Annotated in this window: 41 protein-coding genes (1 of these 41 running past the window's edge); 24 read left to right on the top strand and 17 right to left on the bottom strand. The window is 67.3% G+C overall.

Annotated features, from left to right (window positions below; all coding sequences use genetic code 11):
- A protein-coding gene (locus tag EH199_RS08885; RefSeq protein WP_124808900.1) for a TonB-dependent receptor crosses the window boundary here: on the bottom strand, positions 1-110 show its start. It extends 2,698 nt beyond the left edge of the window; 110 of the gene's 2,808 nt are visible here — the first part of the coding sequence; its start codon is at positions 108-110; the stop codon falls past the left edge of the window.
- Positions 111-348: 238 nt separating this feature from the next.
- Positions 349-1,092: an HD domain-containing protein gene (locus tag EH199_RS08880; protein ID WP_223806558.1), complete on the bottom strand. Its 744-nt coding sequence runs from the start codon at positions 1,090-1,092 to the stop codon at positions 349-351.
- Here EH199_RS08880 and EH199_RS08875 point away from each other — a divergent pair.
- The 6 genes from EH199_RS08875 to EH199_RS08850 all read left to right on the top strand — a co-directional run bounded on the left by EH199_RS08875 (position 1,073) and on the right by EH199_RS08850 (position 8,324).
- Entirely contained in the window at positions 1,073-3,262 is a 2,190-nt protein-coding gene (locus EH199_RS08875) for a phosphocholine-specific phospholipase C (RefSeq protein ID WP_124808899.1), read from the top strand. The genes EH199_RS08880 and EH199_RS08875 overlap by 20 nt on opposite strands.
- A 4-nt stretch (positions 3,263-3,266) precedes the next feature.
- Positions 3,267-4,028: a phosphatase PAP2 family protein gene (locus EH199_RS08870; RefSeq protein ID WP_124808898.1), complete on the top strand. Its 762-nt coding sequence runs from the start codon at positions 3,267-3,269 to the stop codon at positions 4,026-4,028.
- A 132-nt stretch (positions 4,029-4,160) separates the two neighbouring features.
- On the top strand, positions 4,161-5,492 hold the full coding sequence (gene hisD / locus EH199_RS08865; protein ID WP_124808897.1) for a histidinol dehydrogenase: 1,332 nt from the start codon (positions 4,161-4,163) through the stop codon (positions 5,490-5,492).
- Entirely contained in the window at positions 5,489-6,253 is a 765-nt protein-coding gene (locus tag EH199_RS08860; protein WP_124808896.1) for an SDR family NAD(P)-dependent oxidoreductase, read from the top strand. The genes hisD (EH199_RS08865) and EH199_RS08860 overlap by 4 nt, the downstream gene beginning before the upstream one ends.
- Positions 6,250-6,999, top strand: a complete 750-nt coding sequence (locus EH199_RS08855; protein ID WP_206694922.1) for an HpcH/HpaI aldolase/citrate lyase family protein — start codon at positions 6,250-6,252, stop codon at positions 6,997-6,999. Before EH199_RS08860 ends, EH199_RS08855 begins: the two co-directional genes overlap by 4 nt.
- The gene (locus EH199_RS08850; protein WP_124808894.1) at positions 6,996-8,324 is read left to right on the top strand and encodes an amidase; all 1,329 of its coding nucleotides are present in this window, start codon (positions 6,996-6,998) and stop codon (positions 8,322-8,324) included. Before EH199_RS08855 ends, EH199_RS08850 begins: the two co-directional genes overlap by 4 nt.
- 172 nt (positions 8,325-8,496) lie before the next feature.
- Here the strand turns inward: EH199_RS08850 and EH199_RS08845 are convergent, their stop codons facing one another.
- Complete coding sequence (locus EH199_RS08845; RefSeq protein WP_124808893.1) at positions 8,497-10,800, bottom strand: TonB-dependent receptor; 2,304 nt, start codon at positions 10,798-10,800, stop codon at positions 8,497-8,499.
- A 260-nt stretch (positions 10,801-11,060) separates the two neighbouring features.
- Positions 11,061-12,107, bottom strand: a complete 1,047-nt coding sequence (locus EH199_RS08840) for a LacI family DNA-binding transcriptional regulator (protein ID WP_124808892.1) — start codon at positions 12,105-12,107, stop codon at positions 11,061-11,063.
- 162 nt (positions 12,108-12,269) lie between these two features.
- Between EH199_RS08840 and hisD (EH199_RS08835) the strand changes: the two genes are divergently transcribed.
- Positions 12,270-13,568: a histidinol dehydrogenase gene (gene hisD / locus EH199_RS08835; protein WP_124808891.1), complete on the top strand. Its 1,299-nt coding sequence runs from the start codon at positions 12,270-12,272 to the stop codon at positions 13,566-13,568.
- Between the two features lie 136 nt (positions 13,569-13,704).
- Here hisD (EH199_RS08835) and EH199_RS08830 read toward each other — a convergent pair whose 3' ends face one another.
- Complete coding sequence (locus EH199_RS08830; protein ID WP_124808890.1) at positions 13,705-14,724, bottom strand: cupin domain-containing protein; 1,020 nt, start codon at positions 14,722-14,724, stop codon at positions 13,705-13,707.
- Positions 14,725-14,851: 127 nt separating this feature from the next.
- Here EH199_RS08830 and EH199_RS08825 point away from each other — a divergent pair, with 127 nt between their 5' ends.
- The 4 genes from EH199_RS08825 to EH199_RS08810 all read left to right on the top strand — a co-directional run bounded on the left by EH199_RS08825 (position 14,852) and on the right by EH199_RS08810 (position 19,590).
- A complete protein-coding gene (locus EH199_RS08825) occupies positions 14,852-15,628 on the top strand; it encodes an alpha/beta fold hydrolase (protein ID WP_168196161.1) in 777 nt (258 codons plus the stop codon).
- On the top strand, positions 15,625-16,764 hold the full coding sequence (locus EH199_RS08820; RefSeq protein ID WP_199558035.1) for an ester cyclase: 1,140 nt from the start codon (positions 15,625-15,627) through the stop codon (positions 16,762-16,764). Before EH199_RS08825 ends, EH199_RS08820 begins: the two co-directional genes overlap by 4 nt.
- A gap of 74 nt (positions 16,765-16,838) precedes the next feature.
- Positions 16,839-18,071 (top strand): MFS transporter, encoded by a 1,233-nt coding sequence (locus EH199_RS08815; RefSeq protein ID WP_124808888.1) that lies wholly within the window; start codon positions 16,839-16,841, stop codon positions 18,069-18,071.
- 166 nt (positions 18,072-18,237) lie between these two features.
- Positions 18,238-19,590, top strand: a complete 1,353-nt coding sequence (locus tag EH199_RS08810) for a cation:proton antiporter (protein WP_124808887.1) — start codon at positions 18,238-18,240, stop codon at positions 19,588-19,590.
- Between the two features lie 21 nt (positions 19,591-19,611).
- On the opposite strand, the gene EH199_RS08805 is transcribed toward EH199_RS08810, so the two are convergent.
- From EH199_RS08805 to EH199_RS08780, 7 genes are all read right to left on the bottom strand, one after another.
- The gene (locus EH199_RS08805; protein ID WP_124808886.1) at positions 19,612-21,555 is read right to left on the bottom strand and encodes a glycoside hydrolase family 127 protein; all 1,944 of its coding nucleotides are present in this window, start codon (positions 21,553-21,555) and stop codon (positions 19,612-19,614) included.
- A gap of 25 nt (positions 21,556-21,580) precedes the next feature.
- A complete protein-coding gene (locus EH199_RS08800) occupies positions 21,581-23,506 on the bottom strand; it encodes an NPCBM/NEW2 domain-containing protein (protein ID WP_370449678.1) in 1,926 nt (641 codons plus the stop codon).
- On the bottom strand, positions 23,503-24,582 hold the full coding sequence (locus EH199_RS24645; protein ID WP_223806557.1) for an alpha/beta hydrolase family protein: 1,080 nt from the start codon (positions 24,580-24,582) through the stop codon (positions 23,503-23,505). Before EH199_RS24645 ends, EH199_RS08800 begins: the two co-directional genes overlap by 4 nt.
- 16 nt (positions 24,583-24,598) lie before the next feature.
- Positions 24,599-26,989, bottom strand: coding sequence for a glycoside hydrolase N-terminal domain-containing protein (locus tag EH199_RS08795; protein WP_124808884.1), 2,391 nt, complete (start codon positions 26,987-26,989; stop codon positions 24,599-24,601).
- Between the two features lie 38 nt (positions 26,990-27,027).
- Positions 27,028-28,593: an alpha-N-arabinofuranosidase gene (locus tag EH199_RS08790; RefSeq protein ID WP_370449677.1), complete on the bottom strand. Its 1,566-nt coding sequence runs from the start codon at positions 28,591-28,593 to the stop codon at positions 27,028-27,030.
- Between the two features lie 97 nt (positions 28,594-28,690).
- Positions 28,691-30,499 carry an IlvD/Edd family dehydratase gene (locus EH199_RS08785; RefSeq protein WP_124808883.1) on the bottom strand — a complete coding sequence of 603 codons (1,809 nt, stop codon included), beginning with the start codon at positions 30,497-30,499 and terminating at the stop codon, positions 28,691-28,693.
- A 33-nt stretch (positions 30,500-30,532) separates the two neighbouring features.
- Positions 30,533-31,639, bottom strand: coding sequence for an aldose epimerase family protein (locus EH199_RS08780; protein ID WP_124808947.1), 1,107 nt, complete (start codon positions 31,637-31,639; stop codon positions 30,533-30,535).
- Between the two features lie 204 nt (positions 31,640-31,843).
- Between EH199_RS08780 and EH199_RS08775 the strand changes: the two genes are divergently transcribed.
- The 10 genes from EH199_RS08775 to EH199_RS08730 all read left to right on the top strand — a co-directional run bounded on the left by EH199_RS08775 (position 31,844) and on the right by EH199_RS08730 (position 43,826).
- Positions 31,844-33,154, top strand: a complete 1,311-nt coding sequence (locus EH199_RS08775; protein ID WP_206694924.1) for a sugar MFS transporter — start codon at positions 31,844-31,846, stop codon at positions 33,152-33,154.
- A gap of 91 nt (positions 33,155-33,245) precedes the next feature.
- A complete protein-coding gene (locus tag EH199_RS08770) occupies positions 33,246-34,772 on the top strand; it encodes an aldehyde dehydrogenase (NADP(+)) (protein WP_124808882.1) in 1,527 nt (508 codons plus the stop codon).
- Positions 34,773-34,795: 23 nt separating this feature from the next.
- Positions 34,796-35,797: an AraD1 family protein gene (gene araD1 / locus EH199_RS08765; protein WP_124808881.1), complete on the top strand. Its 1,002-nt coding sequence runs from the start codon at positions 34,796-34,798 to the stop codon at positions 35,795-35,797.
- Positions 35,798-35,801: 4 nt separating this feature from the next.
- Positions 35,802-36,728, top strand: a complete 927-nt coding sequence (locus EH199_RS08760) for a Gfo/Idh/MocA family protein (RefSeq protein WP_124808880.1) — start codon at positions 35,802-35,804, stop codon at positions 36,726-36,728.
- Positions 36,729-36,892: 164 nt separating this feature from the next.
- Positions 36,893-38,005, top strand: a complete 1,113-nt coding sequence (locus EH199_RS08755; protein ID WP_124808879.1) for a glycoside hydrolase family 43 protein — start codon at positions 36,893-36,895, stop codon at positions 38,003-38,005.
- A gap of 6 nt (positions 38,006-38,011) precedes the next feature.
- Positions 38,012-39,460 (top strand): xylulokinase, encoded by a 1,449-nt coding sequence (gene xylB, locus EH199_RS08750; protein WP_124808878.1) that lies wholly within the window; start codon positions 38,012-38,014, stop codon positions 39,458-39,460.
- Positions 39,461-39,467: 7 nt separating this feature from the next.
- Positions 39,468-40,775: a xylose isomerase gene (xylA, locus tag EH199_RS08745; protein ID WP_124808877.1), complete on the top strand. Its 1,308-nt coding sequence runs from the start codon at positions 39,468-39,470 to the stop codon at positions 40,773-40,775.
- Between the two features lie 40 nt (positions 40,776-40,815).
- Positions 40,816-41,517, top strand: coding sequence for an acetylxylan esterase (locus EH199_RS08740; RefSeq protein WP_124808876.1), 702 nt, complete (start codon positions 40,816-40,818; stop codon positions 41,515-41,517).
- An 11-nt stretch (positions 41,518-41,528) separates the two neighbouring features.
- Positions 41,529-42,986, top strand: coding sequence for a family 43 glycosylhydrolase (locus EH199_RS08735; protein ID WP_124808875.1), 1,458 nt, complete (start codon positions 41,529-41,531; stop codon positions 42,984-42,986).
- 99 nt (positions 42,987-43,085) lie between these two features.
- On the top strand, positions 43,086-43,826 hold the full coding sequence (locus tag EH199_RS08730) for a FadR/GntR family transcriptional regulator (protein WP_124808874.1): 741 nt from the start codon (positions 43,086-43,088) through the stop codon (positions 43,824-43,826).
- A 3-nt stretch (positions 43,827-43,829) separates the two neighbouring features.
- Here the strand turns inward: EH199_RS08730 and EH199_RS08725 are convergent, their stop codons facing one another.
- From EH199_RS08725 to EH199_RS08710, 4 genes are all read right to left on the bottom strand, one after another.
- Positions 43,830-45,341, bottom strand: coding sequence for a glycosyl hydrolase family 8 (locus EH199_RS08725; protein WP_124808873.1), 1,512 nt, complete (start codon positions 45,339-45,341; stop codon positions 43,830-43,832).
- A complete protein-coding gene (locus tag EH199_RS08720; protein WP_124808945.1) occupies positions 45,338-48,001 on the bottom strand; it encodes a glycoside hydrolase family 3 C-terminal domain-containing protein in 2,664 nt (887 codons plus the stop codon). The genes EH199_RS08725 and EH199_RS08720 overlap by 4 nt, the downstream gene beginning before the upstream one ends.
- A 73-nt stretch (positions 48,002-48,074) precedes the next feature.
- Complete coding sequence (locus tag EH199_RS08715) at positions 48,075-49,637, bottom strand: tryptophan halogenase family protein (RefSeq protein ID WP_124808872.1); 1,563 nt, start codon at positions 49,635-49,637, stop codon at positions 48,075-48,077.
- A gap of 79 nt (positions 49,638-49,716) precedes the next feature.
- Entirely contained in the window at positions 49,717-52,638 is a 2,922-nt protein-coding gene (locus EH199_RS08710) for a TonB-dependent receptor (RefSeq protein WP_124808871.1), read from the bottom strand.
- Positions 52,639-53,005: 367 nt separating this feature from the next.
- Between EH199_RS08710 and EH199_RS08705 the strand changes: the two genes are divergently transcribed.
- Together EH199_RS08705 and EH199_RS08700 are read left to right on the top strand one after the other, a co-directional pair.
- Entirely contained in the window at positions 53,006-53,698 is a 693-nt protein-coding gene (locus tag EH199_RS08705) for a SapC family protein (protein WP_124808870.1), read from the top strand.
- Between the two features lie 5 nt (positions 53,699-53,703).
- Positions 53,704-54,714 carry a cupin-like domain-containing protein gene (locus EH199_RS08700; protein ID WP_124808869.1) on the top strand — a complete coding sequence of 337 codons (1,011 nt, stop codon included), beginning with the start codon at positions 53,704-53,706 and terminating at the stop codon, positions 54,712-54,714.
- Positions 54,715-54,831: 117 nt separating this feature from the next.
- On the opposite strand, the gene EH199_RS08695 is transcribed toward EH199_RS08700, so the two are convergent.
- Positions 54,832-56,247: a sugar porter family MFS transporter gene (locus EH199_RS08695; RefSeq protein ID WP_124808868.1), complete on the bottom strand. Its 1,416-nt coding sequence runs from the start codon at positions 56,245-56,247 to the stop codon at positions 54,832-54,834.
- Between the two features lie 242 nt (positions 56,248-56,489).
- Between EH199_RS08695 and EH199_RS08690 the strand changes: the two genes are divergently transcribed.
- Positions 56,490-57,548 (top strand): LacI family DNA-binding transcriptional regulator, encoded by a 1,059-nt coding sequence (locus tag EH199_RS08690; RefSeq protein ID WP_124808867.1) that lies wholly within the window; start codon positions 56,490-56,492, stop codon positions 57,546-57,548.
- The last annotated feature ends 123 nt before the right edge of the window (positions 57,549-57,671 follow it).

Genomic DNA, 57,671 nt, shown 5'->3' with positions numbered 1-57,671 from the left:
GCATCGGCCGCTTCATCGGCGTGCGCGGCGGTGCCCGCGACGATCGACGCGATCGCCACAGACGCCCGGAACAGCGCGCGGCCCTGCCGCGCGCGCTTGTAACCTGCCATGTCGTTTCTCCCCAGGAACGCAAGAACCCCGACTGCGCCCCGCACCGGCGGGACGATCCGAAAAGGCAAGGCGCACCCGTTGCCGGAGGCGGAGAGCTTCCGGCGGGCGGGGCGTCTGCGAATCGATTTTTCAGTCAACTGGTATAAACCAGTTAGCCATTACATCGGCGTGACAGCTTTCGCGCCTGCATCAAAATATGGAACGGCCGCCGCGAAGCAGCCCATCGTCGCACCGCTTTCAACCTTCGGGTAGCAGCAGACCCGCAAGCAGCGGGCGATATGTTTCCAGATCGGGAACCTGCCAGTCCTTGCGCTTGCCCAGATCGTCGAAGCGGCGAAGCTGGATCGCGTCCTCGAACCAGCGGTTGCTTCGGAAAGAGCCCACTTCATCGGGGTTCATCGCGCCGCCCTGCAGTTGCAGGCTGAGCAGCGAAGCGCCGCTGAGGCCTTCCGCATAACCCGGCTCGACCGCGCAGAGATAACGCTTGGCATCGACATGCAGGCGGACCGGCTCGGTCACGTCAGGCGCGAAGAACGGAGAAAGAAACGCAGCCCCCGTCACCTCGTGACGCGCATCAATGCCTTTGTGCTCCGCAGCATTTCCGGCATCGTCAATGAATTGCCCGATATCGTGCAACAGCGATGCCGCCACCATGGCAGGCGAGCAGTCCTGCGTCCGCGCCAGATGCCCGCATTGCAGAACGTGCTCGATCTGGGAGATCTCCTCGCCGTAGTGATGGTCGCCGAATTCGTTGATAATTCGGAAAATCCTGTCAATTCTGGTCGTCGTCATTCGGTTTCCCGTCATTCCTGCCGCGGCAATGCAAGGCCTGCACATCGTTTTATGCAGCCCGGTACCGCTCCGGGCGTCGTCAATCTGTAGCAGTTTTGGACTATACCAAAAATATGACTGGCTGGCGACATTTGCAGACCGGCTGACGGCAACGGAGAAAGGCACGGGCATGAGCAGAAGCGGCGGCAACCGGCGCGATTTCCTCAAGGCGACGGCGCAGGCGGGCAGCGTGGCGGGCGCGCTTTCGGCAGGCGGACTGTGGTCGGGCCTGATCGATCGGGCGCTGGCGATCGCGCCGGCGGGCCACACGGGCTCGATCATGGATGTCGAGCACGTGGTCATCCACATGCAGGAAAACCGTTCGTTCGATCACTATCTCGGCATGTTGAACGGCGTGCGCGGGCTGGGCGATCCCCGCCCGCTGCGCCTGCCGGGTGGACGCGCGGTGTGGGCACAGCCTTCGGACCAGCATCCCGACGGGCATGTCCTGCCCTATCACGGCGATTCGCACACGACCCGATCGTTCACCGTCGACGGCGCGGACCAGTCGCACCGCGAGAACATGCACATCTTCCACCGGGGCCGCTACGACCGCTGGGGCCACACCGGCGAACTACACAACCGGATGCTGCACTACACCGCCGGCGACCTGCCGTTCTACTATGCCCTGGCGGACGCCTTCACCGTCTGCGACGCCTATCACTGCTCCACCATGACGCAGACCTATCCCAACCGGTTGCACCTGTTCACCGGCTGCAACGGTGGCGGCACGGTCGGCGGCGATCCGGAAATGAGCAACTATGGCGAGGACGAGACGCCCAGCGCCGACATGGCGACCGACCAGCCGCTGCGCGCCGACGCCTATCGCTGGACGACTTATGCCGAACGGCTGCAGCAGGCCGGCATCGCGTGGAAGGTCTATCAGGAATACGACAATTTCGGCGACAACCTGCTCTCGGTATTCCCGCCGTTCCGACCCTGCCCGCCCGATTCCGACCTATACCGCCGGGGGCGGGCCTGGGTCAGCGAACATCGGCAGGGGCCGGACCGCACCCGTTCGGACGGCGAACAGCTCGTCGCCGCGTTCCGTGCCGACGTGGCGGCGGGCCAGCTTCCGGCGGTCTCGTGGATCGTCACGGCAGCGGACCTGTCCGAACACCCCAAGGCCGAACCGTCCAAGGGCGAACACGTCACCGCAAAGCTGATCGAGGCGCTGATCGATCACCCGGACGTCTTCGCCAAGACTGTGTTCATCCTCAACTACGACGAGGCCGGGGGCTTCTTCGACCACATGCCGCCGCCGGTGCCGCCGGTGGGCGATTATCGCGGGCACAGCACCGTGCCACTCGACGGCGAGATGAAGGACTGGTCGGCCGAAAGCGCCTGGGCCGCCGAACATGGCGCGCGCCACCCCATCGGGCTGGGCATCCGCACGCCGACGATGCTGGTCTCGCCATGGAGCCGGGGCGGTTTCGTCTGCTCAGAACTGTTCGACCACACCTCGGTCCTGCGCTTTCTGGAGCGGCGCTTCGGCGTGCGCGAACCCAACATCAGCGCGTGGCGCCGCGCGGTATGCGGCGATCTGACTTCCGCGTTCGATTTCACGCGCGCCGATCCCTCGCGCCCGGCGCGCGCGCTGCCCGATACCGCCGATTTCCGCGACCGCGTGGCCCGCTCGGCGGCGGGCACCGCCAACGCCATTCCCGCGCGGCAGGAGCCCGCCGCGCAGATGCCCGGCCAGCGCCCGCATCGCCCCCTGCCCTATCGCCTCGCGGTGACGGGCGAAGTCACGCCCGCACGCCGCTTCCGTCTGTCGCTGGCGAACACAGGGACCAAGGGCGCGGCTTTCACCGTCCACGACAACACCGACCGGCAGGAGCCATGGCACTACACCATCGGCGCGGGCGACCGCTTCGCCAGCGAACAGTGGCACGATGCCCCCCTCCCCGCTGCCGACGCAACCGCCGACGCCTATGACCTCACCCTGCGCGGCCCCAACGGGCTGTGGCGGCGCTTCGCTGGGCCACTTGGCGCGCACGTTGAGGCGCTGTGTATCGACCGACCGGAAATGGATGCAGTGGAACTCGTGCTGGTCAATCGTGGAGCCGCGCCAGTGACGTTCGCGATCGCGCTCGATCCCGCCTACCGCGCGCAGACCGCGCCGATCCGCTCGGTGTCCGTGGCGCCGGGCAAGCGGGTGAGCGACCTGTGGCGGCTTGGCCCGAGCGACAACTGGTACGACCTCACCATCCGCACCGACAGCGAACCGGCCTTCCTGCGCCGCTTTGCCGGCAAGGTGGAAAACGGGCGCGCCGGGCGGACCGATCCCGGCATCGGCCCGATGCGCATCGAGGCCTGACCGCGTGCGGCGCGGTTGGCTGGCGGCGGGCGTGGCGCTCGCGCTCGCGGCAACCTCGGGCGCAGCGCAGGCGCCTTACGTGGCGCCGGCGCGCGTGCCGGACGGGGTGGCCGTGCTGCCCCTTCCCCCCGCGCCGGGCAGCCCGCAGGACAACGCCGATCTTGCCCTGTTTCGGGCCACCCGCGCGCTCGAGGGAAGCCCGCGCTGGCGGATGGCGACCGACGACGTGACCAATGCGCCGCTCGATCGCTATGCCTGCGCCATGGGGATGCGGATAGATGCTCGCCGCGCGCCGGCGCTGGCCGCGCTGCTCGACCGGATCGGCACGGGCGAGATGGTGGGACCGGTGAAGGAGCACTATCGCAAGGCGCGGCCCTATCTCGGCACGGATGCGCCCATTTGCGAGCCGCGCACCGATCATCTCGCGCGCAACGGCGATTATCCTTCGGGCCATGCCGCGAACGGCTGGCTGGAAGCACTGGTGCTGGTCCAGTTGCTGCCCGATCGCGCCACGCCGCTCCTCGCCCGTGCCCGCGCTTATGGCGAAAGCCGCGTGATCTGCGGTGTCCATTCGCACAGCGCGGTGCAAGCGGGCTGGCTTGCCGGCAGCGCGATGTTCGCGATGCTGCAGGCCTCGCCTGCCTATCACCGCGATCTTGTCGCTGCCGCGCGCGAACTGGCAAGGCTGCGCGCCCATGCCCCGGTGCCGGACCCGACCGCCTGCGCACGGGAAGCCGAACTGGGCGGGCAAGGACCCGGCCGCTAACCGCCGGCGCCGGCATCGTCCAGACGATACATACCGCGCCCCGAGGCTTCGCATCCGCCTTGCCCTTGACTTGCCGCACCAAGCTTGCCACACCGTTTGCATTCGAATGCAAATCCGAAGACGGAGAGTTGAGTGGCAATCTATCTCAAGCGTGGGGCGACGGCGGAAGCGAAGGCCGAGGGCGACCGGAAGGTACGCGATACGGTGGAAGCGGCGCTGGCCGACATCGAGGCGCGGGGCGACGTGGCCGTGCGCGAGATGAGCATACGTTTCGACGGGTGGGACCGCGAAGACTATCGCCTGAGCCAGGCCGAAATCGATGCCGCGGTCGATAGCCTGACCGCGCAGGAGCGCAAGGACATCGAGTTCGCGCAGACGCAGGTGCGCAACTTTGCGCAGATCCAGCGCGATTCCATGAAGGACGTGGAAGTCGAAACGATGCCCGGCGTGGTGCTGGGCCACAAGAACGTGCCGATCAACGCCGCCGGCTGCTACGTTCCGGGCGGCAAGTATCCGCTGCTGGCGTCGGCGCACATGTCGGTGATCACCGCCAAGGTGGCCGGCGTGAAGCGCGTCGTCACCTGCGCCCCACCGTTCCAGGGCAAGCCCGCCCGCGCCATCGTGGCCGCGCAAGCCTTGGCCGGGGCGGACGCGATCTATGCGCTGGGCGGCATCCAGGCGATCGGCGCCATGGCCATCGGCACGCAGACGATCGACCCGATCGACATTCTGGTCGGCCCCGGCAATGCCTTCGTGGCCGAAGCCAAGCGCCAGCTGTTCGGCCGCGTGGGCATCGACTTGTTCGCCGGCCCCACCGAAACCCTGATCATCGCCGACGAGATCGGTTGCGACCCGGAAATGGCCGCCACCGACATTCTCGGGCAGGTGGAACACGGCCCCGACAGCCCCGGCGTGCTGCTGACCAACAGCGAGAAGTTCGCGCGCGAAACGATGGCCGAGATCGAGCGCCTGTTGCAGATCCTCCCCACCGCCGATCATGCCCGCAAGGCGTGGGAGACCTATGGCGAGGTCATCGTGGCCGAAAGCTACGAGGAAATGGTCAGGATCGCTGACGAGATCGCCAGCGAGCACGTGCAGGTGATGACGGCCGATCCGGATTACTTCCTGCAGAACATGACCAACTACGGCGCCCTGTTCCTGGGCGCGCGCACCAACGTCAGCTTCGGCGACAAGGTGATCGGCACGAACCATACGCTGCCGACGAAGAAGGCGGCGCGCTATACCGGCGGGTTGTGGGTGGGCAAATTCCTCAAGACCTGCACCTACCAGAAGGTGCTCACCGACGAAGCGAGCGCGCTGGTGGGCGAATATTGCAGCCGGCTCTGCGCGCTGGAAGGCTTCGCCGGGCACGGCGAGCAGGCCAACCTGCGCGTGCGGCGCTATGGCGGGCGTGACGTGCCCTATGCCGGGCAGGCAACCCCGAGCGAACTGACGCGCGCCTGATGCTGCCCGCCACGCCGTCTTTCCGCCTGGACGGGCGCCGGGCCCTGGTGACCGGCGCCGGCAGGGGCATCGGGCTGGCGATGGCGGCGGCCCTTGCCGAAGCGGGCGCGGCGGTCACGCTCGCCGCGCGGACGCAAGGCGAAATCGAACAAGCAGCCGCCGCCATCGGGCAGGCGGGTGGCATGGCCGAGGCGGCCGTGCTCGACGTGGCGGACATGGGCGCGGTTGCCGCCTTCTTCGAAGGCCGGCCCGCGTTCCACGTCCTTGTCAACAACGCCGGAACCAACCGCCCCATGCCGATGTGGCAGGTGGACGAGGCCGATTACGACGCGGTGCTGGACCTCAACGTGAAAGCGGCGTTCTTCGTGGCGCAGCATTGCGTAAAGGCCATGCTGCGTGATGGCGTGAAGGGCAGCCTGATCCATATCGGCAGCCAGATGGGCCATGTCGGCGGGCCGAACCGGAGCCTGTACTGTGCCAGCAAGGGGGCGCTGGAAGGCATGAACAAGGCCTTCGCGCTCGACCTTGCGCCACACGGCATCCGCAGCAACACTATCGCGCCAACCTTCATCGAGACGCCAATGACCAAACCGTTCTTCGAAGACGAGGCATTCCGGTCCAGCGTGCTCCAGAAGATCAAGCTGGGCCGGCTCGGCACCGTGGAAGACCTGATGGGCGCGGCGCTGTTCCTCGCCGGCGATGCCAGCGCAATGGTGACGGGCACCAGCCTGGTCGTCGATGGCGGATGGACGGCGGAATGACATTCAAGGCACGCTTGAACGCCGGCGATTTGCTGGTCGGCACGTTCATCAAGACCCCATCGCCCATCGTGGTGGAAGTCCTGTCGTTGACGGCGCTGGACTGCCTGTGCCTCGATGCCGAGCACGCGCCGTTCGACCGGCGCGATATCGACCTGTGCGTCGCACTGGCCCGCGCGGCGGACAAGCCGGTTCTGGTCCGGGTGCCGGTCACCTCGCCCGAACAGATCCTTGGCGCGCTGGACTGCGGAGCAACCGGCGTGGTCGCGCCGCACGTCCGTTCCCGGGCGGAAGCGGAAGCGCTCGCGCGGTACGCGCACTATGGCGCGGGTGGCCGGGGCTATGCCGGATCATCGCGCGCGGCGGGCTATACCACGCGGACCATGGCCGATCACTTGGCCACAAGTGCGGCCAATACCGCCGTGATTGCCCAGATCGAAGACCCCGAAGCGGTGGACGCCATCGACGAGATCGCCGCCGTGCCGGGCATCGACGCGCTGTTCGTGGGACGTGCGGATCTGACCGTCGCCTATGGCGCGTCCAGCCAGGACGACCCGCAGGTGATCGCCGCCGTCGAAAAGATCTGCGCTGCCGGGCGTCGCCATGGCCGCCCGGTGGGCATGTTCGTGGCGCGGGCCGAAGACGTCCCGCTGTGGCGGCAGCACGGCGCGACGCTGTTCCTGCTGGAATCGGACCACGCCTTCCTGCTCAAGGGCGCCGCCGCCCTTCTGGACCGCACGCGCGCGTGACCGGACCGCCGGCCAGCATAACGGCCGCGGCGACGATGCTGGCGCGTGGGGAAACCACCGCCCGTGCCTTGCTGGATCAGGCGCTCGAGAAGCTGGATAGGGACGGCGATCGCTTCCACGCGATGCTGGCGTTCAATCCGCACGCGGCGCGGGACGCGGAGGCCGCCGACCGCGCCCGGTCGCAGGGCACCGCAGCGGGGCCGCTCCATGGCATTCCGCTGGTGCTCAAGGACAACATCGATCTTGCCGGTGTGCCCACCACGTCGGGCTGCCGCGCGCTTGCCGGCGCGATGCCCCGGCGATCGGCCATAATCGTCGAACGCCTGCGCGATGCGGGTGCGGTAATCGTCGGCAAGACCAACCTGTCCGAATTCTCGTTCGAAATCCGCTCGCGCAGTTCGCTGGGCGGCGACGTCCTCCATCCCCGGGCTCCGCACGCCAGCGCCGGGGGATCGAGCGGCGGCACGGCCGTTGCCGTGGCTCAGGGCTATGCGCTGGGCGGGATCGGCACGGACACCGGCGGTTCGATCCGAATCCCCGCAGCCTTCAACGGGCTGGTCGGATTCCGGCCCGCCCACGGCGCGCTGCCGATGCAGGGCATCGCCCCCCTCGCCCCGTCCACCGACACGGTCGGCCCGATCGCCCGAACGGTGGCGGACGCCGAATTGCTGCTCGCGGCGATGGGCCACGGTGTGTCCGTGTCCGCGCTGCCACGCCGGATCGGGGTGGTGCGCGAGGTGTTCGGCGCCAACGCCGCCGTGGATGCTGTATGCGCCACCGCGCTCGACCGGCTGGCCGAAGCGGGCGTCACGCTGGTTGACCTGCCCGCGCTGCCCGCCGACCTCAACCCCGGGCATGGCGAGCATATCGTGGATGCCGAGTTCGCGACGGCCTTCGATGCCTATCTCGCATCGAACTTCCTGCCCGGCTCCGCCCCTGCCTCGCTCGATGTGATCGTTGCCGGAGAGGCGTTTTTGCCCGATCATGCCAAGGCGCTCGCCGCGCGGATCGCGGCGAAGGACCGCGAAACCGCCAGCATCCTGGCACGGCACCAGGCCCTGGCAGGGCATCTCGGCGCGGCCTGCGCGGCGCTAGCTATCGATGCCCTCGTCTATCCGACCTCGCAGGCCATTCCGGACGATCTGGAAAACCCCAAGGGCGGCTGGGCTCCCGAGCTGGCGGCCCGCAGCGGCTGGCCGGCGCTGACGGTCTGCGCCGGGTTCGCCGCGAACGGCATGCCCGTGGGCATCGAATTCCTCGCTCCGCCGGTCAACGAGGGCGCGCTGTTCGCCCTTGCCCGGCTGATCGAGGCAACGGCCGTCTAAACCCGGCGCTTCCGCCTCTCTCGCACTTCCGAATTTTGCCGGCTTCGGTTCGCCCCGTGGCCGGCGAACGGCGCTTGCCGCGCGCACAAAAAATGACCGGACCCGATCAGGGCCCGGCCAGAGGGAGAACAGACAATGACGGGGCGGGAACCTGTCCCGCCCCGCGTGAAGATCAGAACTTCGTGCCGACGCGGACGCCGTAGGTACGCGGCGCGCCATAGGAGACTTGCATGCGCTGGCGGCGACCGATCACGCCGCTCAGCAGGACCGCGCGGTTGGTGAGGTTGTCGCCATAGATTTCCACGAAGGTACGGTCGTTCTTGTCGCTCCAGCGCAGCGAGGCATCGAACTTGTCGTAGGACTTCTGGAAATCCAGCGGGGTGTTGCGGTCGGTGACGTAGTAGCTGCTCGAATGCAGCCAGGTGCCCATCGGCGACAGCGTGCCGGCATCGCCGAGATCGAGATCGTAGGACACCGCAACGGTCGACTTGAACTTCGGCGACTGCGGAATGGACTTGCCGGCAAGGTTCAGCGAGACCGGGTCCGTGCCATTCGACAGGCCAAAGAAGTTGTTGCCGCTGATATAGCTCGTGTACTTGGCGTTCATGAACGCCGCGGTCGTGTCGATGTGCAGGCCAGCCACCGGATTGAGGCGCAGCGCGACTTCACCGCCATAGCTGCGTGCCTTGCCGGCCGAACCGAAGTAGGACACCAGCGGCGTATAGACGTTGATCTGCAGGTTCGAGAAGCGGTTGTAGAACACCGAAGCCTCGATCTGGCCCTTGCCGCCAAGGATCAGCGACTTGACGCCGCCTTCATAGGCCGAAACCTTCTGAGGCGCATAGGAAGCCGGGATCAGCGGGTTGCCGCCGGTGTCGTTCACGCCGCCGGACGCGAAGCCGGTGGACGCGGTGGCATAGATCATCGTCGAACGCGAAGGCGTGAACTGGATGCCCGCGCGCCAGGTCCAGCTGTTGAAGCCCGGCGAACCCTTCGTCGTCACATAGGGCGTGACGAAGTTGTAGGTGCCCGGCGCCGCGTCCGCGTAGTCGGAGAAGATGAACGCCTTCTTTTCGTGGCTGTAGCGCAGACCGCCGATCAGCTTCAGCTTGTCCGGCACGATGGCGTAGCTGGCCTGACCGAACGCGGCATAGGCGTTGGTGGTTATGTCCGAATCCGCCTTGAAGCCATTGGTGGTCGCGCCCGGCGCGGTGATCTTCTGCTGATAGGTCTCGAAGATCGAGTCATGCAGGTAATAGCCGCCGATCAACCATTCGAGCGGAGAGCGCGAGTTCGAGGCGAGTTGAATCTCCTGCGAAAACGCGTTGGACCGGGTGTTGGGTTCCTGGATGCCCGAGCCGTAGCCATAGGCTTCGAACACCTTGCTCGACTGGTCGTTGTCGGCGCTGCGATGCGCGCGGAAGTGGGTGTAGCCGGTGATCGACTTGACCGTCGCGAACCCGAGATCATAGGCGATCTGGCCCGAAACGTAGTCTTCCTTGATGTGTTCGAAAGGCTGATAGTCCCAATCGTTGGTCCACGCGCCGCCGGTGACCGGCAGGCCCACATCGCGCCCGGCAACGTTGGGCGAACCGTTGGGCACCGAGGGGTTTACCGCCAGGGGGCTGCCGTTGATCGACTGATAGCCCGTGGCCGGGTTGATCAGCGTGCCCGCGACCTTGTAGCCATAGGAACCCGCGCCCGCATCGTCACGGCGCCAGGTGCCAGCCCGCAGCGTCACTTCCAGGCGGCTGTCGGGCTTCCACTTCAGCACCACGCGCTGCGCGTTCTCGTTGAGGTCGTTCAGCACGACGTCCGAGGTGGTCGAACGGACATAGCCATCGTGGCGCTGGAACACGCCGGACACGCGCAGCTGCAGCGTATCGGACACGGGGATGTTGACGTATCCGTCGATCCGGGCCGAGTTGAAATTGCCCTTGTCGATATTGATACCCGCGCCAAGATCCTTCATCGGATCGGACGTGACGACGCTGACGTTGCCGCCGAAGGTGTTACGGCCGTACAGCGTGCCCTGCGGACCGCGCAGCACTTCCACGCGGGCCACGTCGAACAGCGGAATGCTCTGCTGCTGCGTGCGGCTCTGATAGATGCCGTCGACATAGAAGCCGATCACGGGGTCGGTCTGGGCGGAAACGAGGCTGGTGCGGACGCCGCGAATGGCCGGGAACGAGTCCGAACCCTGCGAACCCCAGGTAAAGCCGGGCGTGGCGAATTCGACGCGCGAGATGTTGTTGGCGTGCAGCCGCTCAAGCGCCTCGCCAGACAGGGCGGTGACGGCGATCGGCACGTCGCGCAGGCGTTCGCTGCGGCGCTGCGCGGTCACGATGATGTCCCCACCCACATCGGCCGATGCACCGGCGCCGGCGTCAGACTGCGGCGCGCCCTGCGCCAGAACCGGTGAAGCGGTCATCGCCATCGCGATGGCGGACGCCCCGAGGCAGAATTTGCGATGCATCGATTACTCCCCTTTCCCTCATTGGAATTTGACAGGAACTTATCGAGCCCGCGCCAACCCGTCGATATCTTTTTGCATTCGAAGTCACATTTTGTGATTGCGCATCGACCTGTTCAAAATAATCCTTATATCTCTGTATTTTAATTTCCATCAGCCGCACATATTGCGGCAGCACAACCTCGTTAAGACGCGCAGAAATGCCGCCCTCGTGCGACATTTTAACAACATATCTGATACCGAATGCATCGATCTGGTTGCCATCAGGCAAAACGCGCCGATTCTCCGATGATCAACTCGCCCGAGAACAGACGCTGTTCCGCCGGAACGGAAGGATCGTCGAGTCGCTCCATCAGCATCCCGACCGATGCTTCGGTCATCCGGTTGACCGGCTGGCGGATCGTCGTCAGCCGGTAGCTTTCCCACATGGCGGGGCCGGACCCGTCGAAACCCACGATCGAAAGGTCCTGCGGTATGCGCCGGGCGCAATCCTGGCGCGCGCCGTCCATGGCGCCGATGGCCATCATGTCACTGCCACAGACGATCGCGTCCAGCTGGGGTCTTTCCTGCAGGAGTGAGATCAGCCCCGCTCGTCCGGAAGCGTAGCTGTAGTCTCCGCGCACCACCGGAACATCGGTCATGCCGGCCGCCGCCAGGGTAGCCAGAGTGGCCTGGCGCCGTTCTTCGCCGACATAGCTGTCTTCGGGGCCGGCAATGACTCCGAAACGGCGATGCCCGCTGTCCAGCAGGCGCGTCACCAGATCGCGTTCGCCCTGGGCGGAATCGCACCGGATCGAACCGGCTCCGCCACCGCTGGCCATGCGGTTGTAAAGCACCACCGGAATGCGGTGACGGGCAAATTCCGCCAACTGGTCGTCCGACAGACGCACCGCCGCGATCACGCCGTCCACCGAATGGCGCCAGATCTGGTGGATGATCTGGTCGACATCGCTTTCGCTGCGCAGGCTAAACAGAAGAACGCGCATGTCGCGATCGGTCAGGCTGGCGCACAAACCCGCCAGCACTTCCGGATAGGTAAGGTTGGTATTGCTCGAGATCAGCACCGCCACAAGGTGGGTACGCTTGGAAATCAGCGCCTGCGCGAGGGCATTCGGCTTGTAGCCGATCTCCGCCGCCACCTTCAGGATTTTTTCGCGCTTCGCCTGCCCGATCGAGGCGTTGGGCGCGAAACACCGCGAAACCGCCGACTGCGAAACCCCGGCAAGGCGCGCGACATCGTAAGAGGTCGGCCGCCGCCCGGCCTTCGCCAGAAACGATTGAGCATCCGTGTCAGACTTGGTTTTCGCCATGAGATCCCGTCGCGCTTGCACTTGCGGCACTTCTAGGCCGTCGGTCGCAACAGGCAAGTTCGGCGTCGGATTAGGGCGGCGACACTGTCGCGCACAAGGGGCATGACAATTGCATTCGAATGCAATATACGGGCGCGCAGATTCCACCACAGGAGCGTATCCATGAGTGTCCCAGCCCCGCGCGGCTTCGAGAATCGCACGCGCTATGCCAAGGCCCCGGCGCGAGACCAGATTGCCGACAGCAGTTCGGTTTCGGATCTGGTCGCCGGCGTGCTGCGCGATGTGCGCACCCGCGGCGACGCCGCCGTGCACCAGTATTCCCGCGAGTTCGACAAGGCCGATCTCGACCAGTTCGAAGTCAGCGCCGCCGATCGCGCCGCCGCGGTGGCGGAACTCGATCCGCAGACCCGCGCGGACACCGAGTTCGCGATCGAGAACGTCCGCCGCTTCGCCGAAGCCCAGCTGGGGACCATCCTGCCGCTGGAAGTCGAGCCTATGCCGGGCCTGCACCTCGGGCATCGGGTGATTCCCATCGAGCGCGTCGGGGCTTATGTTCCGGGTGGCCGTTTCCCGCTGTTGTCGGCCCCGATCATGACGATCGTCCCCGGCAAGGTGGCCGGCTGCAGCGAAGTGGTGGCCTGTCTTCCCCCCAACGCGCACCGCGCCATGATCGCCGGGTGCCACCTCTCCGGCGCCGACCGCATTTTCCGCATCGGCGGCGCACAGGCCATCGCGGCCATGGCGTTCGGAACCGAAAGCGTGCCGCAGGTCAACAAGATCATGGGCCCCGGCAACGCGTTCGTGAACGAGGCCAAGCGCCAGGTGTTCGGGCCGGTGGGCATCGACCAGCTGGCCGGACCTTCCGAAATCTTCGTGGTGGCCGACGAGACCGGCGATCCCGAACTGATCGCCACCGATCTGCTCGGCCAGGCGGAGCATGACATCCGCACGCGCGTGGGCCTGATCACCACCGACAGCAAGCTGGCCGAAGAAACCGTGGCCGCTGTGGAACGCCAGCTCAAGACGCTCGCTACCGCCGCCGTCGCCAGCGAAAGCTGGCGCGATTACGGCGAAGTGGTGATCTGCGCGGACGAGGCAGCGATGATCGCCTATTCCGACTACGTGGCTGCCGAACACCTGCAGGTCCACACCCGCGATCCGCACGCCTTCTCCCACAAGCTGCGCAACTACGGGTCGCTGTTCATCGGTGAAAACGCCAGCGTGGTCTATTCCGACAAGAACGTGGGCACCAACCACACGCTGCCCACCATGGGCGCCGGCCGCTATACCGGCGGCCTGTGGGTCGGCAGCTACGTGAAGATCGCCACCCACCAGTGGCTTGACGATAGCGCGGTGCGCGCGGTCGCCCCGCCGGCGATGCGGCAGAGCGGCAGCGAAGGGCTGGAAGGCCACCAGAAGGCCGCCGCGATCCGCCTCGAACGCCAGAAGGCCAACGCCTGATTTCGTCCGCAGGCCGTCACCGCGAGACGCCTCGCGGTGACGGCCGGGATATAATCGGACAGACAGCCCTTCGGGACACGCAAAAAGGCCCGCGAACCACCAGGTTCGCGGGCCTTTTCACATGCAGTCGAGGGGCTCAGCCGAAGATCGGCGCCGCCGGACTGTCGGTTCCGCGTACCACAAACGCCTTGGCCGGCACCGAAGCGGTGTTCCGGAACGCATGGGCGAGGCCGGTCGGGATGGTGAGCGTATCGCCCGCCCCCAGCAGAAGCGCTTCGCTGCCCCAGCTTACCTCCAGCGTCCCTTCCTGCACGATCAGCACTTCCGCTTCGGCGCGGGCGTGCATCGGAACATAGGCACCGGTCTGCAACGTCAGCAGGCGCAACTGGAACCCGTGCGGCCACCAGCCCGCAATCGGGCCAGCCGCGAAACCGTCTCCGCTGGCGCCCACCGCGATCAGACCGGCCTCCTCGACGCCTTCGCGCGCGAGAGGCGAATCCGGGTTCGCCACGGCATCGCCCCAGCGGACGATGCACTGCATCAGCTTCTCGATCGGCGGGGTGGCGAGTTCGCGCAGTTGGCTCTCGTCGAGAGGGGCCTCAAGCTCCATCTGGCGCAGGGTGTGCTCACCCTCGCTGGTATCGATCAGTTGCCCGCCCTTGACGAGCTTCAGTCCGAATCCTTCGGCCGCCTCGAACACCGCCGGCGCCCAGGTGACCTTGCCCGGATCGTCTTCGCCCAGCACGGTGAACAGCATGCCCAGGCCATCGTCGATCTTTTCGAAGCCGCGGAACATGTGGATCGGCACCGACACGACGTCGCCCGGTCCGATGTCCAGCGTGCCATCCTCGCGGTTCGGCCCGAACAGCAGCCGCCAGTGCCCGGAATGGACCATGAAGACCTCGGCGGTATCATGGCTGTGCTGCGAATTGACGCAGCCGAAGGGCTGGCGCGCCGCCCCGATGTTGAAACCGTGCTTTTCAGTTATGTGCACGAACTGGTCGGTGCTTTCGGACACGCCCGGACCGATGATTGTGAAGTTCTCCTTCTCTGTCGACCCCGGCGTGCGGGTATCGATGAAGGCGGTGCGGCAAGGCACGAGATCGGCATAACGCACCAGGCGCTGCGCCATGGCCTCTCGGGTCCACTCGGTCACGATAAGCTCCAAACTTGATGTTGCATTCGAATGCAAATCTGGTAGGTCAAGACCGGGGAAAGCGCAAGGCCGAGTTTTCGCTTTTCGGATTAGGCCTGCACTGAAACGAGAAAAGAGACCGCCTTCGATGCTGCCGGCCGAGAGCACCGTACCCGTCCTGTTCCTGCCCGGAACATTGTGCGATGCGCGCGTTTTCGCCGCGATCTCGGGCGCGCTATCCGCCGAACGCACGCTTCATGCCGATCTGACGCAAGATACGTCGGTGCAAGACGCGGCCGAAAGGCTGCTGGCGACGGCGCCGGACCGGTTCATCGCCGTGGGTTTTTCTCTCGGCGCCATCGTTGCGCTGGAACTCGCCGCCCGTGCGCCGCACCGGATCGCGGCCATGGCCCTGATCGCCGGCAACGCGCGGCCTGTGCCAGAGGCCGATCATGCCGCCCGTCGCGCCGCGGTGGCCGGTGTCGATCCCGCAACGCTCGTCAGCGAACAGCTCTGGTCACGGTATGTCCACCCGTCGCGCAGCGATGAAAAGTGCCTTCGCGCGCTGATCATCGCCATGGCGAACGCGTGCCCGCCGGGCACGGCCGAACGGCAGACCGAGATCGCGCTTTCACGCCCCGACAACCGCCCGCGCCTTGCCCGCATGGACATGCCGACACTCGTGCTTTCGGGCGCGCAGGACGTCGTCGCGCCCGAAGAGCTGCAGGCCGAAATGGCCAACGCCCTGCCCTGGGCGACATGGACCGAGGTTGCCAATGCGGGGCACTTCCTGCTTCTTGAGCAACCCGCCGCCTGTTCCGCCGCGTTTTCCACCTGGCTCGGGCAGGTCGATCTTCACCAATCGCGCGCAGAACGTCAGTGCGCAAACATCTCAACCTATTCCAACGCGTCGGAGGTATCGTGACCGAAAGCAATCCCAAGCCCGTAAAGCCGGTCGAATCCGCGAAAGCGGCCGCGCCCTCCGGCGGCAGCGTCCTTCAGGTGGAGCGCCGCGATTTCACGCAGCTGGTGCCCGAAAACCGGCCGCGGGTGCAGTCGATGCGCGGGTTCGACGAATCCTATACCGACATCGTCGACTACATCATCCGCTGTACCCACCGCATCTGGGACGAGCGCGACGTGGGGCTGATCTACAGCCACTACACCCACAACTGCGTTGCCTACACCACGCTGGGCACGATGTATGACCGCGAGACGCACATCCGCGACACGATCCAGCGGCTTGTCGAGTTTCCGGACCGCCGTGGCATGGCGCAGCAGGTGATCTGGCGCGGCAACGACGTGGACGGCTTCTACACCAGCCACATGACCCACGGGCTGGGCCGCCACTCCGAGTTCGGTTCGTGGGGCAAGCCCACCGGTCGGACGTTCTGCACCCGCACCGTTGCCGAATGCATGATCCTGGAAAACAAGATCTACAAGGAATGGATCGTCCGCGACAACATGGGCCCGCTGATCCAGGTCGGCGTCGACCCGCAAGTGTTCGCCGAAGGGCTGGCGCGGAAGAAGTTCGAAAACGGCGAGACGGTGCTGGACCTTGCCGAGAACCGGCGCCTGCTGGGCCAGTATCCGCCCGAAAGCGAAGCCGACCTTTCGATCGCCCACAACGAAGGCGAGGAACAGCTGCTCCGCTGGCTGCACCACATCTACAACAAGCGCATGTTCGGCCTGATCCGCGACATCTACGCGCCCAATTGCCAGTGGCATGGCCCCTTGATGCGCGAACTGGGCGGCGTTGCGGCGGTGCTGCAGCAGACGATGCGCCTGGTCGCCCTGATCCCGGATTGCGCCTTCGTGCCGCAGCATATCTGCTCGGTCGACAGCGAAGAGGGCGGCACCAAGTATGCCCTGCGCTGGACCATGGACGGTCACCACATGGGCTACGGCTCGCTCGGCGCGCCGACCGGCCACCACCTTTCCGTGATGGGCGTCACCCACTTCCACATTCGCGACGGCAAGATCGTCGACGAATGGGTTGTCTATGATGAACTCTCGATGCTGGTCCAGATCAAGCTCGCCGAACTGCAGCGCGCCGCCTGATCGCATCCGTGCTTGCCGTGCGGCCCCCACCGCGCGGCAAGCCCTCCCGCCCTCCCGTTCAGCGGACCGATCCCATGTCCATTCCCGCCGCTTCCGTTCCGCTGCCGCACTCCGATCCAGCCTCGGCCGAACCCGGCCTTGGGCGTCAGGTGCTGGTCTTCGTGCTGCTGCTTGCCTGCGAGTTCCTCTATGGCTGGGCCTGGAACACGGTGGACGTGCTGCGGCCCTACATCCGGGAATCGCTGGGGCTTTCGCTGATCGAGGCGGGCTCGGCCTATTCGGCGCAGGGCGCGGGCGCGCTAACCGGGGCCATCGTGCTGGGGCAGATCGCGGATCGCATCGGGCGCCGCCGCGTCCTGTCGGGCCTCGTGTTCGGCTACGGTGTGCTGCTGCTCGCCGGCATGATCGTTGCGAGCTACCCGCAGCTTCTGCTTCAGCGTTTCCTGCTCGGCTTCTTTGCCGGCGGTTCGTTCCCGGTGGTGGTGGGCATCTACATCAACCTGTTCCAGCCCACCTTGCGCGGCCGCCTTGCCGGCACGCTCAACGCTGCCTTCAGCCTGTCAATCGTCATGCTCGGCGTGGCGATGGGGCTGGTCGCGCCGGGCAACTGGAAACACCTGCTGCTGATCGGGGGCATTCCTCCCCTCGCCCTGGCCTTGCTTGTCCTTGCCGCCATCCCCACAGGATCGCGCATGGATCGCGGGGCGCGCGGCGGGGTATCGCGCCTGCCGGTCAGCGAACTGTTCGCGCCGGGTCTGCGCCGGCAGACGCTGATGCTGGCGACCATGGCCGGCCTCAATTTCTTCGGATACGCGGCGTTCAGCGGCTGGCTCACAACCTACCTGACCGGCGAACGCGGGTTCAGCGCCCAGACCGCCGGCGCGCTGGTTGCCTGGCAGTTCAGCGGCAATATCGTGGGCGGCTTCTTCTGGGGCTGGGCCGCCGATCGCTTCGGGCGCCGCTTCAACGCCATCGGCTTCCTCATCGCTTCGGGCGCGATCGCGGTCTATCTGCTGGGGCCGGCGGACCCGACGGTGCTGAAACTGGCCGGGCTCATCTATGGCGCCGCACTGTGCTCCAGCGTGATCTGGGGACCGTGGATGGCCGAACTCTATCCGCCGCACCTGCAATCGACGGCCGCCTCGATCTTCAACTGGGGCCGGGTGATCAGCTTCTTCGCGCCGATCATCACCGCGCAGATCGCGCAGTCCTTCAGCCTGGCAACGGCGATGCTGCTCGGTGCAGCGTCGTTCACAACGGCAGCCGTAATCTGGCTCATGCAGCGGGAAACGCTGCAGCGGAGGTAGGCGGCAACCGACTCTTCCCCTCCCGCCTAGCGGCGATTGCCAGACATGCACGATAACGCTACCATGGCTGTCAATGCATTGATGCCGGAGGACGCGTAGCTCATCTCCCCGGCATCGATCGACGACAAGCGTGAAGGCGCTGCGCCCCGGGAGACTGCAAGGAGCCATGGCCCACATTCTGGACGAAGTCCTGCCGATACTGGGCGGAATCCTGGCGCCACACGGTCCGCCAGCACCGGGCGCGGCGGCCAGCTATGTGCCCGGCGACTTCAGCGTGCACTTCTTCCTCCAGCTGACCCTGATCATCCTGGCCTGTCAGGTCGTGGGCCGGATCGGGCAGAAGTTCCTCGGCCAGCCGCAGGTGGTCGGCGAGATGATCGCGGGCGTGCTTCTCGGTCCTTCGCTGCTGGGGTTGCTCGCGCCCGGCCTGCAGGCGGCCATCTTCCCTGCGGAAACGCGCAATGTGCTGTATGCAGGGTCGCAGCTTGGTGTGGCGCTCTACATGTTCCTGGTGGGGCTGACGTTCAGCCCCGCGCACTTCCGCGCGAAGGCGCGCAGCGCGGCCGCCGTCTCGGTCTCGGGCATCGCCGCGCCGTTCGCGATCGCGGTGGTCATCACGCCGTTCCTGCTCGACGTGCCGGGCCTGTTTGCGGCGAACATCGGCCGCACCAGCGCCACGCTGTTCACGGGCGCCTGCATCGCGCTGACGGCCTTCCCGATGCTGGCGCGGATCATCAACGAGCGCGGCCTGTCCGAAAGCCCGCTGGGCACGCTCTCGCTCACCGCCGGCGCGTTCGACGATGCCGCGTCATGGTGCGTGCTGGCGGTGGTGCTTGCCACGTTCGGCGGTGGCGCGGGAATCGCGGTCATCGCCATCGGGGGAGCGCTTCTCTACGCGGGCCTGCTGTTCGCGTTCGGCCGGCGCCTGCTGGTCCCGCTGGGCCATGCGGTCGAACAGCGCGGAGAAATGAGCATGGCCGTGCTGGCAAGTGCGCTGATGCTGCTGTGCCTTTCGGCCTTTCTGATGGACGCGATCGGCATCCACGCCATCTTCGGCGGGTTCATCCTGGGCGTGTTCATGCCGCGCGGGCTTTTCGCCGAAGAGCTGAAGCGCAGGGTCGAGCCGCTCACGGTGGTGATGCTGCTGCCGATGTTCTTCACCTATTCGGGGCTGAACACGCGCATGGACATGATCGGCTCGTGGCCGCTGTTCCTGCTGGCGCTCGGCATCCTGGCCGCGTCGATCCTTGCGAAGTTCGGGGCCTGCTACCTCGCCGCGCGGCTGTGCGGAGAGGACAATCCCACCGCGCTCGGCATCGGCGCGCTGATGAATTCGCGCGGGCTGATGGAACTGATCATCATCAACATCGGCCTGCAGAAGGGCCTGATTGGGCCGACGCTGTTCGCGATGCTGGTGTTCATGGCGATCGTGACGACGATGATGGCCGGCCCGTTGTTCGAACTGGTCTACGGCTCGCGCCGCATGGCGCGGCAGGACATCGCCGTGCCGGCCGAGTGACCGGCCGGCGCCAGCATCAGGTCATGAGGCTGTCGTCGGCCAGTAGGTCGCATAGCGCTCATGGGCGATCCTGAAATAGGGCACGAGGCGGACCGGGGCACCCGTCGATGACGGCACGGTGAAGTGCAGCGGCTCCGGGCCGGGGCGAATCCGGTCCAGAATATCCTCCGGATCGCCAGCCAGTTGCGGCGGCGTGAACGGGCCATCGTTATAGGCGCCATAGAGGCGTTCGTTGACGATCACATCGGCCCCCTCCTGCAGACCTTCATGGCCGAGCGCGCCGGCCAGCACGAGCGGACCGTACGTGAACGCCACGATGTCCGGCGCGGCGGGCGCGCGGTCGATCGCGAGATGCATGGCCAGCACCAGCTCCACCTGATCGCCGTTCTCCCAGGCGCGGCGCACGTCAATGAAACGACCGGGGCTTTGCGACCGCGCGACCTCGCGCCCGTTCACGAGCACGGTCGCCTCCTTGCTCCAGCGCGGGTGACGTAGCTTGAGCGTCGCTTCGGTCGGGCGCTTCAACGCCCATTTCAGCAAGGTCGACGGGCGCTCGGGGAAAGCGGTGGTCTGGGTCAACACCGCATCGCGTTCGGCCCAGCGCACGGTCGAGGGGATGAACAGGTTCACGACGATACTGTCGTCATCCCGGAAATAGATCGAATCGCGATACTTGACGTGGTTTTCCATGCCCGTGCCGGTGCAGCACCAGAACGAATCCTCGGGCGTGTGGTACAGCTTCATGTAGCCCGGCCGTGCGCCCTGGAAATAGGTGACCATGCCGCTGTCCGGGTCCTGCGACGCAAGAATGCCGTTGTACAGCACGCGCTCGTAGTAATCGGCATAATCGGCCTGTGGATCGCGCAGGAACAGCGCGCGGGTCAGGCGGAGCATGTTGTGCTGGCAGCACGTCTCGCCGCCCTTCGCCGAGAACACGTGGCTGGCGAAATCGGCCATCGGGAAGAAGTGTTCGTTGTCGCCGTGGCCGCCGGTCGCGAACGAGCGGGTCTGCGCCACCGTCTTCCAGAAGAACGCGGCGGCATTGCGGTAAGCGGTGTCGCCCGTGGCTTCGTAGACCCGTGCGAAGCCGACGATCTTGGGGATCTGCGTGTTGGCATGAAGCCCGTCGAGATGATCGCGCTCCTGCGACAGCGGCTCCAGGATCGCCTTGTGCGAAAAGCGGCGGGCAAGGTCGCGGTATGCGGGCTTGCCGGTCATGGCATGGAGATCGGCGAAAACCTCGTTCATGCCGCCGTGCTCGGTATCGAGCATCGCCTCGAATTGCGCGTCGGTCAGCGGGGCGGTGGCGATCACCGCCCAATCGGCAAGGCGCAGCAGAACCTCGCGCGATCGGGCGCTCTCGGCCAGCAGCGCCCCGTCGCGCAGCCCCGCGAAGATCTTGTGCAGCGTGTACCAGGGCACGCCCGTGATCGGCTCCCCGCGCAGATGCGCCGCAACCAGCGCTGGCCCCTTGGGAAACGCGCAGACCAGGCCGATGCCCGACGCCCGCTGGCATGCGCCCAGTTCGTCGGCGATATAGTCCACCCGCTGCCGGAAGCGGCGATCACGGGTCGATCGCCACGCCAGCGCGCAGGCCGACAGATAGTGGCCAAGCGTATGGCCGTGGCAGTTGATATCCTCCCAGATGCCCGCGGACTCCCAGCCGCCATAGACGGGTGCCCTGGGCGCGAGCCCCGCGTTGACCCGGAAGTTGTGCAACAGCCGGTCGGGCTGCAGGCGCAGCAGATAGGCTTCGGTCATGCGCTGGGCGTGCAGGAACGGGCCTTCGCCCAGATCGACGTCGGCCAGATCGAACGGCCGCAGCGCCGGCGCGGGCACGCCTCCCGCCGGTGCGGGCGTCGCCCCTTCCACGGCGGCCGGCGCAAGGCCGGCGGCCAGCGCCGCGGTCGCGGCGGAACAGAGGAAGTCGCGGCGCGAATGGCCACAGCAGGAAGCGTGGTTCATGGTTTTCCCTCGCACGGGTCCGAACTCAGTCCGGCCGCGATCCATCCGGACGAAGCAGGGCGGCTTCCCCCCAGTTGACCGGAATGTCCGCGGCACTGGCGCTCGCCTGGCGGGTCACCAGTTCGACGATCCTGACCCCCGCGATGTCCGCCGACAGCGGTTGCGCGGGCTCGCCCCGCCGCAGCGGCCGCGACCGGGCCAGCAGCCGGCCATCGCCGTACACCAGGAACGTGACGGGCGCCGCATCGGGCGCGGCGGAATCGTCGATCCCCACCCGCGCGCGGAATTGGCGATAGCCCGCGCTGCGCACTTCCAGCCGCGAATTGGCGAGCACGCCGATGCCGTTGCCAAGCCATTGCCCGGCGATGCGCTGCGGCTGGTCGAACGGCGTGCGGTCCACCCGCGCGCCACCCCAGCCGCCATAGCGCGGGAAATCGCCCTTGCCGCGCGTGCCCTGCCACTGCAGCGGCGCGCGGTGGACCAGCGGGTCCGGTTGCGGCGTCCTCACCCCGTCCACCGCCGGATTGACGCTGCCGGGCTGCTCGGACAGGTAGACACCGTCCGCCAGCAGGCGTGTTCCCCGCGCGGTGAAGATCAGCGTTTCGCGCGACGCGAGGTGAAGCTCCTTCTCGCCAGTGAAGCGGGATTGCTCGCCCGACCACAGATCGGTCAGCCCGATCTCCACCGCATCGGCGAAGGTCAGGTGTGCGGCGGTCAGTTTCATGTCCACCGGGCCGCTGCCCCGGTTGAACACCGCCACCGCCTTGTCGCCGCTCGCCAGCGTCTTGACGAAGATCTGAACCTCGTCGCTATCGAACGCGAGCGTCGCCTGGTTGCCGGCCGGGTCCTGATCGATCGCGATGATGCGTTCGTTGCCCAGCAGTTCCAGCAGCGCCGGCGATGCGTGGCGCAAGTCATAGCCGATGAACAGCGGCGCATTGACCATCGCCCACAGCGCGAAGTGCGATCGCGCCTCGGTCAGGTGATGCTCGTCGAAATCGCCGGTGCCGACGAACAGCATGTCGGGATCGTTCCACGAGCCGGGGTGCGCATAGAGCGGCCGGCGCGCGACGGTATCGAGATTGTGCAACATCCTGGCCCAGCTCGGCGCAATGTCCTCGCTGGTGCGCGAAATGCCGCCGACATCCTTGCCCCAGGCGCGCACGTCGGCCGAGCCCCACAGGCAGATAGAGAAGATATAGTGGCCGTCGGGCCGGTAGCGCTGGATCGCATCGGCCACTTCGCCATAGAGGCGCCGCACCGCGGCCACGTCGGTCCGCGCCAGGCTATCGGAATCCACCAGCGGCGGCAGCGCGCGATAGCGCCCGGAGCGCACTTCGGGGTGGTCCGCCGGCAGCCCGCGAATGCCGCAGCCGTCCACCTTGATGAAATCGAAGCCCCAGTCCTGGAAATAGAGACGGATGTCCTGATCGATATGGCCATAGAGGCCGACTTCGCGCTCCGCCACGCTGCCCTCGGGCTGGTTCGGCATCGTCGAGGTATAGACCTGCCCGCACGAATTGCGCCCGATGTCGCTGTAGATGCCGGCCTTGAATCCCATCGCGTGGAGGCGATCGGTGAAGGGGCGCAAGCTGGGATCGCCCCCCGGCACAATGGTCGAGGGAAACTGGGCCGTGCGGGGCATCATCCGGCCGTCCGGCTGGCGCCGCTTGAGCCACCAGCCATCATCGAGGTTGATGTAGCGATAGCCTTTGGCGGCAAGCCCCGAACGGAGGATCGCCTCCGCCGAACCCATGATCTTCTCCTCCGAAATGTCCGAGGTGAAGGCGTTCCACGAATTCCACCCCATCGGCGGCAGGGCGGCATCGCCACGTTCGTTGGCGGTCCACCGCCCGGTGGGGTCCAGCGGGTCCGCCAAGGCGGAAACCGGGACATGGGCCAACGCCAACGCGGCGATGGCGGGCGCGATCCGGTGCAACCGGTGCTTCACCGCTTCAGCTCCCGACCGAAGAAGGGCAGCACCTCGTCCTGGAAGCGGAAGGCGACACGGCTGACATGGGTGCCGGGATAGATGGTGAAGCTGTTCGCCACCCCGTAGCCATCGAGCAGGTCGTGGAGCTTCTGGGCATCCACCTTCAAGCTGTCCTGATCGCCCACGTCGATCGCGATCGCGCGATACTGGCGGAGGTTGCCGATGTATTGATCGGCAAAGGAGAGCGGCGCGTTGGCCGCCCACCGGGCGATGACGTCGGGCCTTGTCACGCCGTTCTCGACGGGCAGGTCCAGGTAGAGCGGCGGCTTCTTCGGATTGGGAGACCAGGCCGCCGCCACCGCGAACTGGGCGCGCAGCGGGAACGGAAGCTTCGCCGAATCCCCCGGCGACGTCACGCTGGCCAGCGCGGCCGCCGCTTCCGGGGTGAGCGGATCGGCGGCGCGGGCCGAAAGGCAGCACGGCGACATCATGTAGAGTGCGCCGAACGTGTCGGCGTGCTTCATCCCGATCCGCGCCGTGCCGTAGCCGCCCATCGAATGCCCGGCGAGCCCACGGCTCAGGCGATCGGGTATCGTGCGATAGTGCGCATCGACGTAGCGGACCAGATCGCGCGAAACGAACGTCTCGAAATCGCCAGTGGTCATCGAGCCCGAATACATCGACCCGTTGTAGGCGGTCTTGGTATCGGGGATCACCACGATCATGTCCGGCAGGCCCTTGGCATAGGCGTTGGCGATCGTCTGCGGCACGTGGATCTCCTGGACCCATTGTTCGGCGCCGATCGAATAGCCGTGCAGCGCATAGAGCACCGGATAGCGCCGCTTGGGCTGGGTGGCGTAGTTTGGCGGCAGCACGACGAGCACCGTCCGGTCCGCCGCCTCGCCTTCCAGATTGCCTTCGAGCGCCGCGCCGTGGACCGTGATGGTCTGCACCGTCAGCCGCGGCGCGCCGGCGACGACCGGCGGACTCTCGGTCACCGCCTGGGAAAACGCCGGGGACGCCGCGAAACTGGCGCCGATGAGGACAAGCCCGGCGAGAAGACCTTTCCGATTGAATAACAAGTATTTGCCCACGTTCAGTTCCTTTCCTTCACGACGCGCCCGGTGCCAGTTGCAGGCCCGGGCCGTTCAGTATCACGCTCTTCCCCGGCGCCAGCCGCACGCTGCGGCGCGCATCGCCACACCGGACGACCAGCGAACCGGGGACATCGGCGGTCAGCACCGCCCGTTCCAGCCGTCCGCCCCGCCACGCGATATCGACGCCAATCGCCCCGCGCGCGCGCAGGCCGCACACCGATCCGGACGGCCAGGCGCGCGGCAGCGCGGGCAACAGCAGCAGTTCCCCGTCGCGGCTCTGCATCAGCATCTCGGCCACGGCGCGGGTGCCGCCGAAATTGCCGTCGATCTGAAAGGGCGGATGCGCATCGAACAGGTTGGGATACGTGCGCTCGGCCCCCAGCAGGAAAACGAGGATGCGATGCGCATGGTCGCCATCGCGGAGCCTGGCCCACAGGTTGGCCCGCCACGCTGTCGCCCAGCCGGTCGATTCATCGCCGCGCAGCTCCAGCGACCGCCGCGCCGCGCGCGCCAGCGCCGGGGTCGTATCGGGATCGATCTGGCCGCTGGGAAACAGGCCATAGAGATGGGAGACGTGCCGGTGATGCGGATCGGGGGCGGCGGCGTCCCAATCGGCCTGCCATTCCTGAAGCTGCCCTTGCGCGCCGATGCGGTCGGGCGCCAGCCGCGCGCGCGTGGCGCGGAGCTGCGCCGCGAAACCGGCATCGGTATGCAGGATGGCGGCGGCTTGTGCCGTCCGGTCGAACAGGTCGCGCAGGATCTGCTGGTCCATCGCCGGCCCCGCGCACAGCGACGCCCCTTGGGGGTGCTCGTTCTCGGGCGACAGCGACGGGTTGGTCACGAGATATCCGCTGGCCGGATCGGTCTGCAGCGTATCGAGGAAGAACAGCGCCGCCCCGCGCATCAGCGGATAGACCGTGCGCAGATAGGCGATGTCGCGCCCGTAGTCGTAGCGGTCCCACAGATGGAGGCACAACCACGCCCCGCCTATCGGCCACAGGCCGTATTGCGCCCCGTCGATCGGCGCCGTTGCCCGCCAGCCATCGGTATTGTGATGCGCCACCCAGCCGCGCGCGCCGTACATCGCGCGCGCGGTGCGTTCGCCCGAGATCGCCAGTTCGCGGACCAGTTGCACGAGCGGCGCGACGCATTCCGGCAGGGCCGTCACTTCCGCCGGCCAGTAGTTCATCTCGGTGTTGATGTTGATCGTGTACTTCGAGCCCCACGGCGGCTGCGGCGCATCGTTCCACAGACCCTGCAGGTTGGCCGGCGAGCCGCCGCGGCGCGACGAGCTGATCAGCAGGTAGCGCCCGTAATCGAAATAAAGCGCCGCCAGCGCCGGGTCGTCCGTGGTTGCGCCGGCGCGGATGCGTTCGTCGGTGGGGCGGTCCGCCGCCGGGGTGCGGCCCAGGTCCAGACGGACGCGGCGGAACAGCCGCCGGTGCTCGGCCGCCGTCTCCTCGGCGATGCGGGCAAAGCCCTTGGGCGCAGCGCGCTCGATCTGCGCGGCCGTGGTGGTTGCGGGATCGCCGCCGACATCGTCGAAACGGCGGTAGCTGGTGGCCATTGCGACGAGGATGGTCACCGTATCGGCACCACGAACCGCCAGCCGTTCGCCCCGCGCTTCGGTCACGCCGCCCTGCGTCATCACGCGGACGGCCGTGGCGAAGCGCAGCGCGCCGGCCACGCCGTTCTCCGCCGGGCCTTGCCCGGCAAGCCGGATCGTGTCGCCGCTCGCGATCACGGTGCCCCGCTGCGGCGTGGTCAGCGCCACGTCGAGGTCGATCCGCCCCGGCCGGTCGCAGGTCAGCTCGATCGCGATCACCTGATCCACTGGCGAGGCCACGACCGCGCGGCGGTAGCGGAGGTATTGTGTGGCGAACCGCGTGGTGGCGAGCGCCGCGTCAAGGTCCAGCTCGCGCCGGTAATCGACCAGCGGACCGAGGCCGGGCAGGTCCAGCAGCAGATCGCCGATCGGCTGGTAGGACATCTGGCCCAGCGGCGTGGCCATCAGCCGCGCGTTGGCCAGCGCCTGCGCTTCCGCGAATTGCCCGGCGAAGATCAGCCGGCGTACTTCCGCCAGCGCGCCCTTTGCCCCCGGATTGACCGGATCGTAGGGGCCACCGCTCCAGAACGTCGCCTCGTTGAGCGCGATCCGCTCGTGCCCGCCACCGCCGAACACCATCGCCCCCAGCCGGCCGTTGCCCACCGGCAGCGCCTCGGTCCATTGCTCCGCCGGTTGGCGATACCACAGCCGTGCGGCCGAGATCGGCGGCTCCGCCAGCGTTAGATCGGGAACTGCAAGCCCGGGAACTGCAAGCCCAGAAACCGCAAATCCAGCGCCCAGCCCGACCGCGCCTTCGATCAGGCCCCGGCGGGTGATGCCGCGCGCTTCGTCCGTCATCGCGGCCCCCGCCTCATGGCCCCGGCTTCCGTCCGGCCCTACCGCAGGTCCAGCACTACCACCGACATCGCCGGCAAGGTCGCGGTGACCGCCCCGCCCGCGATCCGCGCGCCGGTGAACGCCACCGGCCGCACCACATCGGGGGCGTCGAAGCTGTTGTGCGCGTCCATCGCCGTGCCGGTGACGATCCGCCCCGTCACCGCGCCCGCCCGCACGCCGGCAAGGCCGATCGACACCGGGATCGCGCGGTGCGGATCGAGGTTGACCAGCGCCACGTGCACCTGGCCCGCCGTATCGCGCACGGCCGAGGCGCTGATCGCCGGCACCGTGACGTCGCCGTTGCGGTACAGCGGCGATTGCAGGTCGATCGGCAAGGTCGTCGCGTCCTGCCAAGGCTTATAGAGGTCGAAGACCCAGTAGGTGGGCGTCTTGACCATCTTCGCGCCGTCGGTCAGCAGCATCGCCTGCAGCACGTTCACCATCTGCGCGATCGCCGCCATCTTCACGCGATCGGCATGGTGCGCGAAGATGTTGAGGTTGAGGCCCGCCACCACCGCGTCACGCAGGCTGTTCTGCTGGACCAGGAAGCCGGGGTTGGAACCGGGCGCCGGATCGTACCACGTCCCCCATTCGTCGACGACCAGCCACTTCTTCTTCTCGGGATCATACTTGTCCATGATCGCCGAATGCCTGGTGATGTATTCGTCGATGCGCAGGGTGTTGCGCATCGTCGTCGCCCACTCGCTCTCGGGAAAGCCCAGCGCCGCGCCCTTGTCGTTCCAGTCCTTGTCGCGCGGGCGGGTGTAGTAATGCAGCGAGAGGCCATCGATGTACTTGCCCGAAAGCTTCATCAGCGTCTCGGTCCAGGGATAGTCCTCGTCGCTGGGGCCGCTGGCGATCTTGAGCATCTTGTCCTTGCCGCCGGCCTTGGCGAACTGGGCGAAGCGGTTGGTGAGATCGGCGGCATATTCGGCGCGCATGTTGCCGCCGCAGCCCCACAATTCGTTGCCGATGCCCAGATAACGCACCTGGAACGGCGCGGGATGGCCGTTGGCCGCGCGCTCGCCCGCCAGGGTCGAGCCGTTGGGCGAGGTCATGTACTCGACCCATTCGCTGGTTTCGGCGGGCGTACCGCTGCCGACGTTGGCCGATATGTAGGCCTCCGCGCCCAGCCGTTCGGCGAAGCCCATGAATTCGTTGGTGCCGAAGCTGTTGTCCTCGTCCACCCCACCCCAGTTGGTGTTGATCTTCACCGGACGCTTGGCGCGCGGGCCGATGCCGTCGCGCCAGTGGTATTCGTCGGCGAAGCAGCCGCCCGGCCAGCGGACCACCGGCACCTTGATCGCCTTCAGCGCGTCCAGCACATCGCGGCGATAGCCGTGATCGTTGGGGATCGGCGAGCCTTCGCCCACCCAGATGCCACCGTAGATGCCATGGCCGAGGTGTTCGGCGAACTGGCCGAAGACCTGGCGGTTCATCACCGGGCCGGGGCGGTCGGCCTGGACCGTGACGGTGGCCCCGCCGGGCGTCTGCGCTACGGCGGGCACCGTCATCGCCAGGGCACACCCCATGGTCATGAGCGTCCGGAGGTATTTGCCACGCATCGATAGTCCCCTTTGTGCAGAACGGTAGCGATTGGTGCCCGGGCAGAGCGCGCCCCGCGGATGTCCGGCCGGCGCGCGCGTCCGCCGCGGGCGCGGATCAGTGGTTGTCGCGCGGCAGGCCCCGCGTCTGCGCGATGCGCTGGTACTTCTCGGCGCCCTCCAGAATCGCGCCGGTCGCAAGCTGGCCGACGCGTTCGCGCTGGATTTCCTGCCACGGCGTCTGCGAAGGCGGATAGGCATAGCCGCCCGCCGCTTCGAGAGCAGCACGGCGCGCGGCCAGTTCCGCGTCCGGCACCAGCATATCGGCCGTGCCCCGGCGCAAGTCGATGCGGACGCGATCCCCGGTCTTCAGCAGGGCCAGGCCGCCCATCGCCGCCGCCTCCGGGCTGGCGTTGAGGATCGAGGGGCTGCCGCTGGTGCCCGACTGGCGCCCGTCGCCGATGCACGGCAAGGCGGTGACGCCCTCGGTAATGAGATAGGCCGGCGCGCGCATGTTGACGACTTCGGCCGCGCCCGGATAGCCGATCGGCCCCGCACCGCGCATGAACAGCAGCGTTTCGGCGGTGATCCCGGTGGCGGGGTCATCGATCCGCCCGTGGTAATCCTCCGGCCCGTCGAACACCACCGCCGGGCCTTCGAACGCTTCGGGATCGTCCGGATTCGACAGATAGCGCGCGCGGAATTCCTCGCTGATCACGCTGGTCTTCATGATCGCGGAATCGAAAAGGTTGCCCGAAAGCACCACGAAGCCCGCTTCCGTCTTCAGCGGCCGCTCGAACGGCAGGATCACCCGCTCGTCCTCGATCTTCGCGTCGCGGCAGTTCTCGCCCATGGTCCGGCCGTTCGCGGTCATCGCGTTCTCGGCGATCAGCCCTTGCGCGATCAGCTGGCCGACCACCGCCGGCACGCCGCCGGCGCGGTAGTAGTCCTCGCCCAGATATTCGCCGGCGGGCTGCAGATTCACCAGCAGCGGCACCTTGTGGCCCAGCCGCTGCCAGTCGGTCAGCGGCAGGTCCACGCCCACGTGGCGGGCAATCGCGGCAAGGTGGATCGGGGCATTGGTCGACCCGCCGATCGCGGAATTGACGACGATGGCGTTGTGGAAGGCATCGAGCGTCATGATGTCCGTTGGCTTCAGGTCCTCGTGGACCATCTCGACCACGCGCCTGCCGGTGCGCCAGGCGCATTCCTGCCGGTCGCGGTAGGGCGCGGGGATCGCGGCGGAGCCGGGCAGCATCATGCCCAGCGCTTCGGCCAGGCTGTTCATCGTGGTGGCCGTGCCCATGGTGTTGCAATAGCCGGTCGACGGCGCGGAACTGGCGACGAGCTTGATGAAGCCTTCCTCGTCCAGCTCGCCCTTGGCCATGAGCTCGCGGCCCTTCCACACGATCGTGCCCGATCCGGTGCGCTCGCCCTTGAACCAGCCGTTGAGCATCGGCCCGACGGACAGCGCGATCGCCGGGATGTTCACCGTGGCCGCCGCCATCAGCAGCGCCGGCGTGGTCTTGTCGCAGCCGGTGGTCAGCACCACGCCGTCGATCGGATAGCCATAGAGCGCCTCGACCAGCCCGATATAGGCCAGGTTGCGGTCCAGCCCGGCGGTCGGCCGCTTGCCCGTTTCCTGGATCGGGTGGACCGGGATTTCCAGCGCGATCCCGCCCGCCTCGCGGATGCCCTCGCGCACGCGCTCGGCCAGCACGATGTGGTGGCGGTTGCAGGGCGAAAGATCGCTTCCGGTCTGCGCGATGCCGATGATCGGCTTGCCCGACCGCAGTTCCTCAAGGCTCAAGCCGAAGTTGAGATAGCGCTCGAGATAGAGCGAGGTCATGTCGATATTGTCGGGATTGTCGAACCACGCGCGGGAACGCAGCTTCGGGGTTGGACGCTTGCTGGAAGAATCGGTCATTGCGGCCTTCGGGTGCTGGAGGTGCGAAAGGGGTCAGCGCGCCGGCGGCGCCTTGCTGACGCGGTAGATCATCACGTGGCGATAGGGTTTGCCCGGATCGACGCGCGCGGACAGGAACGACGGCTGATTGGGCGCGTCCGGGAACTTCTGCGGTTCCAGCGCGATGCCATCGCCCATGCGATAGACATGCCCCTTCTTGCCGATGAGCGTCCCGTCCAGAAAGTTGCCGGTGTAGAACTGCACGCCGGGCTCGGTGCTCAGCACTTCGAGAACGCGGCCCGATGCCGGGTCTTCCAGCCGCGCGGCAAGCTGGGGCGCAGCCGTCGCGCCCTTGTCGAGCGCGAAGTTGTGGTCATATCCGCGTCCATAGGCGATCTGCTGGTCGGTGCCGTCGCGCAACCCATCGGCCACGCGGCGCGGCGTGCGGAAATCGAACACGGTGCCGGCCACCTTGCGCCGCTCGCCGGTGGGGATCAGCGTCGCGCCCACCGGGGTATAAGTCGAAGCCGGAATCGTCAGGCGGTGCCCCATGGCGCCCATCGCCGAACCTTCCCCGGCCAGGTTGAAGATGGCGTGGTTGGTCATGTTGACGATCGTCGGCTTGTCGGTGGTGGCCTCGAACGCGATGGTCAGGTTGCCGCGCTCGTCGAGGCTGTAGGTGACTTTCGTATCGAGCTTGCCGGGATAGCCCTCCTCGCCATCGGCGCTGACATAGGACAGCTCCACGCTCGCCACCGGGCCGGACTTGAGCGAAACGACCTGCCAGTTGCGCTTGTCGAACCCCTTGGCGCCGCCGTGCAGGCTGTTGCCGTTGTTGTTCTGCGGCAGCTGGTAGCTCTTGCCGTCGAGCGTGAACCGGCCGCCGGCGATGCGGTTGGCATAGCGCCCCACGGTCACGCCGAAGAAGTTGGGCTTCGCCTCGTAGGACTGGACATCGTCATAGCCCAGCAGCACATCGGCCACCGTGCCGTCGCGGCCCGGCGCCATCAGCGCTTGCAGCGTCGCGCCATAAGTCAGGACCCGCGCCGAGACGCCGTTCGCGGCCTTCAGCGTGATCGCGAACGCCTCCGACCCGTCGGCCAGCCGGCCGGCGCTTTCCTGCCGCGCTTCGGCCGCTTCCGCCGCCGGGGCGGCCAGCATCGCCGGCGCTGCCAGTGCCAGTACCATCAGGACGCCACCTTTCGGCCTGCCCACAATCGTCATCCTCTCATCCTTTCGGAACGTGTCGTCACCGGCGCCGCCCATTGACGCGACCTTTTCCCGGATATAGTCTGACAAATACAGATTGCGCAAGACGGTAACAAGCCGTTGCCAGCGCAGAGCAGACGAGAGGAAGCCGAGACCATGCCGCCAGTGGCCTCAACACAATCGAAGGTGCCGGAAAACAGCAACATCTCGCCGGATAGCGCCGGTTCCCCCGTCCGCTACGGCCCGGCGCTGACGCTGCTGGCCAGCCTGTTCTTCATGTGGGGCTTCATCACGGTGATCAACAACACGCTGCTGCCACATCTGCGCAGCGTGTTCGATCTCAACTATACGCAGACAACATTGATCGAATCGGTGTGGTTCATCGCCTATTTCGTGGCTTCGATCCCCTCGGCCAAGCTGATCGAGAAGGCGGGCTACCAGAAGGCGCTGGTAATCGGCCTGCTGGTCATGGCGGCGGGCGCGCTCGGCATGATGCTGGCCGCGTCGATCCCGTCCTACGGGGTAACGCTGGCCATGCTGTTCGTGATCGCCAGCGGCATCACCCTGCTGCAGGTGGCGGCCAACCCTTATGTGGCCGTGGTCGGCAAGCCCGAAACCGCCTCCTCGCGCCTCAACCTGGTGCAGGCGATGAATTCGGCGGGAACGATGCTGGCACCGATGTTCGGCGCCTACCTGATCCTCGGCCGGTCGAAGGGCGGCACCGCCAGCGCCGACGTGGTGCTGACCCCGGCGGAGCGGCTGGCCGATGCCCAGTCGGTGATCCTGCCCTATGGCCTGGTCGCGGTCGTGCTCGTGGTTCTCGCCGTAGTGATCGCGCGCTTTCCGCTGCCCGCCATGGGCAGCGCGACGCTGCGCCTCGCGCCCGAGGAACGCCGCAAGCTGTCGTTGTGGAAGCACCGCAACCTGGTGTTCGGCGTGCCTGCGATCTTCATCTACCTGATCGCCGAAATCGGCGTCGCCAACCTGTTCGTGAACTTCGTCAGCCAGCCCACGATCGCCAATCTCACGCACGAGCAGGCAGGCCGCTATCTCACGTTCCTGTGGGGCGGCATGATGGTCGGCCGCTTCCTCGGGTCCGCGATAATGCAGAAGGTGGATGCCGCGCGGGTGCTCGCCGCGTTCTCGGTCGGCGCGTTCGTGGTCATGCTCGTCACCGTCTTTACCACCGGGCCGGCGGCGATGTGGGCGCTGATCCTTGTCGGCCTGTTCCATTCGATCATGTTCCCGACGATCTTCACGCTCGGCATTCGCGGGCTCGGCCCGCTGACCGAGGAAGGCTCGGGCCTGCTGATCATGGCGATCGCGGGCGGCGCGCTGGTGGTGGTGCAAGGGTGGCTGGCCGATTCCTATGGGCTGCAGACATCGTTCCTGCTGACGGCCGCCTGTGAATTGTACGTGCTGTTCTACGCCTTGTGGGGATCGCGCCCGACCGGCGAAACCGCCTGAACACTTAACTTACGACACCTCTTTGCGGAACGCGCCACCGGTTGCGTTCCGGCACCTCTGGCAATATGTCAGAGTAAATCAGGAGATTCCCATGACCGAATTCCGCTCCGTGGCTGCCGCCACGGGTCAGCCGACCGGCCCTGCCTTCCCCATCGATGGCCCGGCCGAAGTCGATGCCGCCTGCGCCGCCGCCGCCGCCGCCTTCGATACCTACCGCGCCACCGGGCGCGAGGAGCGCGCCGCGTTTCTGGAAGCCATCGCGGCGGAGATCCTGGCCATCGGCGACGAGCTGATCGAAGCCGCCATGGAGGAATCCGGACTGCCCCGCGCCCGTCTGGAAGGCGAACGCGGCCGCACCGTGGGCCAGCTGCGCCTGTTCGCCGATGTCGTGCGCAAGGGCGCGTGGCAGCAGTTGCGCATCGATCCCGCCCTGCCCGATCGCCAGCCGCTGCCCCGCCCGGACCTGCGGCTGCGCATGATCCCGGTCGGCCCGGTCGCGGTATTCGGCGCGTCGAACTTCCCGTTGGCCTTCTCGACCGCCGGGGGCGATACCGCCTCGGCGCTCGCCGCCGGATGCCCGGTCGTGGTCAAGGGCCACCCCGCCCATCCGCGCACCGGCGCGCTCGTGGCCGCCGCCATCACCCGCGCGGTGGCCGCCTCCGGCCTGCCCGCCGGCGTGTTCGGCCATCTGGTCGGCCCCTCGAACGACCTCGGCGCCGCGCTGGTGCAGGACCCGCGCATCGCCGCCGTGGGCTTCACAGGATCGCGCGGGGGCGGCCTCGCGCTCGTGCGCCTCGCCCAGAGCCGCGACGTGCCGATCCCGGTCTATGCCGAAATGTCCAGCATCAACCCGGTGCTGCTCCTGCCCGAAGCGCTGCAGGCCCGGGGAAGCGCGCTCGGCGCCGCCTTCATCGGTTCGCTGACGATGGGCGCCGGCCAGTTCTGCACCAACCCCGGCCTCGTCCTCGCGATCGAGGGCGAAGGGCTCGACGCCTTCCTCACCGCCGCCACCGAGGCGACGCGCGCCGCCGCCGCGCAGACCATGCTGACCGGCGGCATCTGCAAGGCCTACCAGTCGGGCGTCGCCGCGCTTGAGGCCACGCCCGGAGTGGAGAAGCTGGCCGAAGGCCTGGCCGGCGCAGCGCTGCAGGGCCATGCAGCGCTGTTCCGCACCACGGCCCAGGCGTTCCTCGCCGAAAAGGCGATGGGGCACGAGGTGTTCGGCGCGTCCTCGATCGTGGTCGTCTGCCGCGACGAGGCGGAACTCGTCTCCGTGCTCAAGGGGCTGGAAGGTCAGCTGACCGCCACGCTCCACCTGGATGCCGCCGACGAGGCGCTGGCCACGCGCCTGCTGCCGGTGCTGGAAGCGAAAGCCGGGCGCATCCTCGCCAACGGCTGGCCAACCGGCGTCGAGGTCTGCCACGCCATGGTCCACGGCGGCCCCGTCCCCGCCACGTCCGACCCGCGCACCACGTCGGTCGGCAGCCTGGCGATCGACCGGTTCCTGCGCCCGGTCAGCTACCAGAACCTCAGCCCGGCGGTGCTTCCGCCCGAGTTGCGCGATGAGGCGCGTGGCGATGGCGCGCCCCGCCTGATCGACGGCACGCTGACGCTCTGAGCGCGGGACAGGAGATTTCATCCATGGCACTTCGCCTCCTGCAGCACCGCGCCGGCGACGGCACGCGCCGCGTCGTCCTCGCCGATGGCGATGTGGCCCATGTCCTCGAAGGCGTGGCGCGCACCACCGACCTGGCGCATCGCGCAATCGCGGCCGGCACCACGCTGGCCGCGGAGGCGCGGAAGTGCCCCGCCGGCGCGGCGATCGATCTCGCCGCCGAGTTCGAAGCGGGCCACTTCCTCGCGCCCATCGATCACGAAGACCCGGCGCACCTCGCGCTTACCGGCACCGGCCTTACCCACCTCGGCTCGGCTGAAGGGCGCGACAAGATGCACCGCGACGCCGCCGCCGCGGCGCACCAGACCGATTCCATGCGCATGTTCCTGGAAGGGCTGGAAGGCGGCAAGCCCACCGATGGTGGTGTCGGCCAGCAGCCCGAATGGTTCTACAAGGGCGATGGCAGCCAGCTTGTCGGCCCCGGCGAGCCGCTGGACATGCCGGCTTTCGCGCAGGATGGCGGCGAGGAGCCGGAACTGGCCGGGATCTACCTGATCGGCCCCGACGGCACGCCGTTCCGCCTCGGTTTCGCGCTGGCCAACGAGTTTTCCGACCACGTGACCGAGCGGCACAATTACCTCTGGCTCGCCCATTCCAAGCTGCGCCGCGCGGCGCTTGGCCCTGAATTGCTGATCGACGCCGCGCCGACGGACATTCGCGGCACCAGCCGCATCCTGCGCGATGGCAAGGTGCTGTGGGAAAAGCCGTTCCTGACCGGCGAGGACAACATGAGCCACAGCCTCGCCAATCTCGAACACCATCACTTCAAGTACGACCTGTTCCGCCGCGCGGGCGACATCCATGTCCATTTCTTCGGCACCGCCACGCTTTCGTTCAGCGATGCGGTGCGCACGCAGGTGGGCGACGTGTTCGAGATCGAGGCCGCGCCGTTCACCCTGCCCTGCCGCAATCCGCTGGCGCGGACGGGGGGCGACGTTTCGGTCCCGCTGAAGGTGCGGGTGCTCTAGCGCGATGGACCCGATCCGCATCGCCGTGGTGGGCGTGGGCAAGATCGCCCGCGACCAGCACTTGCCCGCCATCGCCGGCAACCGCGCGTTCGGCCTTGCCGCCACGGTCAGCCCGCACGATCCGGGCGTCGATGGCGTGCCGCATTTCGCCAGCCTCGACGAACTGCTGGCCGGCGGCCCCGCAGTCGATGCCGTGGCGCTCTGCACGCCGCCGCAGGTCCGCCACGATCTGGCCAGCACGGCGCTTGCGCGCGGCATCCATGTGTTCCTGGAAAAGCCGCCCGGCGCGACGCTGGCGGAAGTCGCCGCGCTGCACAGCCAGGCGGACAGGGTCGGCGCCACGCTGTTCGCCGCGTGGCATTCGCGCTTTGCCGCCGGCGTCGCCCCGGCGCGCGCCTGGCTGGCCGAGCGGCGGATCGCGCGCGTGGAGATCACCTGGCGCGAGGACGTGCGGGTCTGGCATCCGGGGCAGGCGTGGATCTGGGAGCCGGGCGGCCTGGGCGTGTTCGATCCCGGCATCAACGCGCTGTCCATCGTCACCCGCATCCTGCCGCGCCCGATCTTCCTTGAGGCGGCCACGCTGGAAATTCCCGCCAACCGCGCCGCGCCGATCGCCGCCGATCTGCATTTCCGCGATACCGGTGGCGCGATCGTCCACATGGACCTCGATTGGCGCCAGACCGGCCCGCAAAGCTGGGACATCGCGGTGGAAACCGATGCCGGCATGCTCCGGCTCTCCAGCGGCGGGGCGGTGCTGACCCTGCCTTCCGGCACCCAGCGCGACGAGGATCACGAATATCCCGGCCTCTATGCCCGCTTCGCCACGCTGATCCGCACCGGCCGCAGCGACGTGGATATCGATCCGCTGCGCCTGGTCGCCGACGCCTTCCTGCGCGGCACGCGCGTTGCGGTCGATCCGTTCGAGGATTGAGCGTGACGGCGGGGGACCGCCCCCGCGTCTCCACAATCGACTGGCACAACCCCACTGGCCCCAACCCCACATTTCAAATTGCCGTACCATTTAGGTAGCGCTATCATTACCCGAGCGATCATGCGAAAGGCCCGGAAAAGCGGCCTGCAAGAGGATGTTTGACCATGAAGGCAAGAATCACCACCGCCGCGCTGTGCCTCGCCAGCGTCCTGGCCATCGCGGCCTGCACCAAAGCGGGCAACGCGGAGCAGCCCGGCAACGGCGGCGCGCCCGCCAGCGCGTTCCGCGATCAGCCGCTGGTCAGCGACATCTACACCGCCGATCCTTCCGCGCACGTGTTCGGCGGCAAGATCTACGTCTATCCCTCGCACGACATCGCCACGCCGACGCCCGACGACGACCTGGGCAACCAGTACGCCATGCGCGACTACCGCGTGCTTTCGATGGACAAGGTCGGCGGCAAGGTCACGGTTGGCCCGGTCGCGCTCGACGTGAAGGACGTGCCCTGGGCTTCGCAGCAGATGTGGGCGCCCGATGCCGCCTACAAGGACGGCACCTACTTCCTCTATTTCCCCGCGCGCGACAAATCGAAGGACCGGAACGGCCTGGGCGCCTTCCGCATCGGCGTGGCCACGTCGAACAGCCCGACCGGCCCGTTCGTGGCCGAGAAGGAGCCGATCCCCGGCTCGTTCTCGATGGACCCGGCGGTGTTCGTGGATGATGACGGCACCGCCTACATGTATTTCGGCGGAATCTGGGGCGGGCAGCTCCAGCGCTGGGCAACCGGCCGATACGATCCCAACGGATCGGACACCGATCTCAAGCAGGACGACAAGCCCGCGCTTTCGGGCAAGGTTGTCCGGATGAACCCCGACATGAAGACCTTTGCCGAACCCCCGCGCGACGCGGTGATCCTGGGCGAGGACGGCAAGCCGGTGACCGGCGGCGACCACGAACGCCGCTTCTTCGAAGCCTCGTGGGTCTTCCGCAAGAACGGCAAGTATTACTACACCTATTCCACCGGCGACACGCACTTTCTCAACTATGCCATCGGCACCAGCCCCTATGGCCCGTTCCGCTATGCCGGCCATATCCTGAAGCCGGTGCAGGGCTGGACCACGCACCATTCGATCATCCAGCACGACGGGAAATGGTGGCTGTTCTACGCCGACACCCAGCTTTCCAACAAGAACCACCTGCGCAACGTCAAGGTGACGGAGCTGACCTTCAACCCCGACGGCACGATCCGGACGATCGATCCGATGAAGGCGAAGTAAGCGCCCATGTTCCTTGGCATCGATGTTGGCACGAGCTGCGTGAAGGCGGTGGTCACCGCCGCGAGCGGCGAGGTGCTGGCGCAAAGCAGCGCCGACCTTTCCGTGGCGCGTCCCCAGCCGCTGTGGTCCGAACAGGCCCCGGCCGACTGGGTGGAGGCGGCGCACAAGGCCGTGCTCGGCATCGATCCCGCGCTGCGCGGCGGCGTGCAGGCGGTGGGCCTTGCCGGTCAGATGCACGGCGCAACGCTGCTCGGTTCGGACGACCGGCCGCTCCGCCCGGCGATCCTGTGGAACGACGGCCGCAGCTTCGCCGAATGCGCCGCGCTGGAAGCGGACGAGCCGCGCACGCGCGCGATCACCGGCAACATCGCCATGCCCGGCTTCACCGCGCCCAAGCTCGCCTGGGTCCGCAGGCACGAACCCGATGTCTTCGCCGCCACGCGCACCGTGCTGCTGCCCAAGGACTATGTGCGCCTTGCCCTCACCGGCGAGAAGGCCAGCGACATGTCGGATTCAGCCGGAACGCTGTGGCTCGACGTGGCCGGGCGCGCCTGGTCGGGCGAAATGCTGGCCGCGACCGGCCTCGACGAACGCCACATGCCGCGCCTGCACGAAGGCCCCGACGTGACCGGCGTGCTGCGCGAGGATGTCGCGCGCGATTGGGGCATGGGCCGCGTGCCGGTGGTCGCGGGCGCTGGCGACAACGCGGCGGGCGCGCTGGGCGTGGGCGTGCTGGGCGACGGCCAGGGCATGCTCTCGCTCGGCACGTCGGGCGTCATCTTCGTCGCCAACGCGGCATTCCGGCCCAATCCGGCGCAGGCCGTCCACGCGTTCTGCCACGCCCTGCCCGGCGTCTGGCACCAGATGAGCGTGCACCTTTCCGCCGCCTCTTGCATCGATTGGGCCGCGCGCGCCTGCAACGTGCCGGGACCAGCCGAATTCTTCGCGCTGGCCGAACAAGCCGGCGCGGCCAGCGGCGGCGAGCTGTTCCTGCCCTATCTTTCCGGCGAACGCACGCCGCACAACGATCCGCACATTCGCGCCGCGTTCCTTGGCCTTGGCAACGAGAGCACCACGCCGCGCCTGGCCGCCGCCGTGCTCGAAGGCGTGGCCTTCGCCCACGCCGACGGGATCGACGCGCTGCGCGGCGCCGGCACGCGGATCGAGGAGCTGTGCGTGATCGGCGGCGGCTCGCGCTCGGCGCACTGGGGCCGCATCCTCTCCAGCGTGCTCGGCGTCCGCCTGGTCTATCTGCACGGCGGCGAAGTCGGCCCCGCGCTGGGTGGCGCGCGCCTGGCGCAGATGGCCGCCACCGGCGCCAGCGCCGCCGAAGTCTGCACCCGTCCCCCCGTTCGCGCGGTGATCGAACCCGATCCCGATCTCGCCGCCCGCCTTGCGCCGAAGCGGGAACGCTTCCGCGCCGCCTATCGGGCGCTCAGCGCCATCAAGGAGTAAGCCTGCAATGTCCGCTGCCTATTTCGACGCATTCGACACCGTCCGCTACGAAGGCCCCGACAGCGCCAACGACCTCGCCTATCGCTGGTACGACAAGGACCGCGTGGTCTTCGGCAAGCGCATGGAGGATTACCTGCGCTTTGCCGTGTGCATGTGGCACACCTTCTGCTGGCCGGGCAGCGACGTGTTCGGCGCGGGCACGTTCGACCGACCTTGGCTCAATGGCCCGCAGGACGAAGCCGCCGCGCGCGCCAAGCGCGAGGCGGCGCTGGCCTTCGTCGAAAAGCTCGACCTGCCGTTCTACTGCTTCCACGATGTGGACGTGATGGCCCCGGCCGAAAGCATCGGCGAATTCCGCGCCAGCTTCGCCCGCGCGGTCGATCATCTGGAGGAACTGCAGGCCGCGCACGGGCGCAAGCTGCTGTGGGGAACGGCCAACCTGTTCGGCCACCCGCGCTATCTGGCGGGCGCGGCCACGTCGCCCCGCCCCGAAGTCTATGCCTGGGGCGCGAGCCAGGTGCGCGACGCGCTGGAAGCGACGCACCGGCTGGGCGGCGCCAACTACGTCCTGTGGGGCGGCCGCGAAGGCTATGACACGATCCTCAACACCGACCTCGCTATCGAGCAGGAAAACTTCGGCCGGTTCCTCAGCCTGGTGGTCGAGCACAAGCACAAGATCGGCTTTGCCGGCACGATCCTGATCGAGCCCAAGCCGCACGAGCCGACCAAGCACCAGTACGATTTCGATACGCAGACGGTGTACGGCTTCCTCAAGCGCTTCGGCCTTGAGAGCGAGGTCAAGGTCAACATCGAGGCCAACCACGCCACGCTTTCGGGCCATACCTTCGAACACGAAATCGCCATGGCGCGCGCGCTCGGCATTTTCGGCTCGATCGACGCCAACCGGGGCGATCCGCAGAACGGGTGGGATACCGACCAGTTTCCCAACTCGGTCGAGGAACTGACGCTGGCCTGCATCGAGATCGAGCGCGCCGGCGGCTTCACCGATGGCGGCTTCAACTTCGATGCCAAAGTGCGCCGCCAGTCGGTCGACGCGGCGGACCTGTTCCACGGCCACATCGGCGGCGTCGACGTGATCGCCAAGGCCCTGCTGCGCGCCGAGGCCATCATCACCGATGGCCGCATCGATGCCTTCCGCTCCGAACGCTACGCCGGATGGAATGGCGAACTGGGACAGGCGATCAAGGGCGCGAGCCTTGCCGAAATCGCCGATCTCGCCGTGGCGCGCGATCTGGCTCCCAAGCCGGTTTCGGGCCGGCAGGAATGGCTGGAGAACATGCTCAACCGCTTCTGACGGCGGTTGTCGGACGGGGTTACGTGGCTGGGGAGAGGTGATGATGCACAAGGCCCGCGTTCTTGGGGCAGCGTTCGCGCTGCTCGCCGCCAGCGCCCTGCCGGTGGTGGCGCGCGCGGCGCCGCCGCTGGCGCCCCACTTCACCCCAGCGACGGCGGGGAGCGCCGCGCCCGATGCCGATGGCTTCATCCGGCGCTGGCTGCTGCTGGAACCGATCGCCAAGCCCAACCGCACCAACCAGCTGTTCACCAGCACCTATGTCCGCGCGGCCTTCGCCGCGGACCGTCCGGCCGGGCTTGGTACCGGCTCTGGCCAGGCACTGCCGCGCGATGGCCAGACCATCGCACACAAGGGCGCTTCGCTCACCTGGCACGCGCTCGATGCCACGCCGTGGGACGTCAAGCTGTTCGGCTTTGCCCAGGCCTATGGCAAGCCGACCTACGGCGTGATCTTCTGGGCGGTGACCGTGATCGACGCCCCGCGCGACATCCCCGATGCGCATCTCGCCGCCGGCTCCAATTCCGCCTCGGTCTGGTGGCTCAACGGCGCGGAGACGGCCGCGCTGTTCGGCGACCGCCGCATGGTGATGGACGATGTCGTCTCGCCCGCCGTCGGCCTGAAGAAGGGCCGCAACGTGCTGATCGGCGCGGTGATCAACGGCCCCGGCCTCAGCGATTTCTGCGTCCGCTTCGTCGATGGCAAGGGCCAGCCGATCCGCGATCTTGCGGTGCGCGCGCAGTGAGGGAAATGCCGATGAAACGCCACGTGTTCGCCGCCGCCCTCGCCGCCGCCCTCGCTCTCGTGCCTGCGGCGGTGCTCGCGCAGAGCAACCCCGTCGCCCAGCTGGAGGGCGAGCCCTATATCCACGATCCCTCGACCATCGTGGAATCGGATGGCAAGTTCTACACGTTCGGCACGTTCGGCGGCGGGCTCGTCTCCAGCGACGGCTGGACCTGGAAGAGCGGCCCGGTGCGCCCCGGCGGCGGCGTCGCGCCCGACGTCATCAAGCTGGGCGACCGCTATTTCGTCGCCTGGGCCGTGGGCGGCGGCGGCATGAACGGCGGGCACAAGAGCGACATCAAGATCATGTGGACGAAGTCACTCGATCCGGCGTCCAAGGATTTCGCCTTCCACGAGATCGGCACGGTCGCCTCCAGCGACGGAGTGGAACTGCACGACGCGATTGATCCGGCGTTCCTGCTGGCCGAAGGGCGGCTGTGGCTGAGCTACGGCACTTATTTCGGCTCGATCCGCATGATCGAGCTTGATCCCAGGACCGCCGAGCGCCTGCCCGGGAACCAACCCGTCGATGTGGCGATCGACATGGAAGCCACCGCGCTGCTGCACCGCGATGGCTGGTACTATCTGCTGGGCACCCACGGCACCTGCTGCGACGGCCCCAATTCCACCTACAACATCCGCGTCGGCCGCGCGCGCAGCCCGCTGGGGCCGTATCTCGACAACTTCGGCGTGCCGCTGCTCAAGGGCGGCGGCAAGCTCGTCTGGGGGTCGAACGGGCGCGGCATGGGCGCGGGCCACTTCGGGCTGGTGGACCTTGGCGACGGGGTGGAGAAGTTCTCGTTCCACTACGAGGCGGACATGGACCGCGCCGGCCGCAGCGTGCTGGCGATCCTGCCGCTCACCTGGAAGAACGGCTGGCCCGTGGGGCAGGAAAACCTGCGGCCCGGGACTTACGAGATCCAGTCCGAGCGCGGCGGCGCGCTGCAACTGACGGTGGACGAGGTGCGGCTGCCGTTCAAATGGGCCGGGTTCGGACCGCCCAAGGAACCGCTGGTGCCGGTGCCCGACCAGACGCTCGACCAGAACCGCGCGACCTGGCCGGCCGGGCCGATCCCGGTCGACATGGGCGATTACATGGTGCGGCCGCACCAGCACTGGACGATCGAGCCGGTGGCCGGCGCCGGCGGCTGGTTCGGCGCGCCCTATGTGCGGATCGTGATCGCCGGCACCAGCCGTGCGCTGGCGGCGACGCCGGGGGGCGATGTCGTGGCCGCGCCCGCCTTCACCGGCGCGCCCGAACAGCTCTGGCGGGTCGACCAGCTTGCCGACGGCGCCTTCCGGATCATCCCGAAGTCCACGCCCGATCCGTTCAGGCCCCTCGCGCTGTCGGCCGTGGGCGCAAGCACGCCGCGCCTTGTCCGCTTCGATCCGGCGTCCGATGCGGGCAAGTGGACGTTCCGCCGGCCCTGATCCGAAAGGACTGACAGATCGCACCGGCGCCCGGCATCATCGAACCGCTGGACTTTGGCGGAATTGCGCCCAAATAGGGGGAAGGGCAAGGAGTGGAACGTGTCGCGAAGCAAGGAACCGGTCGGGGACGGGATCGACAGGTCTGACAAATCACTGCGGCTGCATGGCAGCATCGCGCGGGACCTTGGCATCGCCATCGTCACCGGCAAGTACCCGCCGGGCCACGTGCTGACCAGCGAAGTCGATTTTGCCGAGCGCAACCACATCTCGCGCACCGCCTATCGCGAGGCGATCCGCATCCTCGCCGCCAAGGGTCTGGTCGAAAGCCGCCCCAAGGCGGGCACCAAGATCACCGACCCCTCGCGCTGGCACATTCTCGATCCTGACGTGCTGGCCTGGACGTTCGAGGGCGAACCCAGCCGGGCGGCAATCGACGACCTGTTCGAGCTGCGCCTGATCATCGAGCCGGCCGCCGCCGAGATCGCCGCCACGCGCCGCACCGGGGCGCAACTGGCGCAGATGGGCCATGCGCTTGAGGAAATGGCCAAGCACACGCTCGCTTCCCCGCTGGGGCAGGCGGCGGACCAGGCCTTTCACTCCACGCTGCTCAAGGCCACCGGCAACATGGCGCTGATCTCGCTGGCCAGCACGATTTCGGCGGCGGTGCGGTGGACCACGATCTACAAGCAGCGCAAGCGCAAGCTGCCGCGCGATCCCCTGCCCGATCACCGCGTGCTGTTCGATGCCGTGGCCGATGGCGATGGCCCGGCCGCGCGCGCGGCGATGCAGACGCTGATCGAACTGGCCCTGGCCGATATCGACGCGCCCGCGCGCGCCTGATAGCTACCGCACCGGCGGCGTGATGATCCGGTACTCGCCCGCCAGGTGCATCATGCTCATCAGATAGAGCATGCCGTCGAAATAGCGCTGCTCGCCTTCGGGCATCGGCGTGTCCCACAGCTCCTTGACGAAGGCCCGCGCCAGCGGCTCGGGCGTGCCCGCCAGCCCGGCCACGGCCGTGGCCGCCACCATTCCCGGCGAATGGCGTTGCGACAGGGGCTTGCCGTCCAGCGTGTAGCGATCGGCGAAGCGATCGATCCCCTCGCCCGCCAGGAACGTCTGGATCGCGGTGCTCAGCGCTTTCTGGCGCGGGTCCTTGCCCCACCAGTTGGCATCGACCGACCAGTTGCTGGCGGTGCGCCAGCTGTCGTAGCCGAACGGATAGGGCTCGCCCGTGCCCGTCGTCATGGTGCTGCCGTCGAAATAGCTGTGATCGGGGGCCAGGCCGGTGCGCGCGTTCGTCACGCGCACGAAGTAATCGCGGCTGACGTCGGCGGCCGTCGCCCAGAACGCGCGATCGGCCTCCGGCCCCCAGCGCGCCCACAGTTCGTAGAACGCGGGCAGGTGGTAGGACGCGTCCGACCCCGGATAGCCCACGTCCGCCACGAAGCGGATCATCGCGTGGCTTTCCTCCATCATCGGCCCCACCGCATGGGGCTTGGGCGCGGGATCGCGCCATGGCGGCGGAGGCGTCTTGCCCTGCGCCGCCAGCGCCGCAGCCTCGGCCCGGTTGTTGATGCTGGGCCAGGGGCGATCGGGCTGCACGAACGGCGCGTCTTCGGGGTGGATGCGGAACGGCGGCGTCCCGGTCATCACCGCGCGATGGCGCATGGCGGTCAGGATGCGGTCGGCTTCGGCCTTGTAGTCGTAGATGCCGGTGCCGTTGCCCCAGCGGTTCGCCGCGAAATAGAGCGCCATGGCGAAGAATTCCTCGCCATCGGGCGCGGCCCCGGTGCTGCGCGCGCTGCCATCGGTGCCCATCGACCACGCGAAGTAGCCATAGGAAGGATTGGCCGGGTCGGTCACCTGCATGTAAGTCTTCGCCCAGTTCCACAGCGCGTCGAACTCGCGCTTGTGGCCCAGCTGGACGGCGATCATCATGCCATAGCTCATGCCTTCCGACCGGGCATCGTTGTTCGCCCAGTCGGTAACGTAGGCCAGCGTGCCGTTGGCGTTGGCGCCGGTTTCGAAATAGAGCCGCTGCTCCTGCCCGTCGCCATGGAAATAGGCGCGCCACGTCGTCTCGATCCGCGCCTTCACCTCTTCGCGCGGCACCCCGAGCAGTTCGCTGAACAGATTGCGGTAGGTGCCCGTGGCATAGGCGCCCTTGCCCTCGCCGGGATGCCGCGTCACCTTCCACAGCGGCGCTTCCTGATGCCGGGTGAAGGCAACGCCCGGCGGCGCGGTGGACGCCTCGGTAACCTGCGCCTTCTTCGCCGGCTGTGCGGCCGCGGGCGAAGCCGCCGGCAGCACAAGGACCGCGACCGTCAGGGCAAGGAGCGCGAATCCCCTCACTTCGGCAGATCCACCACGCGATCGACGGTGAACGCGGTTTCCGTGCCCGGCAAGCCGCTGTCCGGCTGCCCGCCGCCCAGGTTCAGGCGGTAGGCCCCGGCGAAGACCTGCCGCACGCCATCGGGCCGCACCGCCGAAAGGTCGCGCGGCGAAAGTTCCAGCGTCACCGCCTTGCTCTCGCCCGGCTTCAGCGCCACCCGCTGCAACCCGCGCAGTGCCACGCGCGGCGCGCCCGGCTGATCGGGGAAGCGCAGATAGGCCTGCACCACTTCCTCGCCCTCGCGCGCCCCGGTGTTGGTGACTTGCGCGGTCACGCGGATGCCGTTCGCGGTGCTACCGTCCACCGGCTCCACCCGCGCGGGTCCATAGCCGAACGTGGTGTAGCTCAGGCCATAGCCGAAGCCATAGACGGGCTTGCCGGTGAAGTAGCGGTAGGTGCGCCCCGCCATCGCATAGCTGGTGAAGGCCGGCAGGTCCGCCGTGTCCTTGTAGAAGGTCAGCGGCAGGCGGCCCGAGGGGTTGACCTTGCCCGAGAGCGCGTTGGCCACGGCCAAACCGCCCGCCTGCCCCGGATACCACGCCTCCACCAGTGCATCGGCATTGTCCCTGGCCCATGACAAGTCGATCGGGCTGCCGTTCATCGTCACCACGACCAGAGGCTTGCCCAGCGTGCGTGCGCGGATCAGCAGTTCGCGCTGGTCCATCGGCAGTTCCAGCCCGGTCTTGTCGCCGCCGTCGAAGCCTTCGATCTTGAGCGGCATTTCCTCGCCCTCCAGATCGGAGGTCAGGCCGACCACCGCCACCAGCACGTCCGCGTCGGCCGCGCCCCGCGCCAGATCGCCCCAGGGATCGTGGGTGATGCGCTTCCAGAACAGGCCCGGCACCGCCGCGCCGCCGCCTTCCAGATCGAAGTGCAGCGGATAGCGCTCGCCCTTCTTCAGCTCGGCCTCGACATACTTGGGCGCTTCGCCCCACAACGAATAGTGGTCCGACCTGACAACCGGCTTTCCGCCGATTTCCAGCGCGCCTTTCACCCCGGTCACGCCCAGCTTGTAGAGGCCGCTTTCCGGCGCGACGAAGAAGCCGTCCCACACCACCTTGTGCGCGTCGGAAACCTCTTTCAGCTGCATCGCGCTGCTCTGGAGGTTGGCCTCGATCCGCGTGACCACCGGCCTGGCGGAGAAAGTCCGTTCGCCGCGGGGCTTCGCGGGATCGATCGCGTTGTAATAGACCGCGCGCAATCCGGGCTGGCCATCGAGCGTCAGGAAATTGCCGTCGGTGACGAGATCGCCGTCGGTGATCGACGGGGCGAACGGCACCATCGTGACCTTCGCTTCGGGCATGGCCCGGCGCAGCCCGTCGACCACCGAGATCGGCGGCGCCGAATTGGGCGAGGAATAGTTGCCGCGCAGCACGCGCGTGGCATCGCCCAGCGGCCCGATCACCGCGACGCGCACGCCGGGCTTGAGCGGCAGGACGCCGTTGTTCTTGAGCAGGACAAGGCTTTTTTCGGCCGCCTTGAGCGAAAGGTCCCATCCCTCGCGCGTGCCCACCGCGCTCACCGGCGTGGCGTTGGGCTTGCGCGCGGCGATCCCGCGCAGGTCGCCGTTGCGGTAGCGGGCCGAGAACAGGCGCACCAGCACGCGGTCGATGTCGCTATCGGTCAGGTATCCGGCCTTGAGCGCCGCCTTGTAGCGGTCCGCCAGACCGGGGGCCTCGCCGATCGTGCCGGTGTGGCATTCGTTGTCCACGCCCGCCAGCAGCCCCGCCGCGACGCCCGAGGCGGCATCGGGCGCGTACTTGTGGCGGTCGTAGATATCGACCACCGCGTCGCAATCCGAAACGACATAGCCCTTGAAGCCCCACGCGCCGCGCAGCCGGTCCTTCAGCAGAAGGTCGCTGGCGCAGGCCGGCTGACCATCGACGCGGTTGTAGGCGCACATGATCGACCCGGCCTTGCCCTCCACGATCGCGGCGCGGAAGGCGGGCAGGTAGGTATCTTCCAGATCATGGCGCGAGACCATGATGTTGTCGGTGTGGCGCGTCGGCTCCGGCCCGGAATGGACCGCGAAGTGCTTCGGCGTGGCGATCACTTCGGGCAGGTCCGGGTTCGGGCCCTGGATGCCCTGCACATAGGCGACCCCCAGCCGGGCCGTCAGGAACGGGTCCTCGCCATAGGTTTCCTGTCCCCGCCCCCAGCGCGGATCGCGGAAGATGTTGATGTTGGGCGCCCAGGTATCGAGCCCGGTACCGATCTTGCCGAGATGCCCTGTCTGCCGCGCCAGCGTGTGCAGCCCCTGCAGCTCGGTGCTGATCACCCGCGCCACGTCGTGCACCAGCGGCGGATCGAACGTGGCGGCAAGGCCGATGGACTGCGGGAAATTGGTGGTCGGCACCGCGCCGCCCGCCCCGTGCAGGCTCTCAGTCCACCAGTTGTAGGCGGGAATGCCCAGCCGCGGGATTGCCGGCGCGACGTTGAGCAGCTGTTCGACCTTTTCGTCGACCGTCATCTTCGCGACCAGCGCCGAGGCCGCGCGATCCGCTTCCGTCCACGCCTCGGGCGCCGCCGAAGCGGCCTCGCGCGCCTGGGCCTGCGGGATAGTTAGCGCTACCAGACTTGCAGCGGCGAGCAGCGAGCGCGCATGACGGCGCGCGGGCATCGAACTCTCGATCACGAAGATGTCCTCTCTGGTCTTCTGGCCGGGTCGCACCCCGGCCGGCGTTCAAGCGTGGTCACACGGGCTGAAGGCCATATTCCACGATGCGGTTGATCAGGTCGCGATGGCGCGGCAGGGCCGTCAGCATCCGCGTGGTGATATCGGCGTTCTGCCCTCTCGCGCGCCGCGCATCGCGCACCTCAGGTTCCAGCGCGCGGGCGGAAACCTCGGAGCGGAAGCCCATGCCATAGAGCACGTACTGGTAGGAGGCCGAAGGGAACACCTCGTCCACCCGGTCGAACTCCTCGTGCAGGTAGGGCGGCTGCCAGCGCCACAGCGCCAGCAGTTCACGCAGGCGTTCGGGGATCGTCGCCGGATCCATGTTGTCGCGCCAGAAGGCGGTGTCGCGGCGCTGGCTCAGTACATAGTGCAGCTTGAGGAAATCGATGATCCGCCCCCAGCGGTACAGCGTCTTCTCGTTGTAGCGCCGGGCGACGATGTCCATGACCTCGCGCGCCGGCGGCATCTGTTCGGCGATCATCTTCGCCGAAAGCTCGATCAGCACGATCGCCGAGGCCTCCAGCGGCTCGAGAAAGCCCGCCGCCAGCCCCACCGCCACGCAATTGCCCTTCCAGAACAGTTCGCGGTGGCCGGAACGGATATCGATCTTGCGCACGGCCAGGCCATCGGCGGCCGGGCCGATATAGGCGCGTAGCTCCGCTTCGGCCTGCTCGCGGCTGATGTGGCGGCTCGAATAGACGTGGCCGACGCCGCGCCGCGTCGGCAAGCCGATGTCCCAGATCCAGCCCGCCGATTGCGCGGTGGAGATGGTGTGCGTGGCAATCGGTGCGTCCGGATCGGGATAGGGCACCTGCACGGCCAGCGCGGTATCGCAGAACAGCACGTCGTTGCAGTCCTTGAAGCCCACGCCCATCGTCTCGCCCAGCAACAGGCTGCGCATGCCGGTGCAATCGACGAACAGGTCGCCGGCGATCTCGCCCGCCTGCTCGGTCACGATCGCGCGGATGTCGCCGCTCTCGTCCTGCAACACCTGGCGCATGTCGGCGAGCACGTGGCGCACGCCCAGCTTTTCGGTGCAGTGCCGCTGCATGAACGGCGCGAACTTGCCGGCGTCGAGATGATAGGCGTAGTTGGCCTGCCCCTCGAACTCGGCATCGGCCATGGTCTTGGGCGCCAGGTTCTCGTCGCAGATGCGGCCCTGCGGGCAGACGGCATCGCAGAACGTCTCGTCCGCGTCCTCATTTTCAACCAGCGTTCCCGCCAGCCAGTGTGGCGCGAGGTTCAGTTGCCCGAAGCGCTGGGGCAGCACCAACGGGTGGTAATAGGCATCGTCATCCGCGCCGGTGGTCCATTTGGCAAACAGCGCGCCCTGCTTGAAGGCGGCATCGCATTGGCGGAAGAAATCGGTTTCGGAAATGCCGACGCTTTTCAGCGTGGAGCGCAGGGTCGGCCATGTCCCCTCGCCCACACCGATGATCGGCACGTTGGGGGATTCGACCAGGGTAACGGAAAAGTCGTGCCCGATGCGCGGGCGATGCTTGGCGGCAATGATCGCCGCGGTCAGCCATCCGGCGGTCCCGCCGCCGACAATCACGACATCGCGCACTGCACGCACCATCCGCGTCCTGCCCCGTTGTTCGAACGACTATTGGTGGTGGCGGCGCCAGCATGGGAACCGGCGCCGCCACCACGTCACATCAGTAGTTGAAACGGGCGCCGAACACAAAGCGGCGACCGTAGGACCAGGTATCGAGCGGCATGTTCGAGAACCGGCCATAGGTGCTGTAGGTCGAGTTGTTGAGGTTGGTGCCTTCGAAGAAGACCGAGACCTGCTTGGTCAGCTGGTAGCTGGCGCTGGCGTCGATCTGGAACTGGCGGTTCACGTTCACCGGTTCCGCGCCGAACGTGCCACCCTGGGTCTGGCCCAGGCTGAGCAGGTACTTGTCGCGCCAGTTGCCGGCAAGGCGGACCTCCAGCCCGTTCTTGTCGTAGAAGGCGATGATGTTGGCCGAATTGGCCAGCCCCGTGATCGCGAACGCCGAACCCGAGATATCGCTCGTGTCGAACGTGCGGTTGGTGCTGACCAGCGTGGCGTTGGCGTTGAAGCCGAAGCCGGTTTCGCCGAACACGTGCTGCCAGGCGATTTCCACGCCGCGCACCACGCCTTCCGGCCCGTTGACCTTGCCGTTCACCTGGAACTGCGCGGCCTGGCCGGTGAACGGATCGGTCACCCCGTTGATCGTCTGGGTGCGCACGCCGCCGACGATGAAGTTCGAGATGAACTTCATGAAGCCGTTGACCGCAAAGTACGAGTTGGAGCCGTAGTAGTATTCGGCGCCCAGATCGAGGTTATCGGCCAGGTAGGGCTTGAGGTTGGCATTGCCACCCGATGCCGCGAGGCTGCCCTTGCGCAGCGTACCCAGAGTGATCGTGGGGCTGAGGTCGTTCAGCACCGGCCGGGTCAGGGTGCGCGAAGCGTCGAAGCGCAGCTGCAGCTTCGGCGTCACTTCCAGCTTCACGTCCAGGCTCGGCAAGACGTAGTTGTAGCTCGTCTCGCGGGTGATGAGCTGGTCGGGGGTATAGGAGCCCACCGAGATCAGCGTCGGGTCGGTTGGGACCGTCACCAGCGTCACCGGGTTGCGACCAATCGCGCCCGAGGTCAGCTTGGTGTACTCGTCACGCACGCCGGCGCTGATGTGGATCGGCATGTTGCCGACCATGCTGTCGAAGTTGATGCGCAGATAGCCGGCAAAGGTCCGTTCGCGCACATTCAGCACGCTGGCCGGATCGAACGCGGGCGCAGTCGTGCCGCCACCGGTCGCTTCGAGAGCGCGATAGACCGCCACCGGATCGTAGGCGATGATCGCGGGCGCCAGGTTGCCCTTGTAGCCGGGGATGAAGTTGGCGGTGCTGATCGTGCCCTGGTAGATGCTGCTGGGCAACGGCGCCACCGCGCCGGTGCGGCCCGACGGCGCGCCATAGCCGCCGTAACGGAAGAACGTGCCATTGACGAACGGGCTCTGGTTTTCCTTGTGGAACTTGTTTTCCTGATAGCTCGCGCCGAAGTGGATCTTGATCGCGTCGCTTTCGTACTTGCCCGAAATCTTGATCTGCTTGACCAGATCCGTGTAATAATTGGGGAATCCCGCGATCACGTGGCTGCCGATCAGCGACGGGTCGGTGAACTTCCCGACGTTGCCGTTCGGGCCGACGTCGTGGATGCTCGGCAGATAGCCCGAGCTGGGGCCGCCGATGGTGACGCCGGTGTTGGCGCCCAGCACTGTCGAATAGCGGGTGCACGAGGTCGGCGGCGTGGTCGGCCCCGCGCCGGCCGGATAGGTACAGCCGGTCGAGAGGAACCCGCCGTTCGGATCGGCGTTGGTGCCGCCATAGCCGATGTCCATGGCGTTGGCGTACCCGTTCTTGCCGGGGTTCAGGACCGAGCGCGAGAGCGAGGCATCGACATCGAAGCTCAGTTCGTCAGTCGCTTCCCACTTCAGGTTGCCGCCCACCATGTAGGTCTGGTTGATGTCCCGCGCGAGGTTGGCGTTGAAGTCCATCGGCGTGCCGAACTGGTTGAAGTCCACCACGGTGCCGTTGCTGTCCTGCTTCACGTTGCGCAGGTCATCGCCGTTAAACCACGCGCCGTAACCGTAAGTCGCGGTGTGCAGCGTCTGGCGGGTGAAATTGCCGTCCAGAGTCACCAGCACCTTGTCGCTGGGGCGCCACTGGTAGGCCAGGCGGCCGTCGATGCGCTCGTCCTTGGTGTTGACCTGGTTAGCGCCCAGCTGCTGCGGGAACCAGCCCAGCACGTTCTTCTTGGCGGGCGTGAAGTCGCTGGTCTGGCACGCGGGCTGCGACTGGCACTGGTAGAAGTAGTTGCCGATCCAGCCGGGGATGAAGACCTGGTTGGAGGTCGTGTCCGAACGCTTGTAGGCGACATAGGCCAGGATACCCATGGTATCGTCGGCAAAGGTCGTGCTGGCCAGCGCCGCGCCCGAGGGGACGACCCGGCCACTGCGGTCCTGCACCGAACCCGATGCCTTCAGCGCCAGCTTGGTGCCGTTGCTGTCGAAAGGCTTGGGCAGCGCGACGTTGATCGTCGCGCCGATCGCGCTGTTGCCGAGTTCGACGTCGGGCGTCTTGTAGACCGAAATGTTCTGGACGAAGTCCGAACCGATCGTGGTGAAATCCACCGCGCGGTTGCCCGATGCGGTCGACAGGTGGCGGCCGTCGAACTGGGTATCGTTGAAATCGCCGCCGAAGCCGCGCACGGTCACGCCGTTGGCTTCGCCGCGCGCGCCCGAGCGCTGGATCGAGATGCCGGGCAGGCGCTGCAACGCGTCGGCCACGTTGGCATCGGGGAACTTGCCGATGTCCTCGGCGGAAATCGCGTCGACCACGCCGGAGGCGCTCCGCTTGATTTCCATGTTGCGCTGGAGCGAACCGCGGATGCCGGTGACGATGATTTCGGAGCCTGGCTCGTTGCTGACCTCGGCATCGGCCGGGCCTGCGCTTTCGGCCGGCGCCTGCTGCGCCACCGCCGGCATGGCGATCGCGAGCGCGATGGCGCCCGACGCCCCGCCCAGCAGGAACCGCGAATTGATTGAAGTCCTCATACCCTCTCCACTGCTCTGTCTGACGGCCCCCCCGCCCGGGAAGGAGACGACATCGCTCGCACCGTTCACTGCCTCCCGAACGGGCCGAAACGGGGAGCTCCAGGGTCGCTGAGGACAACGCCGTGCAACTGCGGTTGCCAGCCATCTCTCCGCCACGCCGGTGCTCTGCTCGTCACCTTGCCCATTTTGAGTAACCGATAAAGGTAGCGCTATCAACATGAAATTGTCTGCGCAATCAGACGGGTGCCCGGCAGTGTTGCAAAAAGCCCACGATTCCGGTTAGAGTTTCGATGTTAGCGCGCACATCGCGGCCCGCAATATCATGTAATAACCATCGCAAAACACGCGAGAATGCAGGAGAGGACGATTGGCGGAGCAAATCGAGATTCTGAACAGCGATGCCCATCGCAATCTTGCCATGCACCCGCTGGCGGGGCCGCATCCGCACATGGTGCAGATCGTCGTTACCGAGGTGACACGCGCCGCCGCCTGCTGCCCGGTCGTGCTCGCCAAGTCGCCCGAGACGGGCCGATTCGCGCTGGTGGCGCTGTTCGGATTCCAGCCGGGCGAAGTGCTGGTCGAGGGCGCAGAGGCCGGAAACGCGGCCTTTCTTCCGCTCGACCTGCAACGCCAGGGCTTCTTCACCGCGGACGACAATATCGCGATCGACCTTGCCCACCCGCGCTTCGCGCCCGGCGGCACGGTGCCGCTGTTCGACGCGATGGGGGGGCCGAGCGACGAGATGCGCGTGGTCCAGCGCGCGATCGGCCATCTCATGGGCACCGCCGCGCCGACCGAGCAATTCATCGCCATGCTCGTGGAAGAGAGACTGATCGAACCGGTCGACATTTCGCTTTCTTTCGACGACGGGCAGACGATCGCGCTGAACGGCCTTTATTCGGTGAGCGGCGAGGCGCTGTCGGCGCTCGAGGATGCGACAATCATCAGACTATTCCGGCAGGGTTGGCTCCAGGCCGCGCTCGCCATCCACGGCTCGCTGCAGCAGGTGGGCATCCTCGCCCGCCGCCGCAACGAACGGCTCGCGGGCGGCTGGAACTGAGCCTGATGCTGGCGGAGCTTGCACCCGGCGCGCCCGAACTGGCGAGTGCGGAAAGCTTTCACGCCGGCGTGATCCTTGCGGGCACGCCCGTTGTCATCCGGAGCCTGTGCGCCGATCTGCCGGCGGCGCAGGCGGCGCGCGCATCCGCCCGCGCCGCGCTCGACCATGTCCTGTCGTTCGATACCGGGCGGCGGCCGCAGGTCTTTCTCGGCGATCCGGCGATCGGCGGCCGCTATTACTACAGCGACGATCTTTCCGGCTTCAATTTCACCCGCGCGGAACTGCCGCTGGCGCAGGCCTTCGCGCACATGCTGCGCCATGCCGACGATCCGTCCGCGCCCACCGCCTATCTCGGCTCGCTGGTCGCGCCCGCCTATCTTCCCGGCTTTGCCGAGGCCAACGCGGTGCCGATCGTGCCGCCGCAGGTCGAGGCGCGGCTGTGGATCGGCAACCCGTCGACCGCCGCCACCCATTACGACGCCTATGAAAACCTCGCCTGCGTGCTGGCGGGGGCACGGCGCTTCACGCTCTATCCGCCCGATGCGATCGGCGATCTCTATGTCGGGCCGATCGATCACACGATGGCCGGCCAGCCGGCCAGCCTTGCCGCCGCGAGTGCAGACCCGGTGCGCTATCCCCGGTTCGCGGCGGCGCGGGACCGCGCGATCACCGTGGACCTCGCTGCCGGCGACGCGCTGTTCCTGCCCAAGCTGTGGTGGCACCAGGTGGAAGCGACCGCGCCGGTCAACGTGATGCTCAATTACTGGTGGGATGCGACCGCGATCGGCCCCGACGCCCCGCTGCTCGCCATGCTGCTCTCGATGATCGCCATCGCCGAGCGGCCGGAGGCGGAGCGCGCGGCGTTCCGCGCGTTCTTCGATCATTACGTGTTCCGGCCGGATGGCCACCCCCTCGCGCACCTGCCGGAAGACCGGCGCGGCGTGCTGCGCGACATCAAGGGGGCTGGCTATGGTCCGATTCGCGCGATGGTGCTGCGCGCCCTGCGCGGCGGCTGACTTCCCGACCCGCCTACAAAAATGAGGCCCGGAAAGCATGTGCCTTCCGGGCCTTCTCAGGTACTGCGGCGGCCCCGGGAGAGGAGGGATTGGGGCCGCAGCGAGGGAACGTTTGAATCAGTGCCCGCCCCAGCCTTCCATCTGCTCCAACTCCTTGCCCTTGGTTTCGGGCAGGAAGGCCTTGACCAGCCAGAAGCTCACCGCCGCGCTCAGCGTGTAGAGTACATAGGTCTCGGCAAGGCCCAGGCCGCTCGCCATGGCCGGGAAGCTCTGCACCACGGCGTAGTTCGCGCCCCACTGGGCCAGCCCGCACACCGCCAGCGCCGATCCGCGCAGCTGGTTGGGGAACATTTCGCCCAGCATCACCCACATCACCGGACCCCAGCTGACGTTGAAGAACACCACGTAGATATTGGCCGCGATCACCGCGATCAGGCCCAGATGCTGGTCCATCTGCAGCGCCCCGGCGGTGTCGAGCGTCCCGCGCGAGAACGCCCAGCTCATCGCGCCGAGCGATAGCGTCATCCCCGCCGAACCGATCAGCAGCAGCGGCTTGCGCCCGACCTTGTCGACCAGCGCCATGGTGACGAAGCAGGCCGCGATCGAAACGAGGCCCGAGATGATGTTGCGTTCCAGCGCCGCCTGTTCGGAAACGCCCGCCAGCTTCCACAGCGTTTCGCCGTAGTAGAAGATCACGTTGATCCCGACGAACTGCTGGAAAACGGCAATGATCAACCCCGCCCACACGACCGGGCGCAGCACCGTTCCCGGCGCCAGCACATCGGCCAGGCGCGGGCGGTGGTCGGTGGCGAAGGATGCGCGGATCTCATCGACCTTGCGGCGGGCCTCGGTCTCGCCGAACAGGCGCGAAAGCACCGCGTGAGCTTCCTCGGCGCGGCCGCTGCTTACCAGATAGCGCGGGCTTTCCGGAATGAACTGCAGCGCGACCAAGAACACCACCGCCGGAATCGCCTGCGCGATGTACATCCAGCGCCAGGCCGGAACACCGCCCAATTGCCCCAGCGAATCCCCTGCCTGCCGCGCGAGCACGTAATTGACGACGAAGGCCAGCGTCAGGCCGGTGATGATCATGACCTGCTGCACGCTGGTCAGCCGCCCGCGGATCGCCGCCGGCGCAACCTCGGAAATGTAGGCGGGCGACAACACGCTGGCCGCGCCCACCGCCATGCCGCCGAAGAAACGGGCGATCACGAACAGGGTGTGATTTCCGGTAAGGCCCTGCACCAGCGCGCCGGTGAGAAACAGGATCGCGGCCAGCACCATGATGCGCTTGCGCCCGAAGCGGTCGGCCATGCGCCCGGCGGTGAAAGCGCCGGCGGCGCAACCGACCAGCAGCGACCCCACGGTGAAGCCAAGACCATTGTCGTCGAGCGCGAACGCCGCCTTCAGGCCCGCCTGCGTGCCGTTGACCGCGCCGCTGTCATATCCGAATAGCAGTCCGCCGATCGTGGCGACCGATACGATGGCGCCCACAAGCGCCATGTTCACCCGGTCTTGCTGCACTGCCGTCATTTTCCTCTCCCGACTCGTTCAATGCGCATTGATTGCCACGCATTTCGCCTTGCATCGACGGTCTTGCTTGAGCTGTCACCGGTTCTTCCGATGCCGCTCTCCCGCTCGATGATAGCGCTACCTCAATATCGCGCCGTTCGCGCCGCGCAAGCGTGAAATGGGTTTAAGTCTGCTTAAATGACAATCCCGCTTGCCAAGGGCGTGCCGCGCGGTCAGGAAATCCGCAACGGGAGCAGCAAGAGATGAACGATATCCGATCGCGCCGTCGGCAGTCCGGGCGCCCCACGGTGACCGACGTCGCGCGCCTCGCCCAGTGCTCGCCGATGACCGTCAGCCGCGTGGTCAACGGAGGCGCAGGCGTGCGCGAGGAAACGCGCCTTGCGGTCGAAGCGGCCATCAAACAACTCAACTACGCACCCAACCGCGCCGCGCGCAGCCTTGCCGGCGCATCGCAGCTGCGCATCGCGCTGCTTTATGCCAACCCTTCCGCCTCCTATCTTAGCGAACTGCTGATCGGCTGCATGGACGCGGCGACGCGGCTCGATGCCCACCTGATGGTCGAACGCTGCGATCCGGATCGCGATCAGGCGAAAATGATCGCGCGGCTGGTGGAAAGCGCGGTCGATGGCTTCCTGCTCCCCCCGCCGCTGTGCGACGACACCGCGCTGCTCGCCCGCCTGCGCCGCGCCGGAACCCGCGCCGTGCTGGTCGGCCCCGGCCAAGCAGAAGCGCATCACGGCGTGGTGATGATCGACGATTACCAGGCCGCCTACGACATGACGCGCCACATCCTCGATCTGGGCCACAAGCGCGTGGGCTTCATCATCGGCAACCCCCGCCAATCGGCCAGCGCGCTGCGCCTTGCCGGCTTTCGCGATGCCATGGCCGAAGCCGGCGTGAACGTGGACGAGGCGCTCGTCAAACAGGGGCAGTTCACCTACCGCTCCGGGCTGGACGCGGCGATGGACATGCTCGCCCTGCCCCAGCGCCCGACCGCGATCTTCGCCTCGAACGACGATATGGCCGCCGGCTGCGTGGCGGCTGCGCACCGCAACGATCTGGAAGTGCCGCACGACCTTACCGTGTGCGGCTTCGACGATACCGCGTTCGCTTCCACGATCTGGCCGGAGCTGACCACGATCCGCCAGCCGATCCGCAAGATGGCCGAGACCGCGCTGGAGCTTCTGGCGCAGGAAATCCGCGCAGACCGCGCCGAGGAAAACCCGCAACCGCGCCTCGCCACGCTTGCGTACGAACTGGTTCGGCGGGAATCCGATGCCGCGCCGCCGGGCAAGGCCTAGGCGGCGTGGACAAATTTGAGCCAGTATCTGGCGGTGGCGAGATGGACCATGCCGAGGAAGCTGTTGGCAAGCTGGTCGTAGCGGGTGGCGATGGCGCGGTTGATTTTGAGATGGCCGAACATG

This window comes from Novosphingobium sp. LASN5T, from assembly GCF_003856955.1.
Classification (GTDB): Bacteria; Pseudomonadota; Alphaproteobacteria; order Sphingomonadales; family Sphingomonadaceae; genus Novosphingobium.
The sequence above is the reverse complement of the archived record's forward strand: the minus strand, read 5'-3'. Positions and strand labels throughout refer to the sequence as shown.

Excerpts from the sequence above, each read along its gene's own strand:
- EH199_RS08875 (WP_124808899.1), top strand. The coding sequence starts at position 1,073 with ATGAGCAGAAGCGGCGGCAACCGGCGCGATTTCCTCAAGGCGACGGCG.
- EH199_RS08855 (WP_206694922.1), top strand. The coding sequence starts at position 6,250 with ATGACATTCAAGGCACGCTTGAACGCCGGCGATTTGCTGGTCGGCACG.
- EH199_RS08845 (WP_124808893.1), bottom strand. The coding sequence starts at position 10,800 with ATGCATCGCAAATTCTGCCTCGGGGCGTCCGCCATCGCGATGGCGATG.
- EH199_RS08840 (WP_124808892.1), bottom strand. The coding sequence starts at position 12,107 with ATGGCGAAAACCAAGTCTGACACGGATGCTCAATCGTTTCTGGCGAAG.
- hisD (WP_124808891.1), top strand. The coding sequence starts at position 12,270 with ATGAGTGTCCCAGCCCCGCGCGGCTTCGAGAATCGCACGCGCTATGCC.
- EH199_RS08825 (WP_168196161.1), top strand. The coding sequence starts at position 14,852 with ATGCTGCCGGCCGAGAGCACCGTACCCGTCCTGTTCCTGCCCGGAACA.
- EH199_RS08815 (WP_124808888.1), top strand. The coding sequence starts at position 16,839 with ATGTCCATTCCCGCCGCTTCCGTTCCGCTGCCGCACTCCGATCCAGCC.
- EH199_RS08810 (WP_124808887.1), top strand. The coding sequence starts at position 18,238 with ATGGCCCACATTCTGGACGAAGTCCTGCCGATACTGGGCGGAATCCTG.
- EH199_RS08805 (WP_124808886.1), bottom strand. The coding sequence starts at position 21,555 with ATGAACCACGCTTCCTGCTGTGGCCATTCGCGCCGCGACTTCCTCTGT.
- EH199_RS08795 (WP_124808884.1), bottom strand. The coding sequence starts at position 26,989 with ATGACGGACGAAGCGCGCGGCATCACCCGCCGGGGCCTGATCGAAGGC.
- EH199_RS08790 (WP_370449677.1), bottom strand. The coding sequence starts at position 28,593 with ATGCGTGGCAAATACCTCCGGACGCTCATGACCATGGGGTGTGCCCTG.
- EH199_RS08785 (WP_124808883.1), bottom strand. The coding sequence starts at position 30,499 with ATGACCGATTCTTCCAGCAAGCGTCCAACCCCGAAGCTGCGTTCCCGC.
- EH199_RS08780 (WP_124808947.1), bottom strand. The coding sequence starts at position 31,639 with ATGCTGGCCGCCCCGGCGGCGGAAGCGGCCGAAGCGCGGCAGGAAAGC.
- EH199_RS08775 (WP_206694924.1), top strand. The coding sequence starts at position 31,844 with ATGCCGCCAGTGGCCTCAACACAATCGAAGGTGCCGGAAAACAGCAAC.
- EH199_RS08770 (WP_124808882.1), top strand. The coding sequence starts at position 33,246 with ATGACCGAATTCCGCTCCGTGGCTGCCGCCACGGGTCAGCCGACCGGC.
- araD1 (WP_124808881.1), top strand. The coding sequence starts at position 34,796 with ATGGCACTTCGCCTCCTGCAGCACCGCGCCGGCGACGGCACGCGCCGC.
- EH199_RS08760 (WP_124808880.1), top strand. The coding sequence starts at position 35,802 with ATGGACCCGATCCGCATCGCCGTGGTGGGCGTGGGCAAGATCGCCCGC.
- EH199_RS08755 (WP_124808879.1), top strand. The coding sequence starts at position 36,893 with ATGAAGGCAAGAATCACCACCGCCGCGCTGTGCCTCGCCAGCGTCCTG.
- xylB (WP_124808878.1), top strand. The coding sequence starts at position 38,012 with ATGTTCCTTGGCATCGATGTTGGCACGAGCTGCGTGAAGGCGGTGGTC.
- xylA (WP_124808877.1), top strand. The coding sequence starts at position 39,468 with ATGTCCGCTGCCTATTTCGACGCATTCGACACCGTCCGCTACGAAGGC.
- EH199_RS08740 (WP_124808876.1), top strand. The coding sequence starts at position 40,816 with ATGATGCACAAGGCCCGCGTTCTTGGGGCAGCGTTCGCGCTGCTCGCC.
- EH199_RS08735 (WP_124808875.1), top strand. The coding sequence starts at position 41,529 with ATGAAACGCCACGTGTTCGCCGCCGCCCTCGCCGCCGCCCTCGCTCTC.
- EH199_RS08720 (WP_124808945.1), bottom strand. The coding sequence starts at position 48,001 with ATGCCCGCGCGCCGTCATGCGCGCTCGCTGCTCGCCGCTGCAAGTCTG.
- EH199_RS08715 (WP_124808872.1), bottom strand. The coding sequence starts at position 49,637 with ATGGTGCGTGCAGTGCGCGATGTCGTGATTGTCGGCGGCGGGACCGCC.
- EH199_RS08710 (WP_124808871.1), bottom strand. The coding sequence starts at position 52,638 with ATGAGGACTTCAATCAATTCGCGGTTCCTGCTGGGCGGGGCGTCGGGC.
- EH199_RS08700 (WP_124808869.1), top strand. The coding sequence starts at position 53,704 with ATGCTGGCGGAGCTTGCACCCGGCGCGCCCGAACTGGCGAGTGCGGAA.
- EH199_RS08695 (WP_124808868.1), bottom strand. The coding sequence starts at position 56,247 with ATGACGGCAGTGCAGCAAGACCGGGTGAACATGGCGCTTGTGGGCGCC.
- EH199_RS08690 (WP_124808867.1), top strand. The coding sequence starts at position 56,490 with ATGAACGATATCCGATCGCGCCGTCGGCAGTCCGGGCGCCCCACGGTG.